This window comes from Streptomyces sp. NPDC047130, assembly GCF_040643475.1.
GTDB lineage: Bacteria > Actinomycetota > Actinomycetes > Streptomycetales > Streptomycetaceae > Streptomyces.
The window spans coordinates 114,886-170,537 of sequence record NZ_JBEYUK010000004.1; the positions used below are offsets into that span (position 1 = coordinate 114,886).

Annotated in this window: 52 protein-coding genes, 1 tRNA gene and 1 pseudogene (2 of these 54 only partly in view); 27 read left to right on the plus strand and 27 right to left on the minus strand. The window is 72.8% G+C overall.

Annotated features, from left to right (window positions below):
* The 7 genes from ABZ836_RS07845 to ABZ836_RS07875 all read left to right on the plus strand — a co-directional run.
* A protein-coding gene (locus ABZ836_RS07845) for an alanine/glycine:cation symporter family protein (RefSeq protein WP_361140452.1) crosses the window boundary here: on the plus strand, positions 1-184 show its 3' portion. Its footprint begins 1,361 nt before the window's first position; the window shows 184 of its 1,545 coding nt (coding positions 1,362-1,545); its start codon lies off the left edge, out of view; its stop codon occupies positions 182-184.
* Between the two features lie 434 nt (positions 185-618).
* Positions 619-2,070: an amino acid permease gene (locus tag ABZ836_RS07850; RefSeq protein WP_356134255.1), complete on the plus strand. Its 1,452-nt coding sequence runs from the start codon at positions 619-621 to the stop codon at positions 2,068-2,070.
* 115 nt (positions 2,071-2,185) lie between these two features.
* Positions 2,186-2,617: a M67 family metallopeptidase gene (locus ABZ836_RS07855; RefSeq protein WP_361140455.1), complete on the plus strand. Its 432-nt coding sequence runs from the start codon at positions 2,186-2,188 to the stop codon at positions 2,615-2,617.
* Between the two features lie 152 nt (positions 2,618-2,769).
* The gene (locus ABZ836_RS07860) at positions 2,770-2,871 is read left to right on the plus strand and encodes a putative leader peptide (RefSeq protein WP_356134259.1); all 102 of its coding nucleotides are present in this window, start codon (positions 2,770-2,772) and stop codon (positions 2,869-2,871) included.
* A gap of 126 nt (positions 2,872-2,997) precedes the next feature.
* A complete protein-coding gene (locus ABZ836_RS07865) occupies positions 2,998-3,276 on the plus strand; it encodes a MoaD/ThiS family protein (protein WP_356134261.1) in 279 nt (92 codons plus the stop codon).
* 20 nt (positions 3,277-3,296) lie between these two features.
* Complete coding sequence (locus ABZ836_RS07870) at positions 3,297-4,247, plus strand: cysteine synthase (protein WP_361140459.1); 951 nt, start codon at positions 3,297-3,299, stop codon at positions 4,245-4,247.
* Between the two features lie 607 nt (positions 4,248-4,854).
* A complete protein-coding gene (locus ABZ836_RS07875) occupies positions 4,855-5,607 on the plus strand; it encodes an MBL fold metallo-hydrolase (protein ID WP_356134265.1) in 753 nt (250 codons plus the stop codon).
* Positions 5,608-5,688: 81 nt separating this feature from the next.
* Here ABZ836_RS07875 and ABZ836_RS07880 read toward each other — a convergent pair whose 3' ends face one another.
* The gene (locus ABZ836_RS07880; protein ID WP_361140461.1) at positions 5,689-6,087 is read right to left on the minus strand and encodes a hypothetical protein; all 399 of its coding nucleotides are present in this window, start codon (positions 6,085-6,087) and stop codon (positions 5,689-5,691) included.
* A 119-nt stretch (positions 6,088-6,206) separates the two neighbouring features.
* On the minus strand, positions 6,207-6,938 hold the full coding sequence (gene rph / locus ABZ836_RS07885) for a ribonuclease PH (RefSeq protein WP_356134268.1): 732 nt from the start codon (positions 6,936-6,938) through the stop codon (positions 6,207-6,209).
* A 60-nt stretch (positions 6,939-6,998) separates the two neighbouring features.
* Between rph and rdgB the strand changes: the two genes are divergently transcribed.
* Complete coding sequence (gene rdgB, locus ABZ836_RS07890; protein ID WP_356134270.1) at positions 6,999-7,601, plus strand: RdgB/HAM1 family non-canonical purine NTP pyrophosphatase; 603 nt, start codon at positions 6,999-7,001, stop codon at positions 7,599-7,601.
* Positions 7,602-7,657: 56 nt separating this feature from the next.
* Here the strand turns inward: rdgB and ABZ836_RS07895 are convergent.
* From ABZ836_RS07895 to ABZ836_RS07910, 4 genes are all read right to left on the minus strand, one after another.
* Positions 7,658-7,742 (minus strand) — tRNA-Leu (locus ABZ836_RS07895).
* A 35-nt stretch (positions 7,743-7,777) separates the two neighbouring features.
* The gene (locus tag ABZ836_RS07900; protein WP_361140464.1) at positions 7,778-8,431 is read right to left on the minus strand and encodes an HNH endonuclease; all 654 of its coding nucleotides are present in this window, start codon (positions 8,429-8,431) and stop codon (positions 7,778-7,780) included.
* Positions 8,428-8,916, minus strand: a complete 489-nt coding sequence (locus ABZ836_RS07905; RefSeq protein ID WP_361140467.1) for an HNH endonuclease signature motif containing protein — start codon at positions 8,914-8,916, stop codon at positions 8,428-8,430. The genes ABZ836_RS07900 and ABZ836_RS07905 overlap by 4 nt, the downstream gene beginning before the upstream one ends.
* A 109-nt stretch (positions 8,917-9,025) precedes the next feature.
* Entirely contained in the window at positions 9,026-10,342 is a 1,317-nt protein-coding gene (locus tag ABZ836_RS07910; protein WP_356134272.1) for an SGNH/GDSL hydrolase family protein, read from the minus strand.
* Positions 10,343-10,518: 176 nt separating this feature from the next.
* On the opposite strand from ABZ836_RS07910, the gene ABZ836_RS07915 reads away from it, so the two are divergent.
* Positions 10,519-11,970: a DUF445 domain-containing protein gene (locus ABZ836_RS07915; protein ID WP_361140470.1), complete on the plus strand. Its 1,452-nt coding sequence runs from the start codon at positions 10,519-10,521 to the stop codon at positions 11,968-11,970.
* A 64-nt stretch (positions 11,971-12,034) separates the two neighbouring features.
* Complete coding sequence (locus tag ABZ836_RS07920; RefSeq protein WP_356134275.1) at positions 12,035-13,543, plus strand: MFS transporter; 1,509 nt, start codon at positions 12,035-12,037, stop codon at positions 13,541-13,543.
* Positions 13,544-13,602: 59 nt separating this feature from the next.
* Here ABZ836_RS07920 and ABZ836_RS07925 read toward each other — a convergent pair whose 3' ends face one another.
* Positions 13,603-14,343 (minus strand): DUF1707 domain-containing protein, encoded by a 741-nt coding sequence (locus tag ABZ836_RS07925; protein ID WP_356134277.1) that lies wholly within the window; start codon positions 14,341-14,343, stop codon positions 13,603-13,605.
* A gap of 128 nt (positions 14,344-14,471) precedes the next feature.
* On the opposite strand from ABZ836_RS07925, the gene ABZ836_RS07930 reads away from it, so the two are divergent.
* Complete coding sequence (locus ABZ836_RS07930; protein WP_361140475.1) at positions 14,472-16,979, plus strand: transglycosylase domain-containing protein; 2,508 nt, start codon at positions 14,472-14,474, stop codon at positions 16,977-16,979.
* 85 nt (positions 16,980-17,064) lie between these two features.
* On the opposite strand, the gene ABZ836_RS07935 is transcribed toward ABZ836_RS07930, so the two are convergent.
* Together ABZ836_RS07935 and ABZ836_RS07940 are read right to left on the minus strand one after the other, a co-directional pair.
* Complete coding sequence (locus tag ABZ836_RS07935) at positions 17,065-17,367, minus strand: co-chaperone GroES (RefSeq protein WP_356134424.1); 303 nt, start codon at positions 17,365-17,367, stop codon at positions 17,065-17,067.
* Between the two features lie 118 nt (positions 17,368-17,485).
* Entirely contained in the window at positions 17,486-17,812 is a 327-nt protein-coding gene (locus tag ABZ836_RS07940) for a DUF3618 domain-containing protein (RefSeq protein WP_356134280.1), read from the minus strand.
* A gap of 160 nt (positions 17,813-17,972) precedes the next feature.
* Between ABZ836_RS07940 and bcp the strand changes: the two genes are divergently transcribed.
* From bcp to ABZ836_RS07955, 3 genes are all read left to right on the plus strand, one after another.
* Positions 17,973-18,440 (plus strand): thioredoxin-dependent thiol peroxidase, encoded by a 468-nt coding sequence (gene bcp / locus ABZ836_RS07945; protein WP_356134282.1) that lies wholly within the window; start codon positions 17,973-17,975, stop codon positions 18,438-18,440.
* 204 nt (positions 18,441-18,644) lie between these two features.
* Positions 18,645-19,079: an Hsp20/alpha crystallin family protein gene (locus ABZ836_RS07950; RefSeq protein ID WP_361140478.1), complete on the plus strand. Its 435-nt coding sequence runs from the start codon at positions 18,645-18,647 to the stop codon at positions 19,077-19,079.
* A gap of 317 nt (positions 19,080-19,396) precedes the next feature.
* Positions 19,397-19,840, plus strand: coding sequence for a DUF2267 domain-containing protein (locus ABZ836_RS07955; protein WP_356134426.1), 444 nt, complete (start codon positions 19,397-19,399; stop codon positions 19,838-19,840).
* A gap of 186 nt (positions 19,841-20,026) precedes the next feature.
* Here ABZ836_RS07955 and ABZ836_RS07960 read toward each other — a convergent pair whose 3' ends face one another.
* The 7 genes from ABZ836_RS07960 to ABZ836_RS07990 all read right to left on the minus strand — a co-directional run bounded on the left by ABZ836_RS07960 (position 20,027) and on the right by ABZ836_RS07990 (position 25,084).
* Complete coding sequence (locus ABZ836_RS07960; RefSeq protein ID WP_356134286.1) at positions 20,027-20,635, minus strand: tellurium resistance protein; 609 nt, start codon at positions 20,633-20,635, stop codon at positions 20,027-20,029.
* A gap of 150 nt (positions 20,636-20,785) precedes the next feature.
* A complete protein-coding gene (locus ABZ836_RS07965) occupies positions 20,786-21,277 on the minus strand; it encodes an SRPBCC domain-containing protein (RefSeq protein ID WP_356134288.1) in 492 nt (163 codons plus the stop codon).
* 92 nt (positions 21,278-21,369) lie between these two features.
* Positions 21,370-22,278, minus strand: a complete 909-nt coding sequence (galU, locus tag ABZ836_RS07970; RefSeq protein WP_356134290.1) for a UTP--glucose-1-phosphate uridylyltransferase GalU — start codon at positions 22,276-22,278, stop codon at positions 21,370-21,372.
* A 660-nt stretch (positions 22,279-22,938) separates the two neighbouring features.
* Entirely contained in the window at positions 22,939-23,415 is a 477-nt protein-coding gene (locus ABZ836_RS07975) for a GNAT family N-acetyltransferase (RefSeq protein WP_361140481.1), read from the minus strand.
* Positions 23,416-23,466: 51 nt separating this feature from the next.
* Positions 23,467-24,195: a rod shape-determining protein gene (locus ABZ836_RS07980; RefSeq protein ID WP_361140863.1), complete on the minus strand. Its 729-nt coding sequence runs from the start codon at positions 24,193-24,195 to the stop codon at positions 23,467-23,469.
* Positions 24,196-24,278: 83 nt separating this feature from the next.
* Complete coding sequence (locus tag ABZ836_RS07985) at positions 24,279-24,677, minus strand: hypothetical protein (protein WP_361140483.1); 399 nt, start codon at positions 24,675-24,677, stop codon at positions 24,279-24,281.
* A gap of 83 nt (positions 24,678-24,760) precedes the next feature.
* Positions 24,761-25,084 carry a TraR/DksA C4-type zinc finger protein gene (locus tag ABZ836_RS07990; RefSeq protein WP_356134295.1) on the minus strand — a complete coding sequence of 108 codons (324 nt, stop codon included), beginning with the start codon at positions 25,082-25,084 and terminating at the stop codon, positions 24,761-24,763.
* Between the two features lie 453 nt (positions 25,085-25,537).
* Here ABZ836_RS07990 and ABZ836_RS07995 point away from each other — a divergent pair, with 453 nt between their 5' ends.
* The 4 genes and pseudogenes from ABZ836_RS07995 to secD all read left to right on the plus strand — a co-directional run bounded on the left by ABZ836_RS07995 (position 25,538) and on the right by secD (position 30,623).
* Positions 25,538-26,569 carry a sensor histidine kinase gene (locus ABZ836_RS07995; RefSeq protein ID WP_361140865.1) on the plus strand — a complete coding sequence of 344 codons (1,032 nt, stop codon included), beginning with the start codon at positions 25,538-25,540 and terminating at the stop codon, positions 26,567-26,569.
* A complete protein-coding gene (locus ABZ836_RS08000) occupies positions 26,569-27,285 on the plus strand; it encodes a response regulator transcription factor (protein ID WP_361140485.1) in 717 nt (238 codons plus the stop codon). Before ABZ836_RS07995 ends, ABZ836_RS08000 begins: the two co-directional genes overlap by 1 nt.
* A gap of 438 nt (positions 27,286-27,723) precedes the next feature.
* A complete protein-coding gene (locus ABZ836_RS08005; RefSeq protein ID WP_361140488.1) occupies positions 27,724-28,104 on the plus strand; it encodes a hypothetical protein in 381 nt (126 codons plus the stop codon).
* 81 nt (positions 28,105-28,185) lie between these two features.
* Positions 28,186-30,623: pseudogene (gene secD / locus ABZ836_RS08010) on the plus strand (protein translocase subunit SecD).
* Positions 30,624-30,693: 70 nt separating this feature from the next.
* On the opposite strand, the gene ABZ836_RS08015 reads toward secD, so the two are convergent.
* On the minus strand, positions 30,694-31,188 hold the full coding sequence (locus ABZ836_RS08015; protein ID WP_356134303.1) for an Lrp/AsnC family transcriptional regulator: 495 nt from the start codon (positions 31,186-31,188) through the stop codon (positions 30,694-30,696).
* 117 nt (positions 31,189-31,305) lie between these two features.
* Between ABZ836_RS08015 and ABZ836_RS08020 the strand changes: the two genes are divergently transcribed.
* Entirely contained in the window at positions 31,306-32,637 is a 1,332-nt protein-coding gene (locus ABZ836_RS08020) for an aminotransferase class I/II-fold pyridoxal phosphate-dependent enzyme (RefSeq protein ID WP_361140491.1), read from the plus strand.
* A 204-nt stretch (positions 32,638-32,841) separates the two neighbouring features.
* Here ABZ836_RS08020 and ABZ836_RS08025 read toward each other — a convergent pair whose 3' ends face one another.
* From ABZ836_RS08025 to ABZ836_RS08035, 3 genes are all read right to left on the minus strand, one after another.
* Positions 32,842-33,624, minus strand: coding sequence for a calcium-binding protein (locus ABZ836_RS08025; RefSeq protein ID WP_356134307.1), 783 nt, complete (start codon positions 33,622-33,624; stop codon positions 32,842-32,844).
* 294 nt (positions 33,625-33,918) lie between these two features.
* A complete protein-coding gene (locus ABZ836_RS08030; RefSeq protein ID WP_361140494.1) occupies positions 33,919-34,770 on the minus strand; it encodes a TSUP family transporter in 852 nt (283 codons plus the stop codon).
* A gap of 49 nt (positions 34,771-34,819) precedes the next feature.
* The gene (locus ABZ836_RS08035; protein ID WP_361140497.1) at positions 34,820-35,200 is read right to left on the minus strand and encodes a VOC family protein; all 381 of its coding nucleotides are present in this window, start codon (positions 35,198-35,200) and stop codon (positions 34,820-34,822) included.
* Positions 35,201-36,166: 966 nt separating this feature from the next.
* Here ABZ836_RS08035 and ABZ836_RS08040 point away from each other — a divergent pair.
* The gene (locus tag ABZ836_RS08040) at positions 36,167-41,356 is read left to right on the plus strand and encodes a hypothetical protein (RefSeq protein ID WP_361140500.1); all 5,190 of its coding nucleotides are present in this window, start codon (positions 36,167-36,169) and stop codon (positions 41,354-41,356) included.
* On the plus strand, positions 41,353-42,828 hold the full coding sequence (locus ABZ836_RS08045; protein ID WP_361140503.1) for a hypothetical protein: 1,476 nt from the start codon (positions 41,353-41,355) through the stop codon (positions 42,826-42,828). Before ABZ836_RS08040 ends, ABZ836_RS08045 begins: the two co-directional genes overlap by 4 nt.
* Before the next feature lie 37 nt (positions 42,829-42,865).
* On the opposite strand, the gene ABZ836_RS08050 is transcribed toward ABZ836_RS08045, so the two are convergent.
* Positions 42,866-43,612: a VOC family protein gene (locus tag ABZ836_RS08050; protein WP_361140506.1), complete on the minus strand. Its 747-nt coding sequence runs from the start codon at positions 43,610-43,612 to the stop codon at positions 42,866-42,868.
* A gap of 324 nt (positions 43,613-43,936) precedes the next feature.
* Between ABZ836_RS08050 and ABZ836_RS08055 the strand changes: the two genes are divergently transcribed.
* Together ABZ836_RS08055 and ABZ836_RS08060 are read left to right on the plus strand one after the other, a co-directional pair.
* Positions 43,937-44,416, plus strand: coding sequence for a peptidoglycan-binding domain-containing protein (locus ABZ836_RS08055; RefSeq protein ID WP_361140509.1), 480 nt, complete (start codon positions 43,937-43,939; stop codon positions 44,414-44,416).
* 563 nt (positions 44,417-44,979) lie between these two features.
* On the plus strand, positions 44,980-46,173 hold the full coding sequence (locus ABZ836_RS08060) for a Cmx/CmrA family chloramphenicol efflux MFS transporter (RefSeq protein WP_361140512.1): 1,194 nt from the start codon (positions 44,980-44,982) through the stop codon (positions 46,171-46,173).
* Positions 46,174-46,316: 143 nt separating this feature from the next.
* On the opposite strand, the gene ABZ836_RS08065 is transcribed toward ABZ836_RS08060, so the two are convergent.
* Positions 46,317-47,534, minus strand: coding sequence for an esterase-like activity of phytase family protein (locus ABZ836_RS08065; protein WP_361140515.1), 1,218 nt, complete (start codon positions 47,532-47,534; stop codon positions 46,317-46,319).
* A 300-nt stretch (positions 47,535-47,834) separates the two neighbouring features.
* Here ABZ836_RS08065 and ABZ836_RS08070 point away from each other — a divergent pair, with 300 nt between their 5' ends.
* Both ABZ836_RS08070 and ABZ836_RS08075 read left to right on the plus strand, forming a co-directional pair.
* Positions 47,835-48,653, plus strand: a complete 819-nt coding sequence (locus ABZ836_RS08070; RefSeq protein WP_361140518.1) for an endonuclease — start codon at positions 47,835-47,837, stop codon at positions 48,651-48,653.
* Between the two features lie 563 nt (positions 48,654-49,216).
* Entirely contained in the window at positions 49,217-49,570 is a 354-nt protein-coding gene (locus ABZ836_RS08075; RefSeq protein ID WP_361140521.1) for a hypothetical protein, read from the plus strand.
* An 81-nt stretch (positions 49,571-49,651) separates the two neighbouring features.
* Here the strand turns inward: ABZ836_RS08075 and ABZ836_RS08080 are convergent, their stop codons facing one another.
* From ABZ836_RS08080 to ABZ836_RS08095, 4 genes are all read right to left on the minus strand, one after another.
* Positions 49,652-50,092, minus strand: coding sequence for an ankyrin repeat domain-containing protein (locus ABZ836_RS08080; RefSeq protein ID WP_361140524.1), 441 nt, complete (start codon positions 50,090-50,092; stop codon positions 49,652-49,654).
* A 248-nt stretch (positions 50,093-50,340) separates the two neighbouring features.
* A complete protein-coding gene (locus tag ABZ836_RS08085; RefSeq protein ID WP_361140527.1) occupies positions 50,341-52,089 on the minus strand; it encodes a hypothetical protein in 1,749 nt (582 codons plus the stop codon).
* Between the two features lie 164 nt (positions 52,090-52,253).
* Complete coding sequence (locus ABZ836_RS08090) at positions 52,254-52,460, minus strand: DUF397 domain-containing protein (protein WP_356134328.1); 207 nt, start codon at positions 52,458-52,460, stop codon at positions 52,254-52,256.
* Positions 52,457-53,305: a helix-turn-helix transcriptional regulator gene (locus tag ABZ836_RS08095; RefSeq protein ID WP_361140531.1), complete on the minus strand. Its 849-nt coding sequence runs from the start codon at positions 53,303-53,305 to the stop codon at positions 52,457-52,459. The genes ABZ836_RS08090 and ABZ836_RS08095 overlap by 4 nt, the downstream gene beginning before the upstream one ends.
* 219 nt (positions 53,306-53,524) lie before the next feature.
* On the opposite strand from ABZ836_RS08095, the gene ABZ836_RS08100 reads away from it, so the two are divergent.
* Positions 53,525-54,160, plus strand: coding sequence for an ATP-binding protein (locus ABZ836_RS08100; protein ID WP_361140534.1), 636 nt, complete (start codon positions 53,525-53,527; stop codon positions 54,158-54,160).
* On the opposite strand, the gene ABZ836_RS08105 is transcribed toward ABZ836_RS08100, so the two are convergent.
* Positions 54,161-54,871: a hypothetical protein gene (locus ABZ836_RS08105; protein WP_361140537.1), complete on the minus strand. Its 711-nt coding sequence runs from the start codon at positions 54,869-54,871 to the stop codon at positions 54,161-54,163.
* 414 nt (positions 54,872-55,285) lie between these two features.
* Here ABZ836_RS08105 and ABZ836_RS08110 point away from each other — a divergent pair, with 414 nt between their 5' ends.
* Positions 55,286-55,652 carry the 5' portion of a hypothetical protein gene (locus ABZ836_RS08110; protein WP_361140867.1) on the plus strand. The gene runs 302 nt beyond the window's last position, so the window shows 367 of its 669 coding nt (coding positions 1-367); the start codon lies at positions 55,286-55,288; the stop codon falls past the right edge of the window.

Sequence of the window (55,652 nt, forward strand, 5' to 3'; positions counted from 1 at the left end):
GTTCGACCTGGCCGACGCGGTGCTGTTCATGCTGGCCGTGTTCAACATCATCGGCCTGTACCTGATGGTGCCGACCGTGAAGAAGGAGCTGGCCCGGTTCCTGGAGTACGCCCGCCGCCGCGACGCCGGCGAGCCGGAACCGCACGTGGCCGCCGACGGCCCGGAGCTGACCAGGACGGTCTGACCTCCGCGTCACCCCTCGGCCGCGTCACCCCTCGGCCCCGGCCCCCTTCGACCGCACCGCGGCCGGAGGGGGCCGGGGCGTTTCCGTGCGGCGTCCCGGCGCACGGCGGCGGGCTCTGTTCGTTAAACGGACGGTCAAATCTCCTGACCGGACACGGCGCGATAGTGGTCAAATATGGAGCAAATCGGGCACTCCGTGTCGACTTCTGTGCGGTTCGCCACAGCTTGTTCCGCTTGGGCTCCTTACCTTGGGTGCGACTTCCTCCTCCGGCGGGCACCACCCCGGCCCGCCGGGGGGCGCCGCCACACCGGCCGACCGCCGGTAGGCAGAACACCTCCCCCCACCCGCCCCCGAGGGGCGCGGCACCACCCGGCCCGGCATCGCGTCGACGAGGACGCGCGACGGTCCGGTGCTTTGGAGAAAGGCGCACCACCATGACCTCATCGCAGGTCGCGAGCAACCACGACGGCAGTGAGGCCGTGCGCGGCGACGCCCCCGAGGAGGGGTACGAGCGAGGGCTCGGCAGCCGTCAGGTCCAGATGATCGCCATCGGCGGCGCCATCGGCGTCGGCCTGTTCCTGGGAGCCGGGGCGAACATCGCCAAGGCCGGCCCCTCCCTGATCCTCATGTACGCCCTCGCCGGCGTGATCATCTTCTTCATCATGCGGGCGCTCGGCGAGCTCCTGCTCTACCGCCCCGTCTCGGGCTCCTTCGCGGAGTACTCCCGCGAGTTCATCGGCCCCTTCGCCGGTTACTTCACCGCCTGGACCTACTGGCTGATGTGGGTGGTCACCGGCATGGCCGAGCTCACGGCCGCCGCCATCTACATCCACTACTGGTTCCCGGAGATCCCGCAATGGGTCTCCGCGCTGGTCTTCCTGGTCGTCCTCTTCGGCGCCAACCTGATCTCCGTCAAGCTCTTCGGCGAGATCGAGTTCTGGTTCTCCATGGTCAAGGTCACCGCCATCATCGGCATGATCGTGATCGGCCTCGGCGTGCTGACCTTCGGCTTCAGCGCCGCCGGCGACACCGCCCACGTCTCCAACCTGTGGGCCTCCGACGGCTTCTTCCCCAACGGCATCGGCTCTTCCCTGATGACCCTCCAGGGCGTCATGTTCGCCTACCTGGCGGTCGAGCTGGTCGGGGTCACCGCCGGCGAGTCGGAGAACCCCGAGAAGACCCTGCCCAAGGCGATCAACACCCTGCCCTGGCGCATCGCCCTCTTCTACGTCGGCGCCCTGACCGTCATCCTGTGCGTGGTCGAGTGGACCGAGTTCGCGCCCGACGTGAGCCCGTTCGTCGCCGCCTTCGCCAAGATCGGCATCCCGGCCGGCGCGGCCATCGTCAACTTCGTGGTGCTCACCGCCGCCCTGTCCTCCTGCAACTCCGGCATGTACTCCACCGGCCGCATGCTGCGCACCCTGGCGGACAACGGCGAGGCCCCCAAGATCTTCACCAAGCTGTCCTCCCGCAAGACCCCGGCCGTCGGCATCGCCGTCTCCGTGGTCCTCATGGGCATCGGCGTGGTCCTGAACTACGTCGTCCCGGAGAAGGCCTTCGGGTACGTCACCTCCGTCGCCACCGCGGCCGGCATCTGGACCTGGCTGATGATCTGCGTCAGCCACGTGCTCTACCGCCGCGCCGTCGTCACCGGCCGCGTCCCCGCCTCGTCCTTCCCGGCCCCGGGCGGATCGGTCTGCAGCTGGATCGCCATCGCCTTCCTGCTGATGGTGACCGTGATGATCGCGCTGGACTCCGACGCCCGGATCTGCCTCTACGTGATGGGCGGCTGGGCCGTCGCGCTCGGCATCGGCTGGCTGGTCCTGAAGTCCCGCTCGCCCGAGGTCACGCGGCGCCGCGACGTCACGCTGGACAAGGTGGGCTGACCCGGCCCCGTCCGGGCCGCCCGTCCGGGCCGCTCCGTCCCGCATACCGGCCCCGCCGTCTCGCCACGCGAGAGGGCGGGGCCGTCGGCGTACCGGTACGACATATCCTGCCGCCATGCTGACCATCACCCAGGCCCTCGTGGACCAGATCGTCGAGCACGCCCGCCGGGACCACCCCGACGAGGCGTGCGGCGTCGTCGCCGGGCCGGTGGGTTCCGGCCGGCCCGAGCGCTTCATCCCCATGCTGAACGCGGCCCGCTCGCCCACCTTCTACGAGTTCGACAGCCAGGACCTGCTGAAGCTCTACCGGGAGATGGACGACCGCGACGAGGAACCGGTCGTGATCTACCACTCCCACACGGCCACCGAGGCCTACCCGTCGCGCACCGACATCTCCTACGCCAACGAACCCGGCGCCCACTACGTCCTGGTCTCCACGGCCGACGCCGACGGCCTCGGGGAGTTCCAGTTCCGGTCGTTCCGCATCGTCGAGGGCGAGGTCACCGAGGAGCCGGTCCAGGTCGTCGACGCCTACCCGGCCGCCTGACGACGCCTGCCCGGCCGTTCGGCGACGCCCGCCCGGCCGTCCGGCCCGCGGGACCGCCCCCGCACCGGGGGTCGTGTCCGCATGCCGGGCGGGCCATCCGCAGGCCGAGACGCACTGTCGGTGCGCACCTCGGGAATCGATACGATGACCGCATGGTTTCCCACGACGTGAGCGAGAAGACGCCGGGCACGCTGCTCGTGGCGCGGCTGCACGTCGACCTGTGCCGCCTGAACAGCGCCCTCTGTCCGCGCTGACCGCGCGTGGCCGTCACGGGCGGCCGGACGGCACCGCCTGCCCGGGGGCCGCCGCCCCGCCCGAGCCGCCGGCCGCAGCCCACCGCACCGCCACCCCGCCGCACCACCACCGACAGGAGCCCTGACATGGCCATCGAGGTCCGCATCCCCACCATCCTCCGCCAGTACACCGACGGGCAGAAGGCCGTCGAGGGCGCCGGTGACACCCTCGGCGCCCTCATCACGGACCTCGAGTCCCGCCACCCGGGCATCCAGGCGCGCATCGTGGACGGCGACCAGCTCCGCCGCTTCGTGAACGTCTACCTCAACGACGAGGACGTCCGCTTCCTCGACGGCATCGACACCAAGCTCTCCGACGGCGACAACGTCACCATCCTCCCGGCCGTGGCCGGCGGAATGGTCTGAGCGGCCGGGTCGAAGGCGACATGCGCTACGACTCCCCGATCGCCGCGGTGGGCAACACCCCCCTGGTGCGCCTGCCGCGGCTGTCCCCGTCCGAGAACGTCCGGATCTGGGCGAAGCTGGAGGACCGCAATCCGACCGGCTCGATCAAGGACCGCCCCGCGCTCCACATGATCGAGCAGGCCGAGAAGGACGGCCGTCTCACCCCCGGCTGCACCATCCTGGAGCCCACCTCCGGCAACACCGGCATCTCGCTCGCCATGGCGGCCAGGCTCAAGGGCTACCGCATGGTGTGCGTCATGCCGGAGAACACCTCGCAGGAGCGGCGCGACCTGCTGGGCATGTGGGGTGCCGAGATCATCCCCAGCCCCGCCGCGGGCGGCTCCAACACCGCCGTGCGGATGGCCAAGGAGCTCGCGGGGCAGCACCCCGACTGGGTGATGCTCTACCAGTACGGCAACGCCGACAACGCGGGCGCCCACTACGCCACCACCGGACCGGAGATCCTCACCGACCTCCCCTCCATCACCCACTTCGTCGCGGGCCTCGGCACCACCGGCACCCTGATGGGCGTCGGCCGGTACCTGCGCGAGCAGAAGCCCGACGTCCGGATCGTCGCCGCCGAGCCGCGCTACGACGACCTGGTCTACGGCCTGCGCAACCTCGACGAGGGCTTCGTGCCCGAGCTGTACGACGCCTCCGTGCTGACCACCCGCTTCTCGGTGGGCTCCGAGGACGCCGTGGTGCGCACCCGGGAACTGCTCCAGTTCGAGGGCATCTTCGCGGGCATCTCCACCGGCGCCGCCCTGCACGCCGCCATCGGCGTGGGCAAGAAGGCGGTCAAGGCGGGCGAGGACGCGGACATCGTCTTCGTGGTCGCCGACGGCGGCTGGAAGTACCTGTCGACCGGCGTCTACACCGCCGCCACCACCGAGGAGGCGGTCGCGACCCTGCAGGGCCAGCTCTGGGCCTGAGCGGCTCCTGGGCCTGGCCGCCCCTGGGCCCGAGTCGGCCCCGGGCCCGAGTCGACCCTGCGGTTCGAGCCTGCCCTGCGGTCCGGTTCGGCCCTGCGCCCTGGTCCGGCCCTGCGGTCCGGTTCGGCCCTGCGGTCCGGTTCGGCCCTGCGCCCTGGTCCGGCCCTGCGTCTTGGTCCGGCCCTGCGGTCCGGGTCGGCCCCGCGCCCTGGTCCGGTCCGGCCCTGCGGTCCGGGTCGGCCTGCCCGTGGTCCGGTCCTGCGGCCTGAGTCGGCCTGCGAGCCGGTCCTGCCCTCCGGTTCGATCCGGTCCGATCCGCTCCGATCCGGTTCCGCTTCGGCCCCGACCGCGCGGGCCGGCGCGGCGGGTCACCACCGCACACGCACCGTCCACGGCGGCCGGCGCACCCCGCAACGGGGGCGCCGGCCGCCGTCGTGCGCTCCCCATGCGCCCCTTGCGCCCCACGACCAGCCGAACCGGTGACAAGGCAGGTGAGTTCCCCCACAACGGCGCCTCGGCGAGGAGCCTTGGGCCTCCCGGCGGCTTAGTCTCGACGGACCGCACGAGCCCCGTCGTCCCACCGCCCGCCAACGGAGGTTCCCGCTCCATGAAGCTCACCGTCGTCGGCTGCTCGGGGTCGTTCCCCTCCAAGGAATCGGCCTGCTCGAGCTACCTCGTCGAGGCCGACGGCTTCCGGCTGCTCCTCGACATGGGCAACGGCGCCCTCGGCGAGCTGCAGCGTCACATCGGCCTGTACGACCTGGACGCGATCTTCCTCAGCCATCTCCACGCCGACCACTGCATCGACATGTGCGCCTACTTCGTGGTCCGGTACTACCGGCCGGACGGAGGCCGCTGCGAGCCCCTCCCGGTCTTCGGCCCCGAGGGCACCGAGCACCACCTCACCACCGCGCACGCCGACACCCCCTCGGCCAGCTCGATGAGCGAGGTCTTCGACTTCCACACGGTCAAGCCCGGCACCTTCGAGATCGGGCCCTTCACCGTGCACACGGAGCTGATGGCGCACCCCGTCGAGGCGTACGGCATCCGCCTCGAGCACGACGGCAGGTCGCTCACCTACTCCGGCGACACCGGGCCCTTCCCCGCCCTGGAGGAACTGGCCCGCGACACCGACCTCTTCCTCTGCGAGGCCGCGTTCATCGACGGCCGGGACGAGATCCCCGACCTCCACCTCAGCGGCAGCCAGGCCGGCGAGGCCGCGGCCCGCGCCCGGGCCCGCCGGCTGGTCCTCACGCACATCGCGCCCTGGACCGACCCGCAGGCCAACCTGGCCGCCGCCGCGGCCGTCTACCCCGGGCCGGTCGAACTGGCCACGGCCGGCGCGGTCTACGAGATCTGACCTGCGCCGCCGCGGGCGGTCATGGCCCCGCGCCGCCCGGCCCGCCGAGCCGTCGCCGGCCGCCGCGGGGCCGGCCGCCGGTCAGGGCGTGCAGACCTTCGTCAGCTCGGCGGAGGCGTCGGTGATCGGTGAGATGTCGGGCGTCGCGTCCCCGCTCTCGACCGACTTCTGCACCTGGTCCACCCCGGCCCGCAGGTCGTCGACCGCCTTGGCGACATCGGTGTCACCCGTGGAGTCGCCCAGCTCGCCCAGGTTCCGGTCGATCGACGCCAGCGACTCCTCGAGCTGCGTCGGGTCGTTGGCCGCCGCGTCCACCGCCTGCTGCAGCTCGGCGACACTGTCGGCTATCGCCGTGGCCGTCCGCGCGCAGTCCAGCGCGGTCGACACCGCGTCGCAGCCGGTGGTCAGCAGAGCCGCCACCGCCACCGCGGCCACCGCCACGGGAACCCTCTTCGCGGCACGAGCCGCCGGAACAGACATGGAAACCGGTCCTCCTGTTTCGTGGGGGCCGCGCCGCACGACGCCCGCCGTACGTCCCCACCAGGAAGGACGCACGACGGCACGCCGAAGTTCCGTTCCGTGTCACCCGTGCGGGTGAATCAGAGGGTGGCCTCCAGCGCCGCCCGCTGGGCAGCCGCCAGATCGCCGCACCCGGCCACCGCCAGGTCCAGCAGCGCGTTCAACTCCTCCCGGGCGAACGGCTCGGCCTCCGCGGTGCCCTGCACCTCGACGAAACGGCCGTCGCCGGTGCACACCACGTTCATGTCCGTCTCGGCCCGCACGTCCTCCTCGTAGCAGAGGTCCAGCAGCGGGACCCCGGCCACGATGCCCACCGACACCGCCGAGACCGTGCCGGTCAGCGGCTGCCGCCCCGCCTTCACCAGCTTCTTCCCCTGCGCCCAGGACACCGCGTCCGCCAGCGCCACGTACGCGCCGGTGATCGCCGCCGTCCGGGTGCCGCCGTCGGCCTGCAGCACGTCGCAGTCCAGCACGATCGTGTTCTCGCCCAGCGCCTTGTAGTCGATCACCGCGCGCAGCGAACGGCCGATCAGCCGGCTGATCTCGTGCGTCCGGCCGCCGATGCGGCCCTTGACCGCCTCACGGTCGCCACGGGTGTTCGTGGCGCGCGGCAGCATCGAGTACTCCGCGGTGACCCAGCCCTCGCCGCTGCCCTTGCGCCAGCGCGGCACGCCCTCGTTCACCGAGGCGGTGCAGAACACCTTGGTGTCGCCGAAGGAGACGAGGACGGAGCCCTCCGCGTGCTTGCTCCACCCCCGCTCGATGGTCACCGGGCGGAGCTGGTCGGGGGTACGGCCGTCGATACGAGACATGCCCAGAGCCTAGCCGCCCCACGAGCAGGGCCCGGACGGCCGGCGACGATACTGGACGCCATGACCCGCATCGTTCTCGCCACCCGCAACGCCGGGAAGATCACCGAACTCCGCGCCATCCTCGCCGAGGCGGGGCTCACGCACGAACTCGTCGGCGCCGAGGAGTTCCCCGAGGTCCCCGACGTCAAGGAGACCGGCGTCACCTTCGCCGAGAACGCGCTGCTCAAGGCGCACGCGCTGGCGCGGGCGACCGGCCTGCCCGCCGTCGCCGACGACTCCGGCCTGTGCGTCGACGTCCTGAACGGCGCCCCCGGCATCTTCTCCGCCCGCTGGGCCGGCCGGCACGGCGACGACCGCGCCAACCTCGACCTGCTCCTCGCCCAGCTCTCCGACATCGCCGAGGAGCACCGGGCCGCACACTTCGCGTGCGCCGCCGCCCTCGCGCTCCCCGACGGCACCGAACGCGTCGTCGAGGGCCGCCTCGAAGGCACCCTGCGCTTCGCCCCGGCCGGCTCGGGCGGCTTCGGCTACGACCCGATCCTCCAGCCCCTCGGCGAGACCCGCACCTGCGCGGAACTGACCGCCGACGAGAAGAACGCCATCAGCCACCGCGGCAAGGCCTTCCGGGAGCTCGCGCCGGTGGTACGGGAACTGCTGGGCTGAGCGAAACGCGACCGGCCCGCGCACCGGAGCGTTCCGGTGCGCGGGCCGTCACCCTGTGCGGCCGGTGGGACTCGAACCCACACGGGCTTTCGCCCACGGCGACCTAAACGCCGCGCGTATCGCCAATTTCGCCACGGCCGCGTGGCAGCTCATGGTACCTGCTGGCAGAGGCGCGACTAGGACCGTTGCCGCACACGGCCCCGGCACCATGTGGCGGTCTGGGCGTGACAGTTCGGGCACAGCAGCCGCAGGTTCTCCCGGCGGTCGTCGCGCCGGTCCCCGTTGGCATGGTCGACCTCCAGGGTCATGGGCTTGCCCTGCCACTCGGGCCCCGTGCCGCACCGGGCACACCTTTCAGGGACACCGATATCCGCGAGGGCACGGCGCAGCAGGTAGGTCTTTGTCCGGTAACCGCGCTGGTGGGCCACGAGGATCTCCTCGGCCCTCAACGTCGGAGTGGTCCCCGGTCGACCTCGCTGGTGAGCCTGCCCCAGGAAGTGCACGGTGGACAGCTCCGCCTCTTCGATCCATGCGCGCAGCCGTCGACGCGTGGTGGTGGTGTCCGGCAGCCCGAGACGGCGCAGCAACTCCGCACGGGAGGTCGCCCCGGCCACCGCAGCCGCCAACCCCGCCGGCGCGGTCCTCATGGCGTCTCGACGGTCCGTGAAGTGCGAGACATCGATACCGAAGTGGGCGAAGCGCTTCTGGAGGTAGCGGCCGAGGTTCGGGTACGGCCGCGGGGCGAGGAGGGCGATGACATCGTCCATGGTGGTGCAGCGTGCGGCAGCCTCAGCCAGCCGGGCTCGCGTGTACCGGGTCGTGGTCGTCATGCCGCGGACGTCCTCTGCTTGCCTCTCGAACGCCCCCGGTAGGTGTCCGTGGTCGCATGGCAGTTGGGGCAGAGGAAGCGGAGGTTGTGCAGCCGGTTGTCGCGCCAGTCTCCGTCGATGTGGTCCACTTCCAGCTTCAGAGGCTCACCCTCCCATGCGCCCGGATTGCCGCAGACGGCACAGCGCTCCTGTACCCCTTCGGTGCGCATCGCCTTGCGCAGCACGTCGTTGCTGATCCTCCGTGCCATTTCCGGCGCTTGCCGGGTGCGGGACGCGCACACGGCGGCCTGCAGGACGTCCCTCGTCCACTTGACCTCGCGATCGAAGTGCGAGGTGTCGATCCCGCGGTGCCGCATGCGGTGACGCAGGTAGTTCCGACTCCCGCCGTACGGCTGGACCCCCAGCCGCTCCAGCGCCTCCGTCAGCGTCCGCGACGCACGGGCCGCCTCTCTCAAGGCCTCGTCACTGATCCGGGCCACCGGCACAGGATCGCCTCCCGCCTCCGTTCCGGCCGCGTGCGTGCGCGGCGTTCGCACGGATCAACGAACCGGTTGTCGGACGGTTACGCCCGATGGGTGAACGCCGGAGCCCGGGTCAGAGCCTCGCCGTGTGGTCCGGGTCGAGGGTGGAGAGGTCGAAGTGCTGGGCCATGCGGCGGTAGCCGGCGTCGTTGAGGTGGAGGTGGTCGCCGGAGTCGAACTGTTCGGCGAGGCGCTGGGGGGCGTAGGGGTCGCGCAGGGCCTTGTCGAAGTCGAGGACGGCGTCGAAGACGCCGCCGCCGCGGATCTCCGCGTTGACGGCCTGACGGGCCCTCTCCCGCACGGCGTCGTAGCCGATGTGGCCCTGGAACGGCATGAGGGTCGCGCCGACCACCGGGATGTTCCGCGCGTGCGCGCGGGCCACCAGCGCGCGCATGCCCTCGGTGAGGGCGGCCGGGTCGGGCGTGCCGTCGGGGTCGCGGAGGATGTCGTTGATGCCGAGCGCCACCACGATCACCTTGGTGTTGGGCCGTGACAGCGCGTCCCGCTGGAAGCGGCCGAGGCCGCTGGGGCTGTCGGCGGGGCGGCCGAAGCCGTCGGTGAGGAGCTGGTTGCCGCTGATGCCGGCGTTGGCCACGCCGTAGCGGTGGTTCAGGCGGTCGGCGAGGACGTCGGTCCAGCGCCGGTCGCTGTCCGGGGTGGAGGTGACGCCGTCGGTGAGGGAGTCGCCGATGACCACGACGGTGCCGCGCGCGTCCTTGCCGAGGACGTCGAGGGCGGTGACGTAGCGCCAGTGCGGCGAGCGGTCGGTGTAGGCGGTGCCCTGCGGGTCGAGGACGTGGTCGCCGGTGGCGAGGTAGGAGGTCTGCCGGGCCTGCCGGTGGTAGGTGACCGGGCCGGAGGGGGTGGGGGAGTAGGTGGTGATCAGTACGTCGCTGTCGGCGGGCACCCGCAGGGCCACCGCGTCGCTGACCACCTGCCCGCCGGGCGGGACGGTCACGGTGCGGGCGCCGGAGAAGGTCAGCGGGCGCAGGGTGCCGGGGACGGCCTCGGCGCTGTCGTCCCGGGCGGCGACGGCGACCGAGGCGGAGGTGACGAGGAGCGGCTGGCGGCCGTAGTGGTTGGAGAGGGTCACCCGTGCGGCGGAACCGCCGGCGCTGGTGTGCACGACGTTGCGGACGGAGCGTCCGGCGATCCCCGTCAGTTCGGTGCCGGGTTCGGCGCCGGAGGGCGCGGCGGCCCAGCTGCCGACCCAGGTGCCGGTGGAGGCCGGGGCGGCCGGGTTGTGGGGCGCGCGGCCGCCGGACAGGTGGGTGTCCCGGGCCTCGGTGCGGGCACTCGCCTGGCGTGCCGCGACGTATATGCCGGCGCTGACGGCGATTATCAGGGCGGTGAAGGCCGCCAGCAGGGCGCAAGCGTGACGCCTGGTCATGCGGGGCTCGGCTCCTCGGGACGTGACATCGGAACGACAAGACGGCGGGACATCCCCGGCGGCTTCCTGGGCGTCCTCGTGAACAGACGCCGGGAACGTTTCTTCCGTTCCGGGAGTCGGTCAGAAGGGACGTTTCTTTCCTGACGGGGCATGTGACACAGGTGGACGGGCGACGAATGGGACGACAGGACGACAACGGCGGGTACCCCGCCGGCACCACTGATACCGGCACCACGGGTGACACCGGTGACAGGGGTGACACCGGCGGCGTCGGCGGTGTCGGGGGTGACGGTGCGGGGCGAGGCGAGCATGCCCGCCCGCCCGAGGGCGGCAATCGCGGCGTCCCCCGTTCGGCCGCACGTCGGACAGATGGTTTCACCCTCGCCGACGAGGAGCGTCAGCGGGGGGTCCGTCGGATGAAGGCGCTGGCCACCGGCCTGCTGCTGGCGGTGGCGGTGATCTACGCGCTGGCCACCTGGGCGGAGCACCGGGGCGCGGGCGCCTGGGCGGGGTACGTGGCGGCGGCCGCGGAGGCGGGCATGGTGGGCGCGCTGGCCGACTGGTTCGCGGTGACGGCGCTGTTCCGGCACCCGCTGGGGCTGCCGATCCCGCACACCGCGATCATCCCGACCAAGAAGGACCAGCTGGGGACGTCGCTGGGGGAGTTCGTCGGGGAGAACTTCCTGTCGGCGGACGTGGTGCGGACCCGGCTGCGGGCCGTGGGCATCGGCAACCGGCTGGGTTCCTGGCTGGCGGAGCCGGAGCACGCCGATCGGGTGACGGCCGAACTGGCGACAGCGCTGCGGGGCGCGCTGACGGTGCTGAAGGACCGTGACGTGCAGGACGTGGTGGGGGAGGCCATCACCCGGAGGGCGGAGGCGTCGGAGATCGCGCCGGTGCTCGGCCGGACGCTGCAGCGGGTCGTCTCGGAGCACGGGCACCGGCGGACCGTGGACCTGGTGGTGGCGCGGGCGCACGACTGGCTGGTGCTGCACGGCGACGCCGTGATGAACGCCGTGCAGGGCGGCGCGCCGGGCTGGACCCCCCGGTTCGTGGACCGGAAGGTCGGGGAGCGGGTCTACAAGGAGCTGCTGCGGTTCGTCACCGAGATGCGGGACATGCCGACGCATCCGGCGCGGGACGCGCTCGACCGTTTCCTCGCCGATTTCGCCCTTGACCTGCAGTCGGACACCGAGACGCGGGCGCGGGTGGAGCGGCTGAAGGCGGAGGTGCTGAACCGGGACGAGGTGCAGGACCTGATCGCCTCGGCCTGGTCGGCGGTGCGCCGGATGATGGTGGAGGCGTCGGAGGACGAGCAGAGCCGGCTGAGGCTGCGGGTGCGGGCGGCGCTGCTGTCGCTGGGCGCCCGGATGAAGGCCGACCGGCGGCTCCAGGAGAAGGTCGACCGCTGGGTCGAGGGGGCGGTGACGTACGTCGTCACCACCTACCGGGGCGAGATCACGGCCCTGATCACGGACACGGTGGCGGGCTGGGACGCCGAGCACACGACCCGGAAGATCGAGGCGCACATCGGCCGCGATCTCCAGTTCATCCGGATCAACGGCACGGTGGTGGGCTCGCTCGCCGGGCTGCTGATCCACACCGTTTCCCGCATGCTGGGGGCATAGCCGTAGGGGGCGGGGCAACAGGGAGGGGGACCGCCGCTCGCTCACTGGAGAGGGAGACCAAGTGATGGCCGTTTCCGCGAAACCCGAGCCCTCGGTCCCGGAGGAGACAGGTACCGTCACCACGGCGGTGCCGGCCCGGCTGGACAGACTGCCCTGGTCCCGCTGGCACTGGATGATCGTCATCGGCCTGGGCACGGTGTGGATCCTCGACGGCCTCGAGGTCACCACGGTCGGCAACATCGCCGGCCGGCTGGCCGAGGAGGGCAGTGGACTGCCCATCAGCTCGGCGCAGGTCACCGGTATGGCCGCGGCGCTGTACGTGGCGGGCGCGTGTGCGGGAGCCCTGTTCTTCGGATGGCTCACCGACAAGTTCGGGCGCAAGAAGCTCTTCATCACCACCCTGGCGGTCTATCTCGGCGCCACCGCGCTGACCGCACTGTCGTTCGACGTCTGGTGGTTCTTCCTGTTCCGCTTCCTCACCGGGTTCGGCATCGGCGGCGAGTACGCGGCCATCAACTCCGCCATCGACGAACTCATCCCCTCGGAGTACCGGGGCCGGGTCGATCTCATCATCAACGGCAGCTACTGGCTCGGCGCGATCGGCGGCGCGCTGCTGTCCATCGTGATGCTGGACACCGACATCTTCGCCGCGAACATCGGCTGGCGGCTGACCTTCGCGCTCGGTGTGGTGCTGGGCCTGGTCATCCTGCTGGTGCGGCGGAACGTTCCGGAGAGTCCGCGGTGGCAGTTCATCCACGGGCAGGGGGACAAGGCGGAGAAACTCGTCTCCGAGGTGGAACGGGAGATCGAGAAGGAACGGGGGGAGAAACTCCCGCCCCCGGCCGGGGAGATCACCATCCACCAGCGGAAGTCCATCGGCTTCGGACTGATCGCCAAGACGGTCTTCACCAAGTACCCGCGGCGCACGGTGCTGGGGCTGTCCCTCTTCATCGGGCAGGCGTTCCTCTACAACGCGATCACCTTCGGCTTCGGCGCGATCCTCACCAAGTTCTTCGACGTTCCGGTCGGCAGCACCGGGTACTACTTCGCGGTGATCGCGGCCGGCAACTTCCTCGGCCCGCTGCTGCTGGGCAAGCTGTTCGACACGGTCGGCCGAAGGATCATGATCTCGTCGACGTACCTGCTCTCCGGCATCCTGCTGTTCGTGACGGCATGGCTGTTCGGGCAGGAGGTGCTGACGGCGACGACGCTGACGGCGTGCTGGTGCGTGGTGCTGTTCTTCGCGTCGGCCGGTGCGAGCAGCGCGTACCTGACGGTGTCGGAGATCTTCCCGATGGAGACGCGGGCGATGGCGATCGCGTTCTTCTACGCGGTCGGCACGGCGGCGGGCGGCATCGCGGGCCCGCTGATCTTCGCCGACCTGACCGAGTCGGGGGTCATCGCGGACACGGTGCTGGCGTTCCGCATCGGTGCGGGGCTGATGTGCGCGGCGGGGCTGGTCGCGGTGTTCCTCGCGGTCAAGGCGGAGCGGCGGAGTCTGGAGGACATCGCCACGCCGCTGTCCTCCGTGACGCCCCCGCGCCCCCCGACGGCCGACGCCACGGCCCGCTGACACCGCCCCCCTCCCTCGCCCCCGCGGGGGCGTTCGGGTGCCGGGGCGGTGGGGTGGGGTCAGGAGTGGGGAAGGTGGCGCTTCTTGGGGCCCTTCGGGCCCTTGGGGCGCTTGGTGCGGACGCCCACGCCGCCCCAGAAGGCGAGGCCGGTGACGACGACGCGCGGGGCGCCCGGCGCGGGCGGCGCGGCGTCGCCGCGGTTCTCGTGGTCGAAGCCGCCCATCAGGCCCGTGCCCCGCATCACGACCTCGACGCCGGGCGGGACGACGACCTCGATGCCGCCCATCACCGCGACGCAGTTGACGACGATCTCCGGCCCCCCGAAGTACGCGTCGCGGAGGTCGATCAGGCCGCCGCCCATGACCGCCACCGCGTTGAACCGCCGCGGCGCGACCCAGGACCCGACCCGCTGGAAGCCGGACAGCAACGCGACCCCCCAGTCGGAGGAAGCTCCGCCGCGCACGACCCGCGCGGACCAGTCGACCTCGGTGCCGGAGCCGTTCCGCTTCGTCATGGAGACCGGCGTCGCGCCCGGGTCGGCCCCCGGCGCGGGCAGGTCACGGGTGACCGGCTCCAGTTCGCCGTAGGTCTTGGCCCGGTACACGACGTCCAGCCGTTCCTGGAACTCGTCCATGTCGAGCCGCCCCTCCGCGAGGGCGTCCCGCAGCCGCTCGGCGACCCGTTCGCGGTCGGCGTCCCCCGCCCGGAGGTCGGGCAACGGCACCCCGCCCGGTTCCCGCCGTGGTTCCCCCCACGCTGCCTCGTTCCGCTCGTCCCGCTTGTTCGACGCGTCGGCCATGGCGCGCAGCATACGAGTTCCCGCCGCCCCGACACAGCCCAACCCTGCGGGCGCGATCCAGTCATACCGGTACATAGTGGGCACATGGGGTATCGGCGGAACGCGGAGAACGGGAGCCGGAGCACGCGATGAAGAACCACCGCAGGAAAGAGCCGTTCCAGGGATGGCGGCGTCCGGCCGCCCCCGCCCCCGGCCCCGAGGGCGGCCAGCACCCCGGCGGGCACCCCGGTGGGCACCGCGGCGGGAGCCCCGGCGGGAGCCGTGGCGAGCACCCCGCGACCGCCCCCGCCGAGCGGCGCGCGGGCCGGCGTCGCGCCCTGCTCACCTGGCGGTTCACCCTGCTGGGCCTGGTCACCGTGATCCTGGTGTGCGCGGGCGCGCTGACGGCCGGCTACTTCCTGGTGAAGATCCCCCGGGCCAACGCCCTGGCCACCATGCAGAGCAACGTCTTCCTCTACGCGGACGGCTCCCGCCTCGCCCGCGACGGCGACGTCAACCGGGAGAGCGTCGAACTGTCCCAGGTGTCCGAGGACGCGCGGCACGCCGTGCTGGCGGCCGAGGACCGCGACTTCTACGACGGTTCCGGGGTCGACCCGCAGGCGATGGTCCGCGGCGCCTGGAACACCGTCACCGGCAAGGGCCGCCAGTCGGGTTCGACGATCACCCAGCAGTACGTCAAGAACTACTACCTGGGCCAGGAGCAGACGCTCACCCGCAAGGCCAAGGAGTTCTTCATCGCGATCAAGCTGGACCGGGAGAAGAGCAAGGACGAGATCCTCCAGGGCTACCTGAACACCAGCTACTTCGGCCGGAACACCTACGGCATCCAGGCCGCCGCCCAGGCGTACTACGGCATCGACGCCTCCGAGCTGGACGCGGCCCAGGGCGCCTACCTGGCCGCGCTGCTCAACTCCCCGAACGCCTACGACGTGGACGCCTACCCGGAGAACCGGAAGAAGGCCCTGGTCCGCTGGAACTACGTGCTGGACGGCATGGTGAAGGAGGGCTGGCTGACGCCGAAGGAGCGGACGGCGCTCACGTTCCCGGCGCCCCGGCCCAACCGGGTGAACACCGCGCTCTCGGGGCAGCGGGGCTACGTCGTCAACGCCGTGAAGGCGTACCTGGCGGACCACGACATCCTCGAGGAGGCCGACCTCGACGGCGGCGGCTACCGGATCTGGACCACGCTCCGCAAGCCGGCCCAGGACGCGCTGGTGGGCGCGGTCGAGGAGGAGGTGATGGACAACCTGAAGCCCGACGCCCGGGACGCGGACAAGAACGTCCGGGCGGGCGCCGCGGCGATCGACCCGCGCACGGGCAAGGTGGTCGCCATGTACGGCGGCACCGACTACGTGAAGCAGTACACCAACAACGCCACCCGCCGGGACTTCCAGGTCGGGTCCACCTTCAAGCCGTTCGTGCTGGCCACCGCCCTCGACCAGGGCGCCCGCACCCACGACGGGCGGCCCATCACCCCGCAGACCATGTACGACGGCACCAGCAAGCGGGCGGTGCAGGGCTGGCCGGGGGCGCGGTACACGCCCGAGAACGAGGACGACAGGAGCTACGGCGAGATCTCGGTCAGCGAGGCCACCGACAAGTCCGTCAACGCGGTGTACGCCCAGATGGCGGTCGACGTGGGACCGGACCGGGTGCGGCGGACGGCGGTGGAGCTCGGACTTCCCGAGGGCACCCCGGACATGGTGGCCTCCCCGTCGATCGCGCTGGGCACCGCCACCGCCAGCGTGCTGGACATGGCGCAGGCCTACGCGACGCTCGCGGACCACGGCAGGCACCGGCCGTACACGCTGATCGAGAAGATCACCCGCAACGGGTCGGAGACGGTCTCCCTGCCGGAGCGCGAGACCACGCAGGCCGTCAGCCGGGTGGCGGCCGACACCACCACCTCCGTGCTGCGCGGCGTGGTCTCCGGCGGCACCGCCACCGCCGCGCTGGGGGCGGGCCGCCCGGCCGCCGGCAAGACCGGCACGGCGGAGGAGGACACGGCGGCCTGGTTCGCGGGGTACACGCCCGACCTGGTCGCGGTGGTCTCGGTGATGGGCCAGGACCCGGAGACGGCCGCGCACAAGCCGCTGTACGGGGCGATGGGCCTGGGCCGGATCAACGGCGGCGGCGCGCCCGCCGAGACGTGGGCGGCCTTCGTCAAGGACGCCTCGAAGGGGAAGAAGGCGAGCGCCTTCGACCTCCAGGTCCGTTCGGGCAGCGGGAACCTGAAGCTGCCGTACGCGGTGCCCAGCGACGGGGCGTCGGCGTCCGCGTCCCCGTCGGAGGGCACCTGGGACTCCGGGGACGAGGACTCCACGGGCTCGTCGGACTCCTCCGACTCCTCGGACTCCTCCGACTCCTCCGGTTCCTCCGAGGACGGCAGGTCCTCCGAGGGCGGTCCGGCCGGGGGGCCGGGCGGCGATCCGGCTCCCGGCGCGAGCGGCGGGCCGGCCTCCCCGTCGCCCGGCGCCCACCCCGGGCCCGGCTCGGACGACGCCCCCGGCGACACGCTCCCCGGGGCGCCTCCGGGGCACGGCCCGCCGCCGCGGGAACACCGTCCGTTCCACCCGGTGGTGCCCGGTCTCGCGCCGCCGTACGAGCAGCACCCGTGGCCCCGGCAGGGCGCGTGAGGGGCGTGGGGGACGCGCGGGAGGGGCCGGTGACCGCGGGTGCGGTCACCGGCCCCTCCCGGTGCGCGGTCGGGGATCCCCCGGGTCAGAGGTACAGGCCCGTGGTGTCCTCCGTGCCCTCGAAGCGGTCCGCGGCCACCGCGTGGAGGTCGCGTTCCCGCATCAGCACGTACGTCATGCCGCGGACCTCGACCTCGGCCCGGTCCTCCGGGTCGAAGAGGACGCGGTCACCCGGCTCGACGGTGCGGACGTTCTGGCCCACCGCGACGACCTCCGCCCAGGCCAGGCGCCGGCCGACCGCCGCCGTGGCGGGGATGAGGATGCCGCCGCCGGAGCGGCGTTCGCCTTCCGCGTTCTCCTGACGCACCAGCACGCGGTCGTGCAGCATCCGGATGGGGAGCTTGTCGTGCTGGGTGTCGCTCACAGTTCTGTTGACGCTCACGAGGTGAACCTACCTGGCCGTCCGCCTTGGTCGCCCGATCGGGTGGGGAGTCGCGCTCGCCGGGTCAGCGACGGCGCCGGCTGTTCAGCACCAGCAGGCCGACGACGCCGACGGCCACCAGCGCGACCGGCACGATCCGGTTCACCCTCGGCGAGCCCTCCTCGTCGACGAAACGTCCCCGCACGCCGGTCAGGGCCCGGTTGACGCCCACGTAGGCCCGCCCGAGGGTGTGGTCGACCTGGCCGCGGGCCTTGGCCTTCGCGTCGTCGACGACCGTCCGGGGGTGCATCCGCACCCCGATCTCCTCCAGGGTCTCGGCCAGCAGTGCGCGCCGGCGCTCGATGTCCGCCTTGATCTGCGCCGGTGTCCTGGTGTCCGAGGTGTCCGCCACCGTGCCGCCTCCGTGCTCTGTCGCCGTCGGATGTCGTACGAACCGTTCCGTGGTGCTGGGCACCAGTCTGTCAGCTCGGGGCGGACGCGCACCGTCAAGCCCCCGGTTACGCTCGTACGCGCCCACCACCGCCTATCAGCTACCCAAGGAGCACGACCCGATGTCCGAGCGACTCCGGCCCGGCGACACCGCCCCCGCGTTCACCCTCCCCGACGCCGACGGGAAGGAGGTCTCGCTGGCCGACTACGCGGGCCGCAAGGTCATCGTCTACTTCTACCCGGCGGCGCTGACCCCCGGATGCACCAAGCAGGCGTGCGACTTCACCGACAACCTGGAGCTGCTGGCGGGCGCGGGCTACGACGTGGTCGGCATCTCGCCCGACAAGCCGGAGAAGCTGGCGAAGTTCCGGGACAAGGAGTCGCTGAAGGTGACGCTCCTCGCGGACCCGGACAAGAAGGTGCTGGAGGCGTACGGGGCGTTCGGCGAGAAGAAGCTGTACGGCAAGACGGTGGTCGGAGTCATCCGCTCCACCGTGGTGGTCGACGCCGAGGGCAAGGTCGAGCGGGCGCTGTACAACGTCAAGGCCACCGGGCACGTCGCCAAGATCATCCGCGACCTCGGGGTCTGACCCGCGCTTCCCGGCCCGCGGGCGGTTGCCACCTCACCGCCGCCCGCGGGCTTCGTCGTGCCCGGCGGGGCGCGGGCGGAGCCGCCGGAGCGGGTCGGGCCGACAGGGTTGAGTCGAGGGTTGTCAATTTTCCGGACCCGAGCTATATAAGAACGCGGAGGGCATCGCACCCGGAACCCTGTCCCACGAAGGGAGTGACTCGTGATGCTCATGCGTACCGACCCGTTCCGCGAGATCGACCGCCTGACCCAGCAGGTCCTCGGGAACCCGGGCGTGCTGAACCGCCCGGCCGCGCTGCAGATGGACGCCTACCGCGTCGGCGACGACCTGCTCGTCCACGTCGACCTGCCCGGCGCCGACCCGGAGACCATCGACCTGGACGTCGAGCGCAACGTCCTCAACATCCGCGCCGAGCGCCGCGCCCCGGTCCCCGAGGGCGCCGAGGTCATCGTGGCCGAACGCCCGGCCGGCACCTTCAGCCGCCAGTTGTTCCTGGGCGACACGCTGGACACCGAGCGGATCGACGCGTCCTACGAGGCCGGGGTCCTCACCCTGCGGATCCCCGTGGCCGACCACGCCAAGCCGCGGAAGATCCGGATCAGCGGGGGCGCCGGCGGCCGCAAGGCCCTCAGCCGCTGACCTTCCGCCCGACGGCCGCCGTGCGACGCCGGAAGCCCGCCGCCCGACGGCCGCCGTCCGGCAACTGCCGTCCGTCGCCAGCCGCCCGGCGTCTCCGCACGGTGCGCACGTGCCGTACACGGAGGCGTACATGTCGCGAAGGCGGGCATACGGGCGGCAGTACCGGGCCGGGACAGGCCGCCGCCCGGCCCGGCAGTCAACCTGACGGGAACTGAAGAGGAGCAGTCCCCTTGACCATTCCCTTGATCCCGAGCGACGCCGCCACCACCGCCGCCGCCACCCCCGTGCCGACCAGCCTCGTGCCCGCCACCCCCGCCGTGCCCGAGCCCCGTGAGGGGGCGGCGGCCGACGCGGCGTCCGGGCCCTCCTGGGACGACCTGGTCGCCACGGTCCGTGAGGCCGGGCTCTACCCGACCGAGGAGCAGGCCGAGCGGGTGACCCGCGCGGTGCTCGCGGCGCTCGGCGAGCACGTGGTCGGCGACGAGCGCGTCGACCTGGCGCGGGCGCTGCCGGAGGAGGCGGCGCGAGTCGTCGCCGCGCAGGTGCCCGCCAACCGCCCGCTCCCGGCGGCCGAGTTCGTCAACGAGCTGGCCCGCCGGCTGCCCAACGCCACGCACGCCACGGCCCGTTGGGACACCACCTCGGTCCTCGGCGTCCTGCCCGAGCTGATCGGGGACGACCTGACCCAGCGGCTCCTCGCCCAACTCCCCGCCGGGTACGCCCTGCTGTTCGGGCAGGCCGAGCTCCCCCGGGCCGCCTAAGGGCCTGTCCGACGGATCTTGCACGTGGGTCGCGGGGGCCGGCACGCACGTCTGCGGCGTTGTCGTCACTCGACGACGCTCCGCGTCGCCTCCCTCCTCCGCCTTGCAGCCGCACGCACCAGCCCCCGCTCAGGGCGGTGACAAGGGAACTCGGCAGCAAGAACGGCAAGATCCGCCGGACAGGCCCTAGCCGAACTGGTAGTCGCGGGACAGCACGCGCCGGTAGGAGGTGCGCCATCGGGGCCGGTACCACCGGACCTCCCGGCGCAGCTCCAGTCCCCGGGGCCCCGGCAGCAGCAGGGCCACCGCGCAGGCGCCGGCGGGGGAGGCGGCGGAGTCCAGCGGGACGCGCCAGCTCCGGCCGGGGCCGGCGGTGAAGGCGGCCTCGGCGGGCGGATCGCGGAAGTCGGCGGCGCCCTGGGCGACGTCGACGTAGAAGAGCAGCCGCTCGAAGCGGTCCCCCCGCTCCAGCGCGACGTCCAGCGCGCCGCCGTCGGCGACGGCCACGTACGGCCACGCGTCGACGGCGCCCGCCTGCGCGGGACCGCCCGCGGCGCGGGCGGAGCGCACCGCGGCGGTGCGTCCGTCGCGGGTGCGCACCAGGCAGCCGAGCCCGACGCCCGCGCCGGACAGCGCCTCGGCGGGGAGCAGCGTCATCCGCAGCACCCCCCGCGGCTCGGTGAGCGCGCTCGGCGTCCGCTCGGTGAGCGTCACCGGTGCGGTCCCGGCGTTCCTGAAGAGGGCCGGGGTCAGCCGGATGGCCTTGCGCGGCGCGTGCCGGTCCGATCCGTCCATGCCTCCCCCGATGCCCCGGGCCGCTTCCGGCGGCGGCCGGCCACGTCTGTCTCGCCTGCGGAGTCCATCATGCCTCCCGGCGGGCGCCGGGCGTACGCGGGGATCGCGGGACGGCGGCGGGGCGGCGGCGGGACGGCTCCCCGCCTCGTCTCAGGCGAGGAGGTGGTCCATCTGCTGGGCCGCCTCCCGCATGCCCTCGGCCATGCCCATGTCCGACATCTGGTGCATCTCCTCCTGGTTGCGGAACGTCGAGGAGAGCTCCATGTGCGTGCCGGTGCCGGCGGTGCCGCTGCGGGTGAGGGTGACCTGGATGCCGATCGTGGGGGAGTCGGCGAGCGGCTCGCCCCGGTCGTCGGCGAACCCGTCGGTGAACTCCAGGTGGGTCGGCGGGGCGACCGAGTCGATCCGCCACCAGCCGTGCGGCTGGTCCCCCTCGGGGCCGGTCATGCGGTAGCTGACGGTCCCGCCGGGGCTGAGGTCGAAGGCGTCGACGGTGGCGGGGTAGGACGGCGGTCCCCACCAGCGTTCCAGCTTGCGCGGGTCGGCCCACAGTTGCCAGACCCGCTCGACGGGAGCGTCGAAATCGGCGACCAGGGTCAGTTCGAGCTGGTCGAAGTCCTCGTTGACGCTGGTGACGGTCATGGGTTCCAGTCCTTCGGCGCGGGCGCGGATGTCCTGCTCCTCCCAGCAAAACGCCGCGCCCGCGCCCCCGCCACTCGATCACGGGTCCGGCGTCAGCCGGCGTCGGAGCCCATCTCGTCGCGCACGAACGAGCGGAGCCAGGTGCGGAACTCCGGCCCGAGGTCCTCGCGCTCGCTGGCCATCCGGACGATGGCCCGCAGGTAGTCGCCCCGGTCGCCGGTGTCGTAGCGGCGGCCCTTGAAGACGACGCCGTGCACCGGGCCGCACACCTGCTCGTCCTGGGCCTGCGTCTGCAGGGCGTCGGTGAGCTGGATCTCCCCGCCGCGGCCGGGCTCGGTGCGCCGCAGCACGTCGAAGATGCCCGGGTCGAGCACGTACCGGCCGATGACGGCGTAGTGCGACGGCGCGTTCCCCGGCGCCGGCTTCTCCACCAGGCCGGTGACCTTGACGACGTCGTCCTCCGCGGTGGCCTCGACGGCGGCGCAGCCGTAGAGGTGGATCTGGGAGGGGTCGACCTCCATGAGGGCCACCACGCTGCCGCCGCGCTCCGCCCGCACGTCGATCATGCGGGCCAGCAGCGGGTCGCGCGGGTCGATGAGGTCGTCGCCGAGGAGCACGGCGAACGGCTCCGCGCCGACGTGCGGGGCGGCGCAGAGGACGGCGTGGCCGAGGCCGCGGGGGTCGCCCTGGCGGACGTAGTGGATGGTGGCGAGGTCGGTGGACTCCTGGACGCGGGCGAGCCGGTCGGCGTCGCCCTTGCGCTGCAGGGCCGACTCCAGCTCGTAGTTGCGGTCGAAGTGGTCCTCGAGCGGCCGCTTGTTGCGGCCGGTGATCATCAGGACGTCGTCGAGGCCCGCGGAGACGGCCTCCTCGACGACGTACTGGATGGCCGGCTTGTCGACGACCGGGAGCATCTCCTTGGGCGTCGCCTTGGTGGCCGGAAGGAACCGCGTGCCGAGACCGGCCGCGGGGACGACCGCCTTGGTGATGGTGGGTGTCATGGGTGCAGTGGGTCCTCGATGGGTGGGGCCGGCCCCCCGGTTCGGGGCGCCCGCGGGCGGATGGGGTTGCGGTGTGCCGGACCGTGCGGTCCGGTCCGGCGGGCCGCGGTGTCCGCCGTGCCGGCGGGAGGTCACCGGTCGGCGTGGGACGGGAGACAGGGCCATCCTCCGGTGGGTCCGGGCGGAACGCCATCTTCCGGGGTGGAGTTCCGCTCGAAGCGTCCTCGGTCCGGAACGTTCTCGGTCCGCAGCGTCCCGGTGCGGAGCGCCTGGTCAGGAGCGCCGGATCGGGAGCGCCTGGTCCGGAGCGTCCCGGTGTGGAGCGCCTGGTCAGGAGCGCCGGATCGGGAGCGCCTGGTCCGGAGCGTCCCGGTGTGGAGCGCCTGGTCAGGAGCGCCGGATCGGGAGCGGCTGGTCCGGCCGGAGCGTCCCGGTGTAGCGCGCTTGGTCAGGAGCGCCTGGCCCGGAGCGTCCCGGTGCGGAGTGCCTGCTCAGGAGCGCCTGGTCCGGAGCCTTGCTTCGCGGCGCCTGGTCCGGTGGGCCGTGGTCCGGAGCATTTCGGGTCGGAGCGCCTGTCCGCGGTGCCCCGTCAGCAGCGCCTGGTCCGCGACGCCTGGTGCGCGGCGCCGGGCCCGCAGCGGTTGGCCCGCGGCGCCCGGTTCAGAGCGCCCTGGTGAGGAACACGCTGTTCGGGTCGTCCCGGTAGTCGCCGAAGGGCGGGCAGGCGGTGAACCCGTGCCGGGCGTACAGCCGCCGGGCCGCGGCGAAGTAGTCCTCGGCGCCGGTCTCCAGGCTCAGCCGGCGGTGACCGCGCTCCGCGGCCAGCCCGGTCAGGTGCTCCAGTACCGCCGAGGCGATCCCGCGGCCCCGTGCGGCGGCCGCGGTGCGCATCGACTTCAGCTCCCCGTGACCGGGGGCGACGTCCTTGAGCGCGCCGCAGCCCAGCAGGGTCCCGTCGGCGGCGCGCGCGGTCACGAAGACGATGCCGTCGCCCGTCAGGGCGCCGGCATCAAGGGCGTGCACCGACTCCGGCGGGCTGGTGGCGTACATGTCCCGCAGGTGCTCGTCCAGGAGCGCGGTGACGTCCTCGCGCAGCGGCGAGTCGGCGGCGATCAGCAGCGCGGCAGAGGTCGGCATCCGCCCATGGTCGCAGGCCCGCCGGGCCTGGGGACCGGCGGGTCCGCGGCCTCACCACCCGGTCGGACCGGGGCCGCGCGCGCTCGGGTGCAGGCCGACCGCGCCGAGCAGCCGGGCGGCCCCCCGCACGGCGGCGGTGTGCGGGCCGGGCACCACGACGAGCGGGGCGGGCAGCCGGGCCTCCAGACGGCGGACGATTCCGGCCCGCAGCGCTCCGCCGCCCGCCAGCAGCACGCCGCGGGAGAGCGCCGCCGGGACCAGCGAGTCCCGGTCCTGCCGGAGCGTCGCGGCCACCATCGTGGCCACCGCGTCGACGACGTCGTCCTCCGTCGCGCCGCCCCCGAGGTCGGCGGTGCCCAGCGCGACCCGGCGGGCGTCGGCGACCGCGCCCTCGTCCAGCAGCACCACCTCGGTGAGCTGCGCGCCGACGTCCACCACCAGCAGCGGCCGGGACAGGGCGGCCCCTGCCGCCACCGCGATCGCCCGGGCCCCCGGCACGGTCAGCACCGCCCGCGGCCCCAGCACCCGCACGGCCGACCGGGCGGCCGTCCGGTAGGCGACCGAGTCCAGCACCGGCGTGGTGAGCACCACCAGCGGGCGGGCGGGACCGCGCAGCCGGTGGGCGAGCAGGCGCCGCAGCAGTCCCGCGCACGCGGCCTCGTCGACGATGGCGCCCCGCCGCACCGGGCGGCCGGGGCCGTCGACGGCGACGGTGGGCACGTCCAGGACCGGGCCGCGCCCGGCCGTCCAGGCACGGGTGCGGGCGCTGCCCACGTCCAGGGCGACACCGCTCGGGACCGGCCGCGGTGGTCCGGACGTGCCGCGGACCGGGGCGGCGTCCGCGTCGCCGGGCCGCCGCACGGTCACCGGCCCGCCGCCCGCCGCGGCCCGGCCGTCCGCCGCGACGGCGGCGGGGAACCCGGCGCGGCGGACGTCACCGCCCCGGTGGACGCCCGGTTCAGGGCGCGCAGCCGTCGGCAGGGCGCGCAGTAGCGGGCCTGCGGGACGAGCAGCAGCTGCTTCCGGTCGACCGGCAGGCGGCACCGGTGGCAGAGGCCGTACCGGCCCTCGTCCAGGCGCCGCAGCGCCGCCTCGACGTCCGCGAGGACCATGCGGGCCGGCGCGCCGGACGCCGGCCCGGCGGGCGCGGCCGGGTCGCGCAGCAGCCGGAGCTGCTCCCGCAGGGCGGCGCGGAGGACGGCGAGGTCCTCCGCGGTCAGGTGCCGCGCGGCGCGGTCACCGGCGGCGGTCGGGGAATTCACCACGTCACCTCCGAGGGGCGGGGGACCGGGGGCCTGGGGCCGCGGACCGGGGGTACGGGACGGGACGCGCGCACGGGGCGTCCTCAGACGTCCTTGCGGCGGCAGCCGACGCAGTGGTGGGTGTACGGCAGGATCTCCAGCCGCTCCTCCGGGATCGCCTCCCCGCAGCGCCCGCACGTGCCGTACGTGCCGTCCTGGATCCGGGCGAACGCCGCGTCGATCTCCCGCAGCACCTTGGTGATCGCCTCCTTCTGCGGGGACATCAGGTGGTCGTCCACCGCCGGGCCGCCGGTGAGGGAGCGCAGCTGGGCGAGCCGGCTGTCGCGCTCGTGCTCCAGGCGCTGCCGGGCCTCCTTGGACGTGTGGCGCTGCGGGCGGGGTTCGGGAGGAGCGGCGTCGAGGGCCATGGGAGTCCTTTCCATCGGTTCCGGACCGGCCGGGTTCGGGCGGGCCGGAAGGCGGTGCGTGCGCCCCGTACGTGACGCCGGCCACCGCCACCAGGGGGGCCGACGGCAGGGGGCGTCGGGCCCCCGGCGACGGGGCCGGGTGCCTGGTCCGGCGGCCGGGGCGGGCCGCGGACAGGTCCACCCTCGCCGTTCGCGCGGCGCGCGGCCATCGGCCGCGCGCCCCATTTCCGCCCGTCCCGCCCGCCCCCGCGTGGGTGCCGCGACCCACCCGGAATGGGTGCCGCGACCCATCGACGCCGGCCCGGCCGCCCGGCAGGCTGGAGGGCCGGCCCGGACGGTCGGGCCGTGCCGGGGAGCCGCGGCGTGCCGGGGGACCGCGATGCCCGAGAGTGGTGGGCGAGAGTGGTGGGCGAGAGTGGTGGGCGACGCATCGCTGAAGGAGGCGTGACCCCGGTGTCCCTGTTCTGGCGGATCTTCCTGCTCAACGCCGTGGTGCTGGGCGTGGCCACGGCGCTGCTGCTGTGGGCGCCGGTGACGGTGTCCGTGCCGGTCCTGCTGACCGAGGCGGTGATCCTGGTCGGCGGCCTCGGGGTGATGCTGGTCGCCAACGCCGCCCTCATCCGCTGGGGACTGGCCCCGCTGGTCCGGCTCACCCGCCGGATGGCCACCGTGGACCTGCTCCGCCCCGGACAGCGGCTGCCGGAGAGCGGCACCGGCGAGGTCGCCGACGTCATCCGCACCTTCAACGCCATGCTGGAACGCCTGGAGCAGGAACGCGTGGCGAGCAGCGCCCGGGTGCTGAGCGCCCAGGAGTCGGAGCGCCGCCGCGTCGCGCAGGAACTGCACGACGAGGTGGGGCAGAGCATGACGGCCGTCCTGCTGGCGCTGAAACGGGCCGCCGACACGGCCGACCCGCCGCTGCGGGACGAACTGCGGCAGATCCAGGAGGCCACCCGCGGCAGCCTGGACGAGGTCCGGCGCCTGCTGCGGCGGCTGCGCCCCGGCGTCCTGGAGGACCTCGGCCTGGTCAGCGCCCTCACCGCGCTGGCCGGGGACTTCGCCACCCACACCGGCCTGACCGTGCGCCGCGACTTCGCCGGCGACCTGCCGCCCCTGGAACCGACCACCGAACTGGTCCTCTACCGCGTGGCCCAGGAGAGCCTGACCAACGCGGCCCGCCACGCCGACGCCGAGACGGTCACCGTGCGCCTGCGCCGGGACCCGGACGCCGTCGAACTCACGGTCACCGACGACGGGCGCGGCATCCGGCGGCTGTGCGAGGGCGCCGGGATCCGCGGCATGCGGGAACGGGCGCTGCTGGTGGGCGCCTCGCTCGAGGTGGTCCCCGGGCCGTCGGGCGACGGGACGACCGTGCGGCTGACCGTGCCGGTCCCCCCGGCGGGTCCGGTCCCGCCGGGACCGGAGCCGTTCGCCCTCCCGCAGCCCGCCCCGTCCGCCGCACGCACCGACGCCCAGGACCTCTGATGCAGCACGACAACCCCGTCACCCCGCTCACCCCCGAGCCCGCCGAGACCCCCGCGACACCGGGGAGCCGGCCCGCCCGCATCCTGCTCGCCGACGACCACGCCCTGGTGCGGCGAGGGGTGCGGCTGATCCTCGACCAGGAACCGGACCTGCGGGTGGTCGCCGAGGCGGGCGACGGCGCCGAGGCCGTGGAGCAGGCACGCGCCCACGAGATCGACCTGGCCGTGCTGGACATCGCGATGCCCCGGATGACCGGGCTCCAGGCGGCCCGCGAACTGGCCGCGGTCCGGCCGGGGCTGCGGATCCTCATGCTGACCATGCACGACAACGAGCAGTACTTCTTCCAGGCGCTGAAGGCCGGCGCCTCCGGCTACGTGCTGAAGTCCGTCGCCGACCGGGACCTGGTCGCGGCGTGCCGGGCCGCGATCCGTGACGAGCCGTTCCTCTACCCCGGCGCGGTGACGGCGCTGATCCGCCACTACCTCGACCGGGTCCGGCAGGGCGAGGAGGTGCCGGGGCAGATCCTCACCCCGCGTGAGGAGGAGGTCCTGAAGCTGGTGGCCGAGGGGCACTCCTCGAAGGAGATCGCCGAGATGCTGTTCATCAGCGTGAAGACGGTGCAGCGCCACCGCGCCAACCTGCTGAGCAAGCTGGGGCTGCGGGACCGGCTCGAACTCACCCGGTACGCCATCCGGGCGGGCCTCGTCGAGCCCTGACCGCCCGGCGCCCCGGTGTCACTCCCGGTCCGGGGCGCCGGGTTCACCCGGCCGGACGCGCGCCGGGAACCTCGGCGGCCCCCCGACCGTCCTTCCGGCATCGGCTCCTTCCGCCGCCGCCGTCGCCCTCGGCCCACGGGGGCCGCGGCGGTGGGCAGCGGACAGTGCCGGCTCGCGCCGAGGCGCGGGTCGGCCGGAGCGCGGACCGGTCCCGCCCCCTGGACGGGGCCGGACCGTAAGGGCCCCGGGCCGCCATCGGCCGGCCGGGGACCGAAGGGGCCTGGGACCGGCCGGCAGAACCACGGGCCGGGCAGGAACCGAGGGTCGGCAGGAACCGAGGGTCGGCAGGAACGAAGGCGGGCCGGAACCGGGGACCCGCAGGGAGCGAGGACCGGCGGGAGCCGGCCGAACGAGGGACGGAAAGGGGGACGACCACCGATGCAGCCGGCCGCGCGCCGCCGCCCGACCGGGCTCCCCTGGGTCGTGGCCCTCCTCCTGGCCGTGCTCGGCGCCTTCGCCCCCGGCGGACCGCCCACCGGCTCCGCCGCCGCGGCGCCGGCGGGCGTCCACGTGGTGGTGGCCGGACACGGGGCGGTCCCGCACGCCGACGACCGGTGCGCGGGCGGCGTCTGCCTCGCCCCCGCGGCGACCCGGCACCAGCCCCCGGGTGACCATCCGGGGCACCCGGCCGTCCGCCCCGGCGCCCCCGCCGTCGCCCCGCCCGCCCCGGCGCGTGCCGGCGGCCGCCTCGCCGCGCGGCCGCCCGCCCCCGGCGACCTCCTCCCGCACCGCGGCCGGTCACCCCCCTCCGGCGTCTGACCGACCCCGCCCCCTTCCATCCGTGCGTCACGACGGCGGCCGAGCCGGCCGCCCCCGTGGCGTGCCCAGCCGGAGGCCCTTGTGTCCAGAACGTCCCGTTCCACCCGGTGGAGGGCGTTGATCGCCCTCGCCGTGGTCGCCCTGTCCGTCCTCATCACCCTCACCGTGCCGGTCCGCCTCGGACTGGACCTGCGCGGCGGCACCCAGATCGTGCTGGAAACCCGCTCCACATCCGCCGTCGAGGCCGACCGCGAGGCCACCGACCGCACCCTGGAGGTGCTGCGCGGACGCGTCGACGCGCTCGGCGTCGCGGAACCGACCCTGCAGCGCTCCGGGGACCGGCGGATCATCGTCGAACTGCCCGGCGTCCAGGACCCCAAGGAGGCCGCCGAGGTCCTGGGCCGCACCGCGCAGCTCACCTTCCACCCGGTGCTCGGGACCGAGGACCCCGCCGCCGACGGGAACGGCAACGAGGCCGGGGGCGAGGAAGCCGCCGGGGCCGGGGACGCGGCCGGGGACGCCGCCGGGCGGGTCCTGCCCGACGAGTCCGGCGAACGCCTCCGCCTCGGCCCCGCCGCCCTGACCGGCGGCGACGTGGAACGCGCCGACGCCCGCCACGACGCGCAGACCGGCGCCGGCTGGCACGTCACCGTCGACTTCGACAAGGCCGGAAGCGACCGCTGGGCCGGGCTCACCGGCGAGGCCGCCTGCGCCGCGCCCGGCGACCCCACCCGCCGGGTCGCCATCGTCCTCGACGACCGGGTGGTCTCCTCCCCGCAGGTCGATCCCTCCGTCGCCTGCGGCGACGGCATCACCGGCGGCGCCACCCGCATCACCGGCCAGTTCACCGACGCCGACGCCCGCGAACTGGCCCTGCTGATCAGCGGCGGCGCGCTGCCGGTGCCGGTGGAGACCGTCGAGCAGCACACCGTCGGCCCCACCCTGGGCGCCCGCGCCGTCGAGGCGAGCGCCTGGGCCGCCGTCATCGGCACCGCGCTGACCGCGCTGTTCCTCATCCGCGCCTACCGGCTCCTGGGCGTCCTCGCCGTCGTCGCGCTGCTCTGCTACGGCCTGATCTCCTACGCCGCGCTGGCCGCCCTCGGCGCCACCCTCACCCTGCCGGGCCTGGCCGGTTTCGTGCTCGCCATCGGCATGGCCGTCGACGCCAACGTCCTCGTCTTCGAACGGGCCCGCGAGGAACACGCCGCCCGGGCCCGTCCCGGCGTCCGACCGGCCCTGGCGCCGGTTTCCGCAAGGCGTTCGGCGCGATCGCCGACTCCAACGTCACCACGCTGATCGCCGCCGTGCTGCTCTTCCTGCTCGCGTCCGGCCCGGTCCGCGGCTTCGGCGTCACCCTCGGCATCGGCGTGCTCGCCTCCATGGTCAGCGCCCTGGTGGTCACCCGGGTGCTCGCCGACTTCGCCGTCTCCCGCCGCTCGGTGCGCCGCCGGCCGCGCGTCACCGGCATCGCCGACGTGGGCCGGGTCCGCCGCGCCCTGGACCGCCGCAACCCCCACCTGCTGCGCCGCCCGCGCCGCTGGCTCGCGGCCGCCGCCGCCGCGCTGGTCCTGGCCGGTTCCGGCATCGCCGTGCGCGGGGTCGACCTCGGCATCGACTTCACCGGCGGCCGCCTCCTGCAGTACGCCACCACCGCGCCCGTCGACCCCGAACACGCCCGCGCCGCCCTCGCCGACGCCGGCTTCCCCCGGGCCGTCGTGCAGTCCTCCGGCGACAACGGCCTGTCGGTGCGCACCGAGCGGCTGACCGACACCGAGGCGGACACCGTCACCCGCACCATCGCCGCGCTCGGCGCGGACGACGGCGGGAGCGGGGCGGCCGGGAGCGGGACCGGGGGCGAGGCAGGGAGCGAGGCCGGAAGCGGGGCCACCAAGGTCCGCGACGAGCTGATCGGGCCGAGCCTCGGCGAGGAACTGAGCCGCAACGCGCTGCTCGCCCTGGGCGTCGCCCTCGGCGCCCAGCTCCTCTACCTCGCGATCCGGTTCCGCAGCCGCTTCGGCATCGCGGCGGTCGGCGCGCTCGCCCACGACGTGGTCGTGCTGGTCGGCGTCTTCGCCTGGCTCGGCAAGACCGTCGACGGCGTCTTCCTGGCCGCGCTGCTCACCGTCATCGGCTACTCGGTCAACGACTCCGTGGTCGTCTTCGACCGGGTGCGCGAACTGCTCCGGCGGCGGGGCGGGAAGTCCGGCGCCCAGGCGAGGCCGCTGCCGGACCTGGTGAACACGGCCGTCCTGCAGACCCTGCCCCGGACCGTCAACACGGGTCTCGGCGCCGTCCTCATCCTCGCCGCCCTCGCCGTCCTGGGCGGCGACACCCTCACGGACTTCGCCCTCGCCACGCTGATCGGCGTCGTGGTCGGCACCTACTCGTCCGTGTTCGTCGCCGCGCCCCTCGCCCTGGAGCTCGGCGGCGGCACCGGCCCCGCCGCCACCGCCCGCGCGGACCGGCCGGCTCGGCGGACGCCGGAGCGGACCGAGGCGGCGCAGCCCGCGGGACGGTGAGGCGGCCGGCCCGGCCGGAGGCCCCCCTGGGCGCCCTCCGGCCGGGCCGCCCACCCGCGCTGCCGTCCGCTCAGGCAGTCGCCCCGGGGGCGGGCAGCACCCCCACGCCGTCGCGCCGTTCGAAGATCAGGTGGGTCTCCGTCTGGCGCACCACCCGGTGCACGGTGACGTGCTGGAGCACGAAGTCCCGCAGCGCCTCCGCGTCCGCCACCGCGACGTGCAGGTAGAAGTCGTCCGCCCCGGCCACGTGGAACACCTGGATCACGCCGGGTGTCCGCACCAGGCTGGCGTAGAGCCGGTTGACGTGCTCCGCGTTGTGCCGCTCCAGGCGCACCTTGATCAGCGCCTGCAGCGGGTGCCCCAGCGCCGAGTAGTCGAGCCGGAGCGTCGTCCCCGCGACGACCCCGCGCTCCCGCAGCGCCCGCAGCCGGTAGGCGCAGGTCGACTCGGCGAGGTTCAGGCGGCGGGCGAGCGCCTTGTTGGTCAGCTGGGGATCGTCGGCCAGCAGGCCCACGATCCGGCGGTCCAACTCGTCCAGGAGCGGCCGCTGCTCTCGTTTTTTCAACGAAACCCCCAGGGCGACGGACGGCCGATTCCGTCGACGACCTCCGATGTCGCCGCGTTCGTTGCCGATTCTGCAGCGATCATGCGGTGTTCCTGCTCCCGGTGCAACGCTCCCGCCATGGGCATCTCTCCTGAGCGCTTCGAGACGCTGGCCGTCCACGCCGGACGCGCGGACCTGGCCGACCTGGGCGTGCACGCGCCCCCGATCGACCTGTCCTCCACCAACCCCCTTCCGGACATCGAGCGCGGCGGCGACTCCTACGAGTCCATGGCCACCGGGGGCCGTCCGCTCCCGGACGGCGGCGCCGTCTACCAGCGCCTGTGGAACCCCACCGTCGCCCGGTTCGAGGAGGCCCTCGCCGACCTGGAGCAGGCCGAGGCGGCGGTCGCCTTCGCCTCCGGCATGGCCGCCACCACCGCCGCGATCCTCGCCCTGACCGGTGCGGACGGCAACCGTCACGTCGTCGCCGTCCGCCCCCTCTACGGCGGCACCGACCACCTGCTGGCCTCCGGGCTCCTCGGAGTGGAGACCACCTTCTGCGGCGCCCACGAGGTGGCCGGCGTGATCGCCTCCCGCCCGGACACCGCCCTGGTGATCCTGGAGACCCCCGCCAACCCCACCCTCGACCTGGTCGACATCGCCGGTGTCGTCCGCCAGGCGGGCCCGGTCCCGGTCATGGTGGACAACACCTTCGCCACGCCCGTGCTGCAGAACCCGGTCACCCTGGGCGCGTCCCTCGTGCTGCACAGCGCCACCAAGTACCTGGGCGGACACGGCGACGTCATCGGCGGCGTCATCGCCTGCGACGAGACCACCGCCGAGGCGCTGCGCCGGGTGCGCGCCATCACCGGCGCGCTGCTGCACCCGCTGGCCGCCTACCTCCTGCACCGCGGCCTCGCCACGCTGCCCACCCGGGTCCGCGCCCAGCAGGAGACCGCCCGCGAACTGGCCGGATGGCTCGCCCAGCACCCCGCCGTGGAGCGCGTCTTCTACCCCGACCTGGACTCCGCCGTCCTGGCCGACGGCCGCACCGGCTCCCTGCGCCACCAGATGCGCGGCCCCGGCGCGATGATCGCCGTCGCCCTGCGCGGCGGCTACGAGGCGGCCCGGCACCTGACCTCCTCGCTCTCCCTCTTCACCCACGCCGTCTCGCTCGGCGGCGTGGACTCCCTGGTCCAGCACCCGGCCGCGCTCACCCACCGCCCGGTCGCCCCGGAGGCCCGCCCGTCGGCCAACGTGGTGCGCCTGTCGATCGGCCTGGAGCACGTCGACGACCTGATCGCCGACCTGGAGTCCGCGCTCCCCGTGTCTCCCGCCCACGCCGCGTCAGCCGCGTCAGCCGCGTCCGCCGCGTCCGCCGGCTCCTCCGGAGGGACGGCGGCGGCCCCGTCGACACCCGTGGTCCTGCCGCTCTCCGCCCACGCGGGCGCCGCGGCCCCCGGGCGCTGACCTCCGACCGCGTCGGCGGCGGCGAGGCATCACCGGAGGGGAATGCCTGACCGTCGCCGGCGCATTCCCGCGCCGCGGAGTCCGCCCCGCCCCGCGGAAAAAGGGGAGCCCCCGCGATCGTCCGATCGCGGGGGCTCCGCCGGGTCCCGCCGCGGGTCCTGCCGGTCGTCCTGCCGGAGGTCCCGCCGGTCGTCCTGCCGAGACCTACTGGACGTCCACGTAGTCGCTGGTCGAGCTGACCGCCGGGGTCGTCGACGTGCCCGCGAAGCTGTAGCGGAAGTAGCCGTCGGCGGAGGCGGTGACGGACGTCGACAGGGCGCCCGTGGAGCTGGAGGTGACCGTCTTCAGCGTCGTCCAGGTGGTGCTGTTCTTCTTGCGGTACTGCAGCTTCACCGGCTGCTTGGTGTAGCCGTGGTACTGACCGGTCTCCCAGTTGGCGCGGGTCAGCTTGCCGGTGACCTTGATGGTCCGGCCCTTCTTCACCGGCTCCGGCGACGCGTTGACCGTGAGCTTGGAGTACCGCTGGACCTTGAAGGTGGCCGCCGGGTCCTTGGCGATGTAGTCGTAGTCGTGGGCGGCGACCAGGGTGGAGAGCTCCCAGGTGCCCGCCGCGGCGTTGTCGAACAGCGCCATCGACGCGACGGGGTCGAACGTCAGGTTGCCCGTGCAGGTGGACGTGGTGGCGCTGACCTTGGTGCAGGTGATGTCGCCGTCGTCGTACCAGATCTGCGCGTAGTTCGGGTTCGGGCCGAAGGCGCTGATGTACGTCGTCTCCGCGATGCCGGAGTCGTCCGTCGCGGTGATGCTGACCTTCGCGGACACGACCTTGGTGGTCCCGACGACGACCGGCTTGCCGCCGTTGACGACGACCTTGTCGATCCGGATGTCTCCGGCGCGGGTGTCCGCCTGTGCGGTGGTGGCGCCGAGCGTGGTGGCGGCCAGGGCGACGCCGAGGCCGAGCACGGCGGGGCGCGTGATGGTGCGCAAGTGTTTTCCCCCCACGGGATCTCGAAAGCTGAGTAGGCAGAGCGTAAGGCGTTGGCCAGTGCCATTCCGCCACGGATTCGTCACAACGCCGTCATGGATCTCCACGGGCGTTCTTCCCGGGTCCGGTGCCCAGCGCCCGGCGGCGCGGCGGGGGAGTCGCGCGGGCGACCGGGCGTCCCGGCGATGATCGACCGGTGCCGCCTGGCCCGCACAGGCTGCCCCGCACAGACTGCCCCGCACAGCCTGCCGTGCCCAGGCCGCCGACGGGCCTCCCGCGGCGGGCCTCCCGCAGTGTCACCCCAGCACCTGCACCGCGTACACCGCGCCGACCCCCGCGGCGAGACCCCCCAGCAGCAGCCGGAGCGCGGTCTCCGGCAGGTGCGGCTGGAGGCGCGCGCCGAGGTAGCCGCCGATCAGCCCCCCGGCCCCGCAGCACAGGCCCAGCACCCAGTCGGGAGCGACCTCGCCCGTGGTGACCAGGGACAGCAGCGCGTACGTGCCCGCGCCGACGAGGGACGTCACGAACGTGGACGCCAGCGCCGCGGGTGCCACGACCGCCACCGGAACGCCCCGGCCGACCAGGACCGGTCCGAGCAGCGACCCGCCCCCGATCCCGTACACGCCCCCCGCCACCCCGACGGCCAGCGCCAGCGCGGTCGTGGCGCGGGGCGAGGGCGCGCGACCGGGGGCGTCCACGGAGCCCGGGCGCAGCGTCCGCAGTGTGCGCACAGTTCGCTGCGACCGCAGGGTTCGCAGCGACCGCAGGGTTCGCAGGGTTCGCAGGGAGAGCCACAGTCCCAACGGCAGCAGCAGCGCGGCGATCAGGAGCCGGAAGACCCGCGGCCCCGGCACGGCGAAGACCCGCACCACCGCCCCGACGACCACCCCGGGCACCGTCCCCGCCACCAGCAGCCGCGTCAACGGCCCGCCCAGCCGCCCGGCCCGCCAGTGCCGCAGCAGGGCGCCGGGGCCGGCGACGACGTTGAACAGCAGGTTCGTCGGCGTCACCGCGGGGCTCGGCACCCCCAGCACGCTCACCTGCACCGGCAGGAGGAACACCGCGCCCGACACCCCCACCGGCGCGGTGACCACCGAGATCAGCAACCCGGCCGCGAACCCGCCCAGGCCGGTCGTCCACGAGTCCACCGCTACGCCCTCCCCCTCGTCCCCCGGCGCCGCTTCGCCGCGGCGTGCGTCAGAGCGGGTCGATGCGGCTCCTGAGCAGGCAGAACTCGTTGCCCTCCGGGTCCATCAGGACGTGCCACGACTCCTCCCCGGTCTGGCCGACCTCGGCCGGGCGGGCCCCGAGCGCCAGCAGCCGCTCCAGCTCCGCGTCCTGGTCCCGGTCCGTGGGGTTGACGTCGATGTGCAGCCGTGACTTCCCCGGCTCGGGTTCCTCCCGGGCGCTCAGGAAGAGCGGGGGCTGCGGCCCGCCGAACCCCTCCCGCGGCCCGATCTCCACCGAGCCGTCGTCCTCCCGCCCGAGCACCACGAAGTCCAGGACCTCGCACCAGAACCGCGCCAGCAGCTCCGGGTCCCGGCAGCCGAGCACCATCTCACCGATACGACACGCCATGACGAGAACCTTCCCCCGTGCGGAAGTTGTGGTCCCGGGAGGTCCACGGCGGACGCCCCCGGCAGCGAAACCCCGCGACGGTACCCGATCCGATGATCTTGCCGCCACCCCTTCCCGGGAGCACGCCGCGGCCGCAGGGGGTGGGACTCGACCGGAGTTGGGCGTTCCACGAGTTGGCGGTCGGGATGCCGCCGATTCCACCGGCGCGTCGGTCGGCGACGGAATTGGGCATTCCATCGGTGATGGGGTCCTTTCCGATATTCCGTCGAACCGATTGGCCCCTTCGCGACGCTCTGGCATGATCCCGTTATGGCGAGAACGGGTGGGGACCTGAAGGCCTGGATGTCCGGGCTGGATGATGCGGAACTTCGTGAACTCCTCTCTGTTCCGGGGCCGCTGCCGTATTGGGCCAAGGTCCCCCAGCCGGGCAGGCGTGCTCACCACGGCAGACGGGAGTTGCGTACGGCGCGGGCCTGGATAGGACGCGCCAGGGTCGCCGATCTGAAGGCGATCGCGGAGGCGGCGGCAGGCTTCGCTCGCGTGCTGGTGGAGGAAGTTCACGGCGAGTCCTCAAGTGACTTCGACGGGGTGGATCCCGACGCGCTGCATTCGCTCCTCGCGGAACTTCCGCCTGTGCTCGCCATTCTCACGCTGCATTCCTTTGCTGTGCAGGGCGATGCGGCTCGACGGGGCATGGTGGAAGAGCACTGGGAGCAACTCCTCGATGCGGCGGCCAAGCCGGTCGCCGGCGATTGGGTGCTCGGTCGGGCGGCCGATGAGCAGGCAGTGACCACGCAAGGGACGGCCGAGGACGAGTCCTCGGAGCGACAGGGGAGTGGGGAAGTGTCCGTTACGGGTGAAGGCGGGAACCTGGGGGCGACGGACTGCGCCACATTGCCGGAGGCCTCCGACCTGGAGGCGGTGCTGCAGGGGCTTCGCCTGAAGGCGACAGGGTGTGCCGACGCCATGCGCGTGGCCGCGGGAGCGGTGGCGGAGGGGCGTGCCGTCCCGGAAGAGGTTCTGCAGCAGGCGGCTGAGTGGAACGACGCGCGTGCGGCGGCCGTAACGACCTTTCAGGCTGCTCGGCCGGACTGCTCGGACGACGCGGACTTCCAGGCCCTCCACGACGCCGTCGACGAACTGCGGGCCGAGCAACTCAGGGCGGAGGAACGGCACCAGCGCATCGCGACGCTCCAGGAGCAACGTAAGCCGCTGCTGGACGTTCTGCGGATGGCCGAGCAGACCGGTGGCGGGTCGCACCTGGAGGCGATGCGGGAAGCCCTCCGGGGACTCGACGATCAGATCGCGGAACTGGAAGGCCGTACGGGGACGAGCCAGGACACGGTCTCCGATGCGGCAGCGGTTCCGGCACCTCGGGGCGACGAGGAGTTGTTGGAGCCGTCACCGACGCCCGAGCGGCCCGGCTCGTCCGCCCCGGAGGCTGCCGAGGAGCCCGCACCGCAGAGTGACCCGGACATCGAGCCGGAGACCGTCTTCGAGCCGGAGCCGGAGCCGGAGCCGGAGCCGGAGTGGGAGTCGAAGGCCGAGCCGGGCCTCCCGCCGGTCGCGGCGAACGTGTCGCAGGACCAGGGGGTGGCTGAGGAACCCGCCGCGCACGATGAACAGCGTCAGCCGTCGTCCGAGGACCGGGCGGATGACGCGGAGCCCGTGGCCGAAAGCGCCCTCACCCCCCGTGAGCCGGTGGCGGGTTCCGTGAGCGCTGCCGCCGCTGCCCCGGTCACCGGTGCTGACGAGGCGAGGCCCCTCGTATGGCAGAGCGCCAAGGACTGCGCCCCACTCGAGGACTCCGCGAGCCCGGCGGCCGAGGCGCCGGTGGAACGGCTGCTGAAGGGCGGCCGCTTCCAGGAGGCGTACTGGATGACGCTCGGATCCGGTGAGCCCGCGCACCGTGCGGAGTGTCTGGCCTTCGCCGACGCGGCCTTCTCCACCCGCCTGCCCGAGGACGCCACGTCGGTGATGACCCGGTTCAACCCCGACCTGGAACAGTTGCAGGGCGACCGATCCGCGCTCGTGGTGGCCGCGGTCTCCTCGGTCCGGGCGGGGCTCGTCGCCGGTTTCCCCAACGACCTGCTGCTGCAGTCCGACCCGTTCGTCGGCCTCACCGGAGCCTGGCGCCGGCTGCTGGACTGCGCGCTCGACGTCCTCAGGCGTTACCAGTACGTGGACCCGGCCGTGCTGCAGGTCTCCGTGGAGAAGAACCCCGCACTCACTCGTGCCGGCATCGCGCAGGAGGCGGCACGGCTCAAGACGGAGGCGCCGAGGCGCCGGATCGGCTACGCCCGGGCCACGCAGGTGCAGAACCTGCTGCTGCGCCCGGATCAGCCCCTCGGACGCGCCCTGCACGCGGTCGAGGCGTGGGCTTCCGGCCAGGCGGACCGGTCGGTGCTGGACGAGGCGTGGAAGCCATTCGGCAAACGGGACTCGGCCGAGCGGGTCATCGAAGAGGCCGACGCCGCCATCCGCACACCGAAGCAGGCGAAGGAGCCGATCGAGGCCAAGGCCAAGCGCTCCCTGCTCGGTCGGATCGACGAGGTCGTCACCCTCCTGACCCAGGCGCGGGCCCTCGCCGTGCCGGAGGCAGAGGAACGCAGCGACTCGGTCATGGATCTGAGCCACGCGCTGGCGCAAGTTCGTTCCGAGGATCCGCTCCCCGGTGTCGAAGGGGCGATCCTGCACAGGCTGAGGTGCTGGCTGACCGGGCAGGGCGATGCCACTCCTTCCGAGGCCTACATCGGTGCCGGTGCCGCCGGGGACGTGACCGGCGAGGACGAGCCCGCGGCGGCGTACACCAGGAGCTTCCGGCCCGCCACCGAGGCACTCCTGGCGGCTCCGGACCTCCCTCGCACCTACGCCGGGGAGCCAGACCCCGCGGCCCCCGATTTCGTCGAGGCCCTGCACGCGGTGCTCGAGCACGTCGACGTCCGCTCGGTCCTCGGGACCTACGCGGAACGGGGCGACCTGCACCTGGCGGACGCCCTGGTCGAAGCCCTGGAGCAGGGTCTCGTGCCGGCTGTGGGTGGAGAGGCGGTACTGCCCGCGGACTGGCGGACGCGACGCGACACGCAGTGGGCCCGATGGTCGGCGCTGGCGGTGGAGCGATACCGCTCCGCCTCCGGGCTGCTCGCGGAGTTGCGGACCCAGAGCCTGGATGTGCCGACGGAGCGCGAGCTGGTCGGACGACTGGAGCAGCTGGAGAAGCCGGACCCGGACGGCGCGTACCGCGGTGTGGTCACACGTCTGAGGGAGCTCGAGGGAGAACTGCAGGAACGGGTGCAGGAGCATGTACGGAGGCTGCGCTCCCAGCTGGACTCCCTGACCCTGTCCGACGAGGACAGGAGCCGCATCCAGGCACTGCTGGAGGCGGGTGACACGGTCACGGCGGAGGAGTGCCTGGCGCTGCTGCGCAAGGGGGACGGACTGCCCGAGTGGAGCGGTGAGGCACCCGGCGAGGACCTGGAGCGCTTCGTCTCCGGACTGGAGGGCATCACGCCGGTCAAGTCGGGGCGGCAGGGCTTCTCGGCCCGCCCGTGGGCGGAGGCGTACGCGGACGGGCAGCCGCTGACCGAGAGCGCGCTGGTGGGACTGGAGAGCTGGGAGGCGCTCAGCAAGCCGAACACGCGGGGAGCGGAGTGGCAGAAGCACGTGCCCACGGTGCTCCGCCTGCTCGGGCTCGAGGGCCGCCCCCCGACCCGGGACGATCAGCGTCAGGTTCGGGGCACCCTTCGGCTCACCGCCAAGCTGCACGCGAACGAGAGCGCGCCCGGATACGTGGCGGACCTCGGCTCGGCCGCCTCGAACTACACGATCCTGGTGGTCACCGACGAGCTGCGCGGCCGCAGCCCGCTGGAGCTGCTCGACCGTACCGACACCGGTGCGTGCATCATCCTGTACCTGTATCCCCTGGGAATGTCGGGGCGGCGCAAGCTGGTCGCGCACGCCCGGACGCTGTCGCAGCAGGCGTTGGTGGTCGACCCGGCGGTCTTCGGATGGCTGGCGGCCCGTGCGCCGCGGTCCTTCCGCGCGCTGCAGCGGGTGACTCTGCCCTGGACCAACTTCAAGCCGTACACGCCGTTCGTGGCGGGGCTGGTACCGCCCGAGGTCTTCTACGGGCGCAGCGCGGAGATGGCCGAAGTGATCGACCCGCTGGGCGCGCTCTTCCTCTACGGGGGCCGCCAGCTCGGCAAGTCGGCTCTCCTCAGGAAAGTGGAGGCGGACTACTCCTCGAGACCCGAACGCAAGGCCGTCTACCTCGATCTCAAGGCGAGGGGCGTGGGTGAGGCAGAGCCGGCCGAGCGGATCTGGCCGGTGCTCGCCGCGGAGCTGAAGAGGGTGGGGGTCCTGGAGTCGAAGGTGTCGACGGCTCTGCCTCCGGACAACCTCCTGGAGCTGGTGCGCCGCTGGCTCGAGGAGAACTCGGACCGGCGGGTCCTCGTTCTGGCCGATGAGGCCGACGCCTTCCTGACGGCGGACTCGAAGGCGGTACGGGGGACGGGCGGAGAGGGCACGTTCGCCAACGTGGCCCGGCTGAAAGGCCTGATGGACAGCACCGACCGCCGCTTCAAGGTCGTGTTCGCCGGTCTCCATCAGGTACAGCGGTTCAGCAGGCTGTCCAACGTCCCGCTGGCTCACGGCCGTGAACTGCTGATCGGGCCCCTCAAGCCGGCCGAGGCGCAGCGGCTGGTCGTCGGTCCCATGGCCGCCTTCGGGTATCGCTTCGAGCGGGCGGAGCTGGTCTGGCGGGTCCTCGCCGCGACCAACTACCAGGCGTGCCTCGTCCAGATCTTCTGCGAGCGACTGGTCACCGCGATGCGCGAGAAGCCCGTCGGGGCGGCGCAGTGGCCGATCACCGTGTCGGAGGAGGACATCCGCGAGGTGGCGCGATCGGCCGACGTTCACCGGCACATCGCCGAGCGGATGCGGCTCACCATCAACCTGGAGGACCGTTACCGGGTGCTCGCCCTGGTGATCGCCCTGCGCAGCCAGGCCGACGGCTTCCAGCGGGGCTACGACGCCGACGAGCTCCTGCACGAGGCGAAGAGGGCCTGGCACGACGGCTTCGACAGCCTGACCGCGAACGACGTGAAGATCTACCTGGACGAGATGGTCGGACTCGGGCTGCTGACCCAGCAGGCGTCCGACCGGCGCCGCTATGCGGTCCGCAGCCCCAACGTCGTCCGCATGCTGGGTACCCGCGAGGACCTCGCGCTGGAGTTGCGGCAGACCGAGTTCAGCCTGCCGTACGACTACAACCCGCGGTTCTCGCGACGGCTGGTGGGCATCGACCGGGAAGGGGTGCACCGCTACAGCCCTCTCACCGAACAGGAACTCTTCGTCGCGACGAGCCCGGGCCTGCGTCTGCTGTGTCTCACGAAGGCGCACGCCCCGAAGCTGGCCATGCAGGCGATCCGCTCCTACGGTGAGGCCCGCGGGCTGACCTTCTACGAGGCGGCTCCTGACACCCTGCCCGACGTGCTGTCCAGGGCCGCACGGGACCGGCAGCCGGGCGTGGTCGTCGCAGACCTTCGCTACATCGGTCTCGACACGCTCGACCAGTCACTGGACCGCCTCAACCAGTACGCCACCGCTGCCAGAGGCGCGAACAGCAGGGCTGTGCTGGCGCTGGCGGACCCCAGGGCGCACGCGGTTCTCGAAGACGACCGGGTCGCCGAGGTGCTGCGTCCGGGCAGGTGGGACAAGGACAGCCTGAGGGCCTGGCCGGAGTGCCCGTTCGACACCGCGGACAAGCGGAGCCGTCTTGTGCGCGCCACGGGAGGCTGGCCGCAGCTGGTGGAACGCACGGTCGACCTGGCCACCCGTGGAGGGGCCACGCTGGAGACGGCTCTGGAGACCATCGGCGCGCTGTACCTCCGGGAGGACATCGCTCGCAACCACCTGGAATCCGTGGAACTCGACCGTCGCTCCGTGGAACTGCTGGCGACGTGGGCGAAGTACCTGGAGCCCGGTGAGGGCTGCAGCCACGCCGACATCGCCGCGGCCACCGACCTCACCCTCGACGAAACGCGCACGTTCACCCAGCGGCTTGTCGATCACGGCGTGCTGGACGACGGAGAGGACGGTTACGCGATCGACCCGGTCACGTTCACGTCGCTGCAGACGCTGGGGCGACAGGAATGACGTTTCCGGCGGCCGGCCTGCCGGTGTCCCTCCCCGGTTTCCGTCTCTGGCTCGGCAGGCTGGTGAACGACTTGAGAGGCGGCAGGAGCTGTCTGCTCCTGCTGCCTTCGAGCCTGCTGGACGGGCCCGAGCCGGTGAGTGAACGACTGCTGGACGAGCTGCTGCACGAACTGGACGAATTCGTGCTGCTCCCCCCGGCGGACGGCGATGTCCACACCCCTGACGCGGCCCCGGCGACGCCTCCGGTACCCGCTCCGAGGACAGCACCCGACGCCACCTTGTGGTCCGGTCTCGCGCCCGTGCTGGACTACGACGACGGGCTCGGAGGCCTGTTCACCTCCGTGCCGTCGTCCGGGGCCGTCACGCGGTCGCAACCGACGCGGGCCCCGACCGAGGCGGAAGCCTTGGCCGATCTCTTGGAGCGGCTGGCCAAGGAGCTGCATTTCGGGCAGGGGACGGTGGGCGACGACGACACCGCGGGGGACGTCCTCCTGCGCCTGGTCAAGGGGCCGACGGGAGTGCCCGAGACCAGGCCGGTCGTCGTCCGCGGGTGGCGGGAACCCGCGCCGACAGCCACCGGCCACCTGCTCCGACGCGTCGTGGCGGTGGCCAAGGAGGCCGGCCTTCCGCCGGGCAGTCGTCCACGAGCCTTGGTCCTCGCCACCACCCGGGACCTCCCGCCGGGACTCCCTGGACAGCTGGCGCGAGAAGACGTGGCGGTCCACTGGTGGTGGGGTGTCACGGGGCGTCTCGACACGGCGACCGTGGTGGCCCTCTCCCGTCCGCCGCTCGACTCCTCCCTGGAGCAGAACCAGCTGTACGAGGCCGTCGCCCAGGCGACCATCACGGAGATCTGCGGCCCGTTCCTCTCTGTCGCGGCGTCGTTGGCGGTGCGCTGGGAGGACGGCCGCCCGGAGACCCTGCCGGCGGCTCTCCGGGAGGCAGTGGCGGATCATCCGGTACCGGAGAGGTCCGAGGCGAACGCCTCGGACGCGACCCGGGTGTCGGGTCCACGCCCCGACGAGGCACTGCTTCCTGCCTGGAACCTGTCCGCGGTGGACAGCTGGGACGGCAGACTCCGCAGGTACCCGGACCACTGCCTGGAGAGCCGACACGCGATGGAGTCCCATGTCTGGCTGGCGCAGAGCCACGTGCTCCTTCCTCTCGTCGACGCCTCGCGGGAGCGGTTCGCGACGGTGGTGCGCGCGAACGCACGCATCCCCCTGCAGAGGCTCGCCGAGCAGTACGGGCCGCGCCGGGACCTGGACGACGGCCAGGTCCCGACGAGCACGCTCATCGACACCATGGAGCTCGGCGCCATGTGGGGGGCCTACCGTGACGGCGCCATCGTCCTGTCCCCCCAGGACCGGCGCCACCTGCGCATCCTCCGCGCCGCGCGCAATCACCTCGCCCACCGAACCCCTTTGAGCGGCGACGAGCTGCGGAGACTGATCGCGGAACTCTGCCGTTGAGACCGCGAACGCTCCGGTCCCCCTGGCGGGGCCGCGGTCAGTCCGTCGCCCGCCCGAGGACGCAGAACTCGTTGCCCTCCGGGTCGGCGCGGACCACCCACGACACGCCGGCGTCCCCCAGGCCGACCTCGGTCGCGCCCAGCTCCGCCAACCGCTCCAGCTGCGCCGTCCGCTCACCCGTGGGCCTCGGCAGCAGGTCCAGGTGCACCCGGTTCCAGACGGTCTTCGCCTCCGGCGCCCGGACGAACTCCAGGTACGGGCCCACCCCCTTGGCGGACCGCAGCGATGCGTGGTCGTCGGCCACCTCGTGCACCGTCCACTCGAGCGCCTCGCCCCAGAACCGTGCCATCGCCCCCGGATCCGCGCTGTCGACGACCACCGCGGCGATCGGCCCGGTGTCCCGGTAGACCTCCCTCGGCTCCAGCACGCAGAACTCGTTGCCCTCCGGGTCCGCCAGCACCGTCCACGGCACGTCGTCGCCCTGGCCCACGTCCGCGGGCGTCGCCCCGAGCTCCCTCAGGCGCGTCACCAACTCCTCCTGGTGCGCGGCGGAGGTGGTGGCGAGGTCCAGGTGCACCCGGTTCTTGACCGTCTTGGGCTCCTGGCCGGCGATGATGTCGATGCACACGGCGGTCGGATCCGGCCAGTCGAAGCCGACCGGCTCCAGGTTGATCACCCCCGGCGCCTCGCTGGACACCCCCCACCCGAGCGCCTCCGCCCAGAACCGCCCGAGCCCCTCCGGGTCGTGGGCCTTCATGTTCACCTGCACGAGTTCCAGTGACATGCCGGCGATCCTATGGCCCGGACACCCGGTGCGACGCGCCCAGTTGGCGACCGCGCACTCCCCGGCCGGACGGGGTGACCCGCGCGGGACGCGCGAGCGAATCAGCCCGTCGATGCTCGCCTCACCGCCCTATCCCGCCCGAAACCGCCCAACCCTGACCAAGTCGGGACGAGACGGCATGGAACGGTGTGCCGAGAGGCATGCTTGAGCAGGCCGGCTCAGTCGGCCGGTGAACCAAGGGAGCAATGGCCAACGGACCAGTTGACCAGTTGACCAGTTGACCAGTGGACCAGTCGCCCAGCCGACCTCCGAGAGGTGGAGACCATGAAGCCCGCCGCCGTGACACGCCTGCAGCGCACCCTCGTCGCAGCCCTCGCCGCCGCCGGTATCGCCGCCGGCACCCTGATGGGCGCGACCGCGCCGGCCACCGCCGCCCCGGCCACCGCCGCCCCGGCCTCACCCCCGACGGTCACCGCCGGCTCCGTCGCCGCGGCGGTCAACAACCTCGGCCTCAACACCCGGCAGGCGAAGGGGGTCCAGCACCGGCTCCGGGAGTTCGGCCACCGGATCACCGTGGACGGCCGCCTGGGCCCGCAGAGCTGGAAGGCCCTCCAGCGCGAACTGCGGGCCAACGGCTACCGGGGCGCCATCGACGGCATCCCCGGCAACCAGACCGTCAAGGCACTGCAGCGCGCGATGCGGACCTGGGGCTACAAGGGCGCCATCGACGGCATCGCCGGTCCGGGAACGAAGGCGGCCTTCGCCCGGTACGGCAAGTGGTGCGCCGACAAGTACGGCTACTGAGCCCGACTCCTCGGCGCACCGGGGCGCGTCAGTCGCCGCTCTCCGCAAGGCCGCGCAAGGCCTTGGAAAGTGCTTCCAGTAGGGCCGTACGGCCATACGGCCGGACAGGCCTTGTCCGTACGGTGGAGCATCGCCGAGAGCACGGCTGCGGGGATGTCCCCGGCCGCCTGTTCGGGGGTGGTGACGACCGCGGTGTCGTGCGGTCCGGGAACCAGCGGTTCGAGGATGAGGGTGGGACGCTCGGGCAGGCCGACAGGTACCGCCGGGGACGCGCGAGGTCCAGGACGGAGCCGGCAACGCGGATGCACCGGCAGGGGCCGGTCGGGTAGCGTGCCGACCATGTCGAGTCCTGAGTCGGACAAGGTGGGGGCTTTCGGTCACGCCGTCAGCCCCCGGAACCACTGAGTTCGGAGCGCAGCGCGCGCAGCGCGCAGCTCATCACGCCCACAGCCCTGCCGTCACGCCGCTTCGCGTGACGTGAACCTGGGGCGGGCGCCCGCCCGGGGGCCGGCCGCGGTGACGAGATGACCCTCTCGTGCCTCTCCTCACCTCGGAGCCACTCGATGCCTCTCTCGCTGTACCTGCTGGCCATGGCGGTCTTCGCCATGGGCACCTCGGAATTCATGCTGGCCGGCCTCCTGCCGGACATCGCCTCGGCCTTCGGCGTCACCGTCGGGACGGCAGGCGTGCTCACCTCGGCCTACGCGATCGGCATGGTCGTCGGTGCGCCCCTGACGGCCGCGTGGGCCCGCTCCTGGCCCAGGCGTCCCAGCCTCCTCGCGTCCGTCCTCGTGTTCGCGGCGGCGCACGCCCTCGGCGCGCTCACCACCAGCTTCCCCGTCCTGTTCGCCACCCGCGTCGTCGCCGCGATCGCCAACGCGGGGTTCCTCGCCGTGGCGCTGACGGCCGCGGCCGCGCTGGTCCCGCCCGACCGGAAGGGGCGTGCGCTGGCCGTGCTGCTGTCCGGCACGACGGTGGCCACGATCGCCGGTGTCCCCGGCGGGGCGGTGCTCGGCACGGCGCTCGGCTGGCGGGCCACCTTCTGGGCCGTCGCCGTCCTCTGCCTGCCGGCGGCCCTCGGCATCCTCAAGGGCGTCCCGGCAGGACGTGACGCGCACGAGGCGACCGGCCGACCGGCCTTGCGCGCCGAGCTCGCCCAGTTCACCAGGCCACGGCTGCTCCTGGTGATGCTGCTCGGCGCGCTGGTGAACGCGGCGACCTTCGGCAGCCTCACCTTCCTCGCCCCCGTGGTGACCGGCAGTGCCGGGCTGGGCGAGCTGTGGGTCTCCGTCGCGCTGGTGCTCTTCGGCGCCGGTTCCTTCGCCGGCGTCACCGTGGCCGGACGGCTCTCCGACCGGCGTCCCGGTCACGTGGTCGCGTTCGGCGGGCCGTTGCTGCTCCTCGGCTGGCCCGCCCTGGCGCTGCTGGCCGACCGGCCGGCCGCCCTGCTCGTCCTCGTGTTCGCGCTGGGCGCCCTGTCGTTCGCGCTGGGCAGCACGCTGATCACACGGGTCCTCTACGAGGCCGCGGGAGCCCCCACGATGGCCGGCTCGTACGCGACCGCCGCGCTCAACGTGGGAGCCGCCGTCGGCCCCGTCGTCGCCGCGGCGGCGATCGGCACCGAAGCCGGGGTCCTCGGGCCGCTCTGGGCGAGCGGACTGCTCGTCGCGGTCGCGCTGCTCATCGCCTTCCCGTTCCTCACCGTCGTCACGGCCGACCGACCGGGAGACGGCCGAGGTGCCGAGGTGCCGGGGTGACGCGGGCGCCGCAGCGATGACGGTGCCCGCCGGGGCGGGTGAACGGTGACCGGTGACCGTGCAGGCCACACCGGTCACCCGCCCCGCCGGGCGCGGTCGTCCCGGCCCGGGGCCTCGCCTGGCCCCGGGAGGGAAACCTCAGGTCAGCGGAGGTACCGGTACCGCTTGGCCTTGCCGAGGTCCAGGAGGACCGTCTCGCCGGTCGCCGCGTCCAGGGCGTCGTTGTCGGTGACGGCGAAGAGCGTGCCGTCGCCCGCGACCGCAAGGCCCTCCAGCTTCTCCTGGGTCCAGCCCTTGCCGGCCCGGAGGGCGGGGAGGACGTCGAGGGCGAGCCTCTTCTCGAGGACCGGGAGCGTGCCGGCGGGCGCGGGGCCGGAGGGCAGCGGAACGGTGTGGACCTGCTTGACCCGGGCGGCCGGCCCGTTCAGCTTGTCGCGCTCGACGACGGCGAGCCGGTCGCCGACGACGGTGATCTCGGAGAGGCCGATCCAGTCACCCGCGACGGTGGTGGTCCCCAGGCGGTAGCCGTACCAGCTCCAGCTGTCCGCGGCGACGTCGTAGCGGCCGATCCGGACCACCCCCGCCGGGTCCCCGGCCACCTCGCGCTGCAGGGCGGCCCACACGATCTCCCGCCCGGCGGCGTCCTTCCGTGCCGTCACGCCCTCGAACCCCTGCCCGCCGAGCCCCGCGGCGACCTCGGCCGGCAGCGGCACGGTCCGGCGGGTGACGCCCCGCTCGTCGAGGAGGACCAGCTTGTTCTCCGGCCCCTTCCTGCCCTCCACCGCCAGCCAGAACCCGCCGCCGGGACGGGCGTACACGCCCTCGGCGTCGTAGGCGACGGGGTTGCCGTCGGCGTCCCTCACGGTGAGCTCGGTGGTGACGACCGCCGGGGCGCGGCGGGTGTCGAGGGTGAGGAGGCGGGTGGGGGCGTAGGCGGCGTCGGTCACCGTCCACAGGCGGTGCGGGGCGGCCGGGTCGGCGGAGAGCGCGCCGAGGGCGCCCCATGCGATGGGCGCGCCGGTGGCGTCGTCGCCGGAGACCACCGACGGCGTGGCCGGGGCGCCCTTGCCGAGACGGAAGAGGGTGACGGTGGCCCGGACGCCGTCCTCGGCGGAGTCCTCCTCGCTGGAGACGGCGAGCAGACCGCGGGAGGGGATGGGCAGGATGCCCTCGGGCCCGTTGGTGGTGGGCAGGAGCTGTGTGAAGCGCGGCGCGCGGGGATCGGTCAGGTCGTACACGGCGACGAAGTTGCTCCGCTCGGAGCCGACGAAGCCGTACCGGACGCCGTTGTACTCGGCGACAGCCAGGCCCTCCGGCTCGGTGCCCTTCTTGCCGGCGCGGCTCTCGTCGAACAGCACCACCCACCGCGGCGTGCCGTCGCCTTCCCCGTGGCTTCTCCCCGGGCAACCCGGGCGGCTCGCCGGCAAGACCTGGGGCCCACGCAAGCCCCGCCGTCACCGCCGCCGGCCCCGCCGGTTCAGAGGCCGCCCGCACCTCGGGCCCTCTCGGGTGCCCACCGTGCCGGGCCCCCGCCCGCACCGTCCCCCCTGGCCCGTGCACAGTCCGTCACACAATCGGCACCTGCCCGACACCCGCGCGACCGCATGCCCATGTCAATCTGCTGGGAGTCCTGCTCAACACGCGTAGATCGGACACCCCGCATGCTCGCGATACGCAGCCACCACCGCAGAGCCCTGGCCCTCGCCGTCGTGACCCTGCTCATCGGCCCCGCCCTGGCCGCAACGCCGGCCACAGCCACGACCGCGGCCACAACGGCGGCCACCACGACGGACTACGACTCGACGTACTACAAGAACGCGATCGGTAAGTCGGGAACGAGCCTCAAGTCCTCGCTGCACACCATCATCAGCAGCCAGACGAAGATCTCCTACTCGGCCGTGTGGAACGCGCTGATGGTCACCGACCAGGACCCGTCGAACAGCTCCAACGTCATCCTGCTGTACTCGGGCGCCTCCCGCAGCAAGTCGCTCAACGGCGGTGACGTCGGCGACTGGAACCGGGAGCACGTCTGGGCCAAGTCCCACGGCGACTTCGGCACGGCCACCGGCCCGGGCACCGACCTGCACCACCTGCGCCCCGAGGACGTCCAGGTCAACAGCATCCGGGGCAACAAGGACTTCGACAACGGCGGCAGCGCCGTCTCGGCCGGCGGCGGCAGCCTCACCGACTCCGACTCCTTCGAGCCGCGTGACGCCGTCAAGGGCGACGTCGCCCGCATGATCTTCTACATGGCGGTCCGCTACGAGGGCGGCGACGGCTGGGCGGACCTGGAGGTCAACAGCAGCGTGAACAACGGGAGCAACCCGTACATGGGCAAGCTCGCCGTACTGAAGGCGTGGAACGAGGAGGACCCGCCGGACGCCTTCGAGGAGCGCCGCAACCAGGTCATCCACGACACCTACCAGCACAACCGCAACCCGTTCATCGACCACCCCGAGTGGGTCGAGGCGATCTGGTAGACCCGCGCCTGCGCCCCCCCCGCGAGGGCCATCGCACTCCGCGGGGGGATCCTCACCCGTGCCGCCCGCTCCGCCGGGGGCGGTACCGGCTCAGGGTGATCGTCGCCGTGCTCTCACCCGGCTCCGCCGCCGTCCGCAGAACCGCGCGGACGGCGGCGGCGTCCCCGTCGGACACTCGCGCCACGCGCCCTCACTTCCCGGCCAGGGGCCGTGGGCCGTGGGCCGATCACGTCCGGCCGGTGCTGGCGGACGCGGAGGGCCGGCTGACCGAGGGCGGCCGGACCCCCCGAGGGTGCCGCCCGTGCCCACCGGCTCTTCGAGGAGCACCTGCCCGAACTGGTCCCGGCACTCGACCGGCTTTCCGGCCAACTGGCCTCACTGCACGCCCGGACACTGCCCACGGGGCGGGTGCGGAGCTTGAGCGGCGCCTCGTCGACGGTTCGCCGGTCTCCGTCCGCCGCGCCGATGCGGTAAGTTGAACGCGTTCAATTCCTGGGGCTGGGGGCAGGGGGCAAGCGATGGAAGCACGCCGGAGCGTTTCCACCCGGCAGCGATCCTGGGCCGTGGCGGGAGCCGTCACGGCAGGGCTCACGGCGGCCTTCGGGTTCTGGATCGCCCCCGTCCTGGCTTCCTTCTTCCTCGTGAGCGCGCTGCCGGCCGGCCTGCCGCTGCTGTTGATGCGGGAGCATGCGCAGGCCTGTGCCCGAGCATGCCTCGTTGTCGGGACAGCCATGCTGACCTGGGCGGTGATCGGCGCGGTGATCGGCATGTTCCTGTTCGTGCCGACGGCCCTGGTACTGCTGATCGCCGCCTACGTGGACGCCGGCAACCGCCCCGGCGGACGGTTCGCCGTGGCCACGCCCCTTGCCGCTGCGGCCGTGCTCGTGCTGATCGTCCTCTGGCCGGCCCTGCACTGACAGCGCCTCGCGGCACGGTCTCGGTTCACCGGGCGGCGGGCGGCGGGCGGCGGGCGGCATTGGGTGGCGATGATGCCGCCGTCACCGCGGTGGTCGTTCCGCCTCCGGGTCCCGCGCCCCGGCCGCGAGGAGGAGCCTGGCCGTGACCGCGTGACCACCGGCCCTCGCCCACTCCAGCGGCGAGCGGCCCAGGCCGTCGTCCTCCCGCAGGTCCGGGTCCGCGCCGTGGGCGAGGAGCAGCCGGACGACCTCGGCGTAACCCCAGGCCGCGGCCGCGCACAGCGGCGTGCCGTCGGTCTCGGCCCGGCTCTCGAGGTCGGGGCGCGCCCCCGCCTCCAGCAGGCACTGCACGATGTCCGCCGCGCCGTGCACCGACGCCGCGTACAGCGGAGTGGTGCCGTGGACGTCGGCCCCATCGGGATCCGCGCCTGCCCGCAGGACCGCGCGGACGGCATCGGCGTTCCCGAACGTCGCGCCGTGGACGAGCCTGGCGGCCAGTTTCTTGCGTCGGCGGCGGTTCATGGCCGCACGGTACCGGGCGCAGGCAGGCGCGGCGGAGGGACCGGCCCTCTCGTCCCGGCGTCTGCGGGACGGGGGCCTTTGTGTCTCCGCCGAGGCACCGCCGCGGTGAGGGCCCGCCGCGGCGTGGTGCGGTGCGATGCCGGGCCCGGACTACGCTCGGCGCCCCATTCGGGCGTGCCACCTGCCTGCGGACGCGGAGGGCTGAGTCCGTCCTGGCTGCAACGGACTACCCGGAGTCGGTGGCCGCGTCAGTCACCCGGCATGACGGCCTTCGCGGCGGTGTCGTCAGCCGTGCCACCCGCTTCGGCGGAGGCGTTTTCCTCGACCGCCGCCGGCACCCGGGCCCGCCCCCGCTCTCGCAGCGCCTCGCGTTCGTCGTCCGGGATCGTCATCGACTCCGCCAGAACGGCGGCGAGCGCCTCCACGTCTTCGGTGTCGACGTCCTCACGGAACTCCCACCGCACGTTCTTGTCAGGCGTGATCAGGTCGACGGCCGACCGCGCATCGCCGCCCTGTCCGGTCGTCACCCTGACGTATCGCACACGGTCGAGCGGGGTGTCGTCGTGGAGCTCGCCGCGCTCGAGGAACGCGTTCGTCCGCGTCGTGAGGATGCGGCGGTCCGTTACCGCGACCAGCGTCCTGGCGGACTGCTTGTCCATCACCGCCGCCAGCATCCCTACCGCCCCGCCGAGGATCCCGGGGTCGTCGAGCTGCTCCGGGAAGCCGAGAACCCGCAGGCTCTCACCGTCCTCGAGGAACCAGCGCAGGATGGGCAGGTACGGCTTCAGCTCCAGCGTCTCCGGGGCACACACGACGTCCGGGGCTGTGAGTTCAGGGGTTGGCGGGTGCAGGGCGTCGGCGAGCGGCGCGATCGCCTCCAGGAGGCGGGCGGCGATCTCGCGGGCGGCCTTCTGGTCCTTGCGCTTGCCCGGCAGTGGCCACGCGTCGGACCCGGGCAGCTCGGCGATGATCCGCAGCTCTCGCGTCAGCAGGTCGATGAGGTTCGTTGCCTCGGCGAGGGAGGTCTCGAACTCCTTGCGGGTATCCCGGGCGATGACCTCGGCGTACCGGGCCTCCGCGGTGTCCTCCTGTCCGGCGGCCCTCGCCTTCGCGGCGCGCAGCGCCTGATACCCGGTCCACGCCTTGAGCGAGGAGAGGAGCGCGTGCGCGTCAAAGGCGATCGCCTCGGCGTTCGCCTGCAGGTACGCACGGTGGGTGCCCGCGTCGGATCCGCTGATCTTCCCGATGTGGTCGCGGACCTTCGGCTGGTACAGCTCGAGTTGCTTCTGCAGTAGCGTGCCACTGCCTGCGACGTCGTCCCACAGGGAAGCGGGGACGGACCCGATGTCTCGTGCCTGGCCGACTGCGCGGTCGACCACGGTGACGAGCCCCTTCAGCTCGGCCCACTGCTCCTTCCGGATGTCGGCGATCACCTGGCTGGTCAGCGCGAGGTTCGTCCTGACGAGGCCGGTGACCTCGCTCAGCATCACCTGCAGGGCGACCATCGCCAGCGCGGGACCGACCGAGGCGGCGCGCTGCGCCGCATTCACCGTGGACTGGGGAATGAGGCGGGCCTGCGCGATGATCTTGCCCCGGAGCATCACCGTCCCGAGGTTCGCGCCGTCCTTGATCACAAGCGTCGCACCGTTCCCCAGCAGGGCCTGCGTGGCCTCGCTGAGCCGGTACAGCCCCTGCACCCCCGTGAACGCGTTCGCCAGATTTCCGCCCAGGGCCGCCGCGTTGCCGACCGAGGCGAGGAGGGCTGAGAGCTGCTTGCGGTCGGGGCCCGGCACGATCCCGAAGTCGATCAGCTCTGGCTTCAGCTCTGGCGGCACTTCACCAGCGACGAGCGCGATGCCCGGCATCACTTCAACCAAGACCGTTGAGGCCTCGGCGGGGTCGAGCGCCGTGTCGTCCGTGCCCAAAGGGCCCTCGGCGCTGCTCCGGCCATCCCTCTCAGTCTCGCTGCCGTCAATAGATTCTGATGTCTTCTGCACGTGATTCCCTCCCCGGAGCGGCCGTCAATGCCGCCCACGCCATGCCAACTGCCGCAGTGGCCGCGTACGGCACCCCCGGCCTCCAACCGCCTTCCAGCGGACCGTGTCCCAGCTGACCAGGCCTGCTGCGGACCTCCGCTGCTTGTCACGTAACGATGCGCGGTCTAGGCCTGATCCGGCAGCCGCCCGTGGCGGAGAGCGCGGACAAAAGCCAGCCACACACCGTGCGTAACCGACAGCCGCCCTTTGTCCTTCTGCTTGGAGTCCCGCAGCACGACGCGGCCCTCTGTGACCGCGCACTCTACGCACTCGGTCCCGCTGCCTCCGCTGTATGAGGACTTGAACCACTGCCGGGCTATGGGCGCTGTCATGCGTGCTCCTTGGCGACACGGTTGATCAGACCGACCGAGGACTCCAGGTCGAGCGCCTGTGCGCTCAGGTACTGAAACGCCAACCTATAGCGCTCCAGCTCTGGCTTCTTCTCCATGAAGAGACCTCCGCCCAGCAAGTCGACGTAGACGACGTCGAGTTCGGGAGCGGGTCCGCGCAGGATCACAAAGCTGCCTACGGCGGCCGCGTGGGCGCCGGTTGCGAAGGGCAGCACCTGGACGGTGACATGCGGGAGGGCGGCAAGCTCGACGACATGATGGAGCTGCTCGCGCATCACGTCGGCGCCACCCACCCGCCGCCGGATCGCGGCTTCATCGATCACGCACCAGATGTGTGGCGGCTCAGCACGCCGCAGCAGTTCCTGGCGTTTCATCCTGATGTCCACCATGTGCTGGACTTCCCGCTCCGGACACTCGACCTCGGATGCCCGGTGGACGGCCTCCGCGTACTCACGTACCTGCAGCAGTCCGGGGATGTACATCGAGGCGTAGTGCTCCTCCCGCAGAACTTCGTCCTCCAGGGTGAGCATGAGGTTCATCGGTTCCGGAATGGGATCGGCGAGCGAGCGCCACCAGCCCTGAATCTTGGCGCCTTTGGCCAGTTCGACGAGGGCGACGCGTTCGGCGTCTGTCGCCGCGTACTCGCGGCACAGGGCGTCTATCGCCGGCCACTTGACCGAGCCCTCTTTCGTCTCGTACCGGCTCAGAGTCGCCTTCGAGATGCCTACGCGTGCTCCTGCCTCTTCGAGGGTCAGGCCGGCCCGCTCACGCAGGCGCCTTAGGTCCGCGCCTAGCTGGCGCCGACGGGTGGTGGGTCCGACTGCCATCTTCCGCCCCTTCGCTGCCATCTCTCCAGATCGTTGATCCCTGCCTGCTGCCGGGGCAAGGCCGTACGCGCCGGGGGGCGCGCAGCGTCTTGCCACGCAACCCCGGTTGCGAAATGAGAGTTCCATTTTCGACCCCGGCAGTGCAACTGTATGTACATGAACGAGTGCACAGCGTGACATGTGCGCAGAGGGGGCATGGTCATGGAGTGTGCGGCATCTATGCCGAGGAAGCCGTGGGAGATCCCTTTTCTGGCGGAGCCACGTGAGGTTGCCGGCCTGCGTCGGGTCATGCGTCTCCATCTCGAGCTATGGGGCCTGTCCGGCCTGGCCGACGCCGCCCAGGTCTGCGTCTCCGAACTGGTCTCCAAAGTCATCGAGCACGTTGGGGAGGGGACAGCCGCCCTGCTCGCGGTGTCGGTGCGGGGCACATTCCTGCGCATCGAGGTGCAGGATTCCGGAAGAAGTGCCTTGCCGGCGGTCGGGCAGTCAGACCGTGAAGACGAGTCGGGCCGCGGGCTGCGCCTGGTAGAGGCGTTGTCCTCCGGGTGGGGTGTCGAACGCCGGCCGGAGGGCAAGGTCACCTGGTGCGAACTGGCTACAGGACTTCTCGCGGGGGACCAGCACGTAACAAGTCCTGGCGTCCAGCGAGCCGAGTCCGCACTTGCCCAGCGCCTGTCACATCACGCGGTGTTGCCGGATGGAGGACCACCCGGTCGGGCGGTGGCGGAGGCGGCCGCGATCGGCCTTATCGCTGACCTCCTCAACTGGCTCTCGGCTCACGGACGCGACGCGGATGCTGCTCTGGACCGTGCACAGCTCCGGTTCGAGGTGGAAAGCGGTCTGGCGACGGACTGATCACGCGGCGCTGGCTGGGCCCGCCTCCCTGGCCCATTCCAGGATGCGTCCCACCAGGCGGTGACGGCCCAAGGTGTGAAGATTCTGCAGGATGATGATCAAGTCCTTGTCGGGGCGGAACACCGCCTGCTGCACGAGCCCCGTAACGATCTCCTCGAGACCGGTTGACTCGCATGCCGCGAGAGCCGCAGCGGTCTGATCTGGGGCAGCTGTGAGGCCGGTATGCCGCACGAGGCCGGCCACGTCCTCAGCTCGGCCCGTCGCGAGGCGCTTCCGGAGGTCGGAGAGTCCCGGCCACTCGACGGCTGGTGTCCCAGTGTGGTGCCGGTCCCCCTCCAGCAGGGGGACCGGCACCACGCCCGTCTCAGGCAGGGCGGGATCAGCGGCCGGCCTGATCGCCATGGCGGCCGCGGCGCGCGCATCACGCCGAGTTGCGCGAGTGGAACGGTGACGGCCCCGCGGCAGGGGGCGGTGGCGGCGGATCCTGACGCGTCGGCGCTGGAGTCTCCGGCGGCCTCCGGCCGCCTCTTCGCTGATGCTTCCCACCAGGCGTCTTGCCTGCTCGAGTTCCTCTTCCGCTTGCGTCTGGCAATCCTCGCGCACCACGGCCAAGCGCATCTCCTCGAGCTCGTCCACGGTGCAGAAGGGCGGTTCTGGCGAGGCGGTCTGTGCTGCCAATGCGTGAAAGAGATGCAGGACGTCCTTGTGCACAGCCCCCTGGCCGCTGAACAGGCAGGAAACCCTCGGCTTGCTCGTATGGCACTCCTGGGCGATCTTCTGCTGACTCCACCCCCGCAGGGAGTCCTGCCTGAGGCGGCGGAGGCTCTCTGCCAGCTCTCGGCGTGCGGGCTTCAGGCCATCGTCAAGTGGTGAATAGCGTCCCAATCTAGGCATTCTTTCCCCCCAGCTGGTCAGAACGTGGACTTGGCTCATCATCAGAGGTGCCACTGACAATTGGGGAGTGTTTCTGTGTTCCACCCTTCGCACGGAACACAGAGGCCTTTCCTTGCCCCTCCTCCATGCCCTTGAGTTGAAACACCGAGTCTCGACCACCGCCTGGCGGTCGACCCACTTGGTGCCCGGCCGCCCAGGCCGCTGGCACCTGAGAGGAGATGCAAGGTGACCATGCCGTCCTGGGAGGACCAGACGCTGGGGACGATGAAGCGCGTGGCGCTCTGGCTGGTGCAGGTGGTGGGCGTGGGGAACACGTTCACGAAGAATCAGTTGCGTGAGACGTTCCAGGGTGTCTCGCAGGTCGACCGGCGGATGCGGGACCTGCGGGACTTCGAGTGGAAGATCGACACCAACCGTGAGGACGACGAGCTTGAGGCGGACCAGCACCGCTTCGTCGCCCAGGGGATCGCCGTGTGGGAGCCGGGCAAGGGGACGCGCAAGACCGGCGGAACGATCACCGCGGCCCAGCGTCACGAGGTGCTGATGCGCGACGGGCACATGTGCCGTTCGTGCGGCATCGGTCCCGGCGAGACCTACG

Excerpts from the sequence above, each read along its gene's own strand:
- ABZ836_RS08040 (WP_361140500.1), top strand. The coding sequence starts at position 36,167 with ATGCGCGTGGCCGCGGGAGCGGTGGCGGAGGGGCGTGCCGTCCCGGAA.
- ABZ836_RS07925 (WP_356134277.1), bottom strand. The coding sequence starts at position 14,343 with ATGGCCGACGCGTCGAACAAGCGGGACGAGCGGAACGAGGCAGCGTGG.
- bcp (WP_356134282.1), top strand. The coding sequence starts at position 17,973 with ATGTCCGAGCGACTCCGGCCCGGCGACACCGCCCCCGCGTTCACCCTC.
- ABZ836_RS07855 (WP_361140455.1), top strand. The coding sequence starts at position 2,186 with ATGCTGACCATCACCCAGGCCCTCGTGGACCAGATCGTCGAGCACGCC.
- ABZ836_RS07935 (WP_356134424.1), bottom strand. The coding sequence starts at position 17,367 with ATGCTGCACGACCGCGTGCTGGTGCGTCAGGAGAACGCGGAAGGCGAA.
- ABZ836_RS07975 (WP_361140481.1), bottom strand. The coding sequence starts at position 23,415 with ATGCCGACCTCTGCCGCGCTGCTGATCGCCGCCGACTCGCCGCTGCGC.
- ABZ836_RS08060 (WP_361140512.1), top strand. The coding sequence starts at position 44,980 with ATGCCTCTCTCGCTGTACCTGCTGGCCATGGCGGTCTTCGCCATGGGC.
- ABZ836_RS07990 (WP_356134295.1), bottom strand. The coding sequence starts at position 25,084 with ATGGCCCTCGACGCCGCTCCTCCCGAACCCCGCCCGCAGCGCCACACG.
- rph (WP_356134268.1), bottom strand. The coding sequence starts at position 6,938 with ATGTCTCGTATCGACGGCCGTACCCCCGACCAGCTCCGCCCGGTGACC.
- rdgB (WP_356134270.1), top strand. The coding sequence starts at position 6,999 with ATGACCCGCATCGTTCTCGCCACCCGCAACGCCGGGAAGATCACCGAA.
- ABZ836_RS07880 (WP_361140461.1), bottom strand. The coding sequence starts at position 6,087 with ATGTCTGTTCCGGCGGCTCGTGCCGCGAAGAGGGTTCCCGTGGCGGTG.
- ABZ836_RS08100 (WP_361140534.1), top strand. The coding sequence starts at position 53,525 with ATGCCGAGGAAGCCGTGGGAGATCCCTTTTCTGGCGGAGCCACGTGAG.
- ABZ836_RS07910 (WP_356134272.1), bottom strand. The coding sequence starts at position 10,342 with ATGACCAGGCGTCACGCTTGCGCCCTGCTGGCGGCCTTCACCGCCCTG.
- ABZ836_RS07860 (WP_356134259.1), top strand. The coding sequence starts at position 2,770 with ATGGTTTCCCACGACGTGAGCGAGAAGACGCCGGGCACGCTGCTCGTG.
- ABZ836_RS07915 (WP_361140470.1), top strand. The coding sequence starts at position 10,519 with ATGGGACGACAGGACGACAACGGCGGGTACCCCGCCGGCACCACTGAT.
- ABZ836_RS07875 (WP_356134265.1), top strand. The coding sequence starts at position 4,855 with ATGAAGCTCACCGTCGTCGGCTGCTCGGGGTCGTTCCCCTCCAAGGAA.
- ABZ836_RS08000 (WP_361140485.1), top strand. The coding sequence starts at position 26,569 with ATGCAGCACGACAACCCCGTCACCCCGCTCACCCCCGAGCCCGCCGAG.
- ABZ836_RS07900 (WP_361140464.1), bottom strand. The coding sequence starts at position 8,431 with ATGACGACCACGACCCGGTACACGCGAGCCCGGCTGGCTGAGGCTGCC.
- ABZ836_RS08005 (WP_361140488.1), top strand. The coding sequence starts at position 27,724 with ATGCAGCCGGCCGCGCGCCGCCGCCCGACCGGGCTCCCCTGGGTCGTG.
- galU (WP_356134290.1), bottom strand. The coding sequence starts at position 22,278 with ATGACACCCACCATCACCAAGGCGGTCGTCCCCGCGGCCGGTCTCGGC.
- ABZ836_RS08055 (WP_361140509.1), top strand. The coding sequence starts at position 43,937 with ATGAAGCCCGCCGCCGTGACACGCCTGCAGCGCACCCTCGTCGCAGCC.
- ABZ836_RS08045 (WP_361140503.1), top strand. The coding sequence starts at position 41,353 with ATGACGTTTCCGGCGGCCGGCCTGCCGGTGTCCCTCCCCGGTTTCCGT.
- ABZ836_RS07850 (WP_356134255.1), top strand. The coding sequence starts at position 619 with ATGACCTCATCGCAGGTCGCGAGCAACCACGACGGCAGTGAGGCCGTG.
- ABZ836_RS07950 (WP_361140478.1), top strand. The coding sequence starts at position 18,645 with ATGCTCATGCGTACCGACCCGTTCCGCGAGATCGACCGCCTGACCCAG.
- ABZ836_RS08070 (WP_361140518.1), top strand. The coding sequence starts at position 47,835 with ATGCTCGCGATACGCAGCCACCACCGCAGAGCCCTGGCCCTCGCCGTC.
- ABZ836_RS07960 (WP_356134286.1), bottom strand. The coding sequence starts at position 20,635 with ATGGACGGATCGGACCGGCACGCGCCGCGCAAGGCCATCCGGCTGACC.
- ABZ836_RS07920 (WP_356134275.1), top strand. The coding sequence starts at position 12,035 with ATGGCCGTTTCCGCGAAACCCGAGCCCTCGGTCCCGGAGGAGACAGGT.
- ABZ836_RS08090 (WP_356134328.1), bottom strand. The coding sequence starts at position 52,460 with ATGACAGCGCCCATAGCCCGGCAGTGGTTCAAGTCCTCATACAGCGGA.
- ABZ836_RS08095 (WP_361140531.1), bottom strand. The coding sequence starts at position 53,305 with ATGGCAGTCGGACCCACCACCCGTCGGCGCCAGCTAGGCGCGGACCTA.
- ABZ836_RS07870 (WP_361140459.1), top strand. The coding sequence starts at position 3,297 with ATGCGCTACGACTCCCCGATCGCCGCGGTGGGCAACACCCCCCTGGTG.
- ABZ836_RS08035 (WP_361140497.1), bottom strand. The coding sequence starts at position 35,200 with ATGGCGTGTCGTATCGGTGAGATGGTGCTCGGCTGCCGGGACCCGGAG.
- ABZ836_RS08080 (WP_361140524.1), bottom strand. The coding sequence starts at position 50,092 with ATGAACCGCCGCCGACGCAAGAAACTGGCCGCCAGGCTCGTCCACGGC.
- ABZ836_RS07965 (WP_356134288.1), bottom strand. The coding sequence starts at position 21,277 with ATGACCGTCACCAGCGTCAACGAGGACTTCGACCAGCTCGAACTGACC.
- ABZ836_RS08050 (WP_361140506.1), bottom strand. The coding sequence starts at position 43,612 with ATGTCACTGGAACTCGTGCAGGTGAACATGAAGGCCCACGACCCGGAG.
- ABZ836_RS08020 (WP_361140491.1), top strand. The coding sequence starts at position 31,306 with ATGGGCATCTCTCCTGAGCGCTTCGAGACGCTGGCCGTCCACGCCGGA.
- ABZ836_RS07865 (WP_356134261.1), top strand. The coding sequence starts at position 2,998 with ATGGCCATCGAGGTCCGCATCCCCACCATCCTCCGCCAGTACACCGAC.
- ABZ836_RS07930 (WP_361140475.1), top strand. The coding sequence starts at position 14,472 with ATGAAGAACCACCGCAGGAAAGAGCCGTTCCAGGGATGGCGGCGTCCG.